The 57671-nt window shown below is 41.3% G+C and carries 52 protein-coding genes and 1 pseudogene; 29 read left to right on the top strand and 24 right to left on the bottom strand.

The genetic code is table 11. The features are described from left to right. From VF06_RS39285 to VF06_RS18005, 3 genes and pseudogenes are all read left to right on the top strand, one after another. On the top strand, window positions 1-204 hold a 204-nt coding region (locus VF06_RS39285; protein WP_218964539.1), incomplete at its 5' end, for a hypothetical protein. A gap of 6 nt (window positions 205-210) precedes the next feature. Beyond that, window positions 211-1160, top strand: a pseudogene (locus tag VF06_RS18000) (radical SAM protein). Window positions 1161-1468: 308 nt separating this feature from the next. Further along, on the top strand, window positions 1469-1858 hold the full coding sequence (locus VF06_RS18005) for a hypothetical protein (protein WP_099066122.1): 390 nt from the start codon (window positions 1469-1471) through the stop codon (window positions 1856-1858). Here the strand turns inward: VF06_RS18005 and VF06_RS40935 are convergent. After that, window positions 1851-2081 (bottom strand): hypothetical protein, encoded by a 231-nt coding sequence (locus tag VF06_RS40935; protein ID WP_100793683.1) that lies wholly within the window; start codon window positions 2079-2081, stop codon window positions 1851-1853. The genes VF06_RS18005 and VF06_RS40935 overlap by 8 nt on opposite strands. 72 nt (window positions 2082-2153) lie before the next feature. On the opposite strand from VF06_RS40935, the gene cobJ reads away from it, so the two are divergent. The 3 genes from cobJ to VF06_RS18025 all read left to right on the top strand — a co-directional run bounded on the left by cobJ (window position 2154) and on the right by VF06_RS18025 (window position 6204). Further along, window positions 2154-3881 (top strand): precorrin-3B C(17)-methyltransferase, encoded by a 1728-nt coding sequence (gene cobJ / locus VF06_RS18015; protein WP_099066120.1) that lies wholly within the window; start codon window positions 2154-2156, stop codon window positions 3879-3881. 263 nt (window positions 3882-4144) lie between these two features. Further along, a complete protein-coding gene (locus VF06_RS18020; RefSeq protein WP_099066119.1) occupies window positions 4145-5560 on the top strand; it encodes an NAD(P)/FAD-dependent oxidoreductase in 1416 nt (471 codons plus the stop codon). A 128-nt stretch (window positions 5561-5688) separates the two neighbouring features. Next, window positions 5689-6204, top strand: coding sequence for a MauE/DoxX family redox-associated membrane protein (locus VF06_RS18025; RefSeq protein WP_099066118.1), 516 nt, complete (start codon window positions 5689-5691; stop codon window positions 6202-6204). A 91-nt stretch (window positions 6205-6295) separates the two neighbouring features. On the opposite strand, the gene VF06_RS18030 is transcribed toward VF06_RS18025, so the two are convergent. Then, window positions 6296-7258, bottom strand: a complete 963-nt coding sequence (locus VF06_RS18030; protein WP_099066117.1) for an aldo/keto reductase — start codon at window positions 7256-7258, stop codon at window positions 6296-6298. 326 nt (window positions 7259-7584) lie between these two features. On the opposite strand from VF06_RS18030, the gene VF06_RS18035 reads away from it, so the two are divergent. Continuing rightward, window positions 7585-8301 carry a glycoside hydrolase family 24 protein gene (locus VF06_RS18035; RefSeq protein ID WP_244918022.1) on the top strand — a complete coding sequence of 239 codons (717 nt, stop codon included), beginning with the start codon at window positions 7585-7587 and terminating at the stop codon, window positions 8299-8301. A gap of 185 nt (window positions 8302-8486) precedes the next feature. Here VF06_RS18035 and VF06_RS18040 read toward each other — a convergent pair whose 3' ends face one another. Continuing rightward, a complete protein-coding gene (locus VF06_RS18040; RefSeq protein ID WP_099066115.1) occupies window positions 8487-8915 on the bottom strand; it encodes a hypothetical protein in 429 nt (142 codons plus the stop codon). Window positions 8916-10000: 1085 nt separating this feature from the next. Here VF06_RS18040 and VF06_RS18045 point away from each other — a divergent pair. Together VF06_RS18045 and VF06_RS18050 are read left to right on the top strand one after the other, a co-directional pair. After that, window positions 10001-10642, top strand: a complete 642-nt coding sequence (locus VF06_RS18045; RefSeq protein ID WP_099066114.1) for a hypothetical protein — start codon at window positions 10001-10003, stop codon at window positions 10640-10642. A 46-nt stretch (window positions 10643-10688) separates the two neighbouring features. Next, complete coding sequence (locus VF06_RS18050; protein ID WP_244918023.1) at window positions 10689-12101, top strand: hypothetical protein; 1413 nt, start codon at window positions 10689-10691, stop codon at window positions 12099-12101. 164 nt (window positions 12102-12265) lie between these two features. On the opposite strand, the gene VF06_RS18055 is transcribed toward VF06_RS18050, so the two are convergent. Continuing rightward, entirely contained in the window at window positions 12266-13009 is a 744-nt protein-coding gene (locus tag VF06_RS18055) for a maleate cis-trans isomerase family protein (RefSeq protein ID WP_099066112.1), read from the bottom strand. Between the two features lie 63 nt (window positions 13010-13072). Continuing rightward, window positions 13073-13978, bottom strand: coding sequence for a DUF4437 domain-containing protein (locus VF06_RS18060; protein WP_244918024.1), 906 nt, complete (start codon window positions 13976-13978; stop codon window positions 13073-13075). A 225-nt stretch (window positions 13979-14203) separates the two neighbouring features. Here VF06_RS18060 and VF06_RS18065 point away from each other — a divergent pair, with 225 nt between their 5' ends. Next, a complete protein-coding gene (locus VF06_RS18065) occupies window positions 14204-14602 on the top strand; it encodes a nuclear transport factor 2 family protein (RefSeq protein ID WP_099066111.1) in 399 nt (132 codons plus the stop codon). A 90-nt stretch (window positions 14603-14692) separates the two neighbouring features. On the opposite strand, the gene VF06_RS18070 is transcribed toward VF06_RS18065, so the two are convergent. Further along, window positions 14693-15181 (bottom strand): hypothetical protein, encoded by a 489-nt coding sequence (locus VF06_RS18070; RefSeq protein ID WP_099066110.1) that lies wholly within the window; start codon window positions 15179-15181, stop codon window positions 14693-14695. 82 nt (window positions 15182-15263) lie between these two features. On the opposite strand from VF06_RS18070, the gene VF06_RS40940 reads away from it, so the two are divergent. Further along, window positions 15264-15434, top strand: a complete 171-nt coding sequence (locus tag VF06_RS40940; RefSeq protein ID WP_180267455.1) for a hypothetical protein — start codon at window positions 15264-15266, stop codon at window positions 15432-15434. A 24-nt stretch (window positions 15435-15458) separates the two neighbouring features. Here the strand turns inward: VF06_RS40940 and VF06_RS18075 are convergent, their stop codons facing one another. Both VF06_RS18075 and VF06_RS18080 read right to left on the bottom strand, forming a co-directional pair. Continuing rightward, window positions 15459-16226: a circadian clock KaiB family protein gene (locus VF06_RS18075; RefSeq protein ID WP_099066109.1), complete on the bottom strand. Its 768-nt coding sequence runs from the start codon at window positions 16224-16226 to the stop codon at window positions 15459-15461. Window positions 16227-16411: 185 nt separating this feature from the next. Further along, window positions 16412-17695 (bottom strand): type IV pilus twitching motility protein PilT, encoded by a 1284-nt coding sequence (locus VF06_RS18080; RefSeq protein ID WP_099066107.1) that lies wholly within the window; start codon window positions 17693-17695, stop codon window positions 16412-16414. 731 nt (window positions 17696-18426) lie between these two features. Here VF06_RS18080 and VF06_RS18085 point away from each other — a divergent pair. Continuing rightward, a complete protein-coding gene (locus VF06_RS18085; protein WP_099066106.1) occupies window positions 18427-18801 on the top strand; it encodes a hypothetical protein in 375 nt (124 codons plus the stop codon). Between the two features lie 432 nt (window positions 18802-19233). Next, complete coding sequence (gene wecB / locus VF06_RS18090) at window positions 19234-20346, top strand: non-hydrolyzing UDP-N-acetylglucosamine 2-epimerase (protein ID WP_099066105.1); 1113 nt, start codon at window positions 19234-19236, stop codon at window positions 20344-20346. A 372-nt stretch (window positions 20347-20718) separates the two neighbouring features. On the opposite strand, the gene VF06_RS18095 is transcribed toward wecB, so the two are convergent. Then, entirely contained in the window at window positions 20719-21399 is a 681-nt protein-coding gene (locus VF06_RS18095; RefSeq protein ID WP_099066104.1) for a peptidoglycan-binding domain-containing protein, read from the bottom strand. 1062 nt (window positions 21400-22461) lie between these two features. On the opposite strand from VF06_RS18095, the gene VF06_RS40945 reads away from it, so the two are divergent. From VF06_RS40945 to VF06_RS18115, 4 genes are all read left to right on the top strand, one after another. Then, a complete protein-coding gene (locus tag VF06_RS40945) occupies window positions 22462-22620 on the top strand; it encodes a hypothetical protein (RefSeq protein WP_180267454.1) in 159 nt (52 codons plus the stop codon). Between the two features lie 70 nt (window positions 22621-22690). Beyond that, a complete protein-coding gene (locus VF06_RS18105) occupies window positions 22691-23728 on the top strand; it encodes an NADP(H)-dependent aldo-keto reductase (RefSeq protein ID WP_099066102.1) in 1038 nt (345 codons plus the stop codon). A gap of 166 nt (window positions 23729-23894) precedes the next feature. Then, the gene (locus VF06_RS18110) at window positions 23895-25022 is read left to right on the top strand and encodes an aryl-sulfate sulfotransferase (protein ID WP_099066101.1); all 1128 of its coding nucleotides are present in this window, start codon (window positions 23895-23897) and stop codon (window positions 25020-25022) included. Window positions 25023-25143: 121 nt separating this feature from the next. Further along, entirely contained in the window at window positions 25144-25815 is a 672-nt protein-coding gene (locus tag VF06_RS18115) for a glutathione S-transferase family protein (RefSeq protein ID WP_099066100.1), read from the top strand. 239 nt (window positions 25816-26054) lie between these two features. On the opposite strand, the gene VF06_RS18120 is transcribed toward VF06_RS18115, so the two are convergent. The 6 genes from VF06_RS18120 to VF06_RS18145 form a co-directional block, all read right to left on the bottom strand. After that, a complete protein-coding gene (locus tag VF06_RS18120) occupies window positions 26055-27140 on the bottom strand; it encodes an ABC transporter ATP-binding protein (protein WP_099066099.1) in 1086 nt (361 codons plus the stop codon). A gap of 299 nt (window positions 27141-27439) precedes the next feature. Beyond that, a complete protein-coding gene (locus tag VF06_RS18125) occupies window positions 27440-28324 on the bottom strand; it encodes a carbohydrate ABC transporter permease (RefSeq protein ID WP_099066098.1) in 885 nt (294 codons plus the stop codon). A gap of 3 nt (window positions 28325-28327) precedes the next feature. Beyond that, complete coding sequence (locus VF06_RS18130; RefSeq protein WP_099066097.1) at window positions 28328-29239, bottom strand: carbohydrate ABC transporter permease; 912 nt, start codon at window positions 29237-29239, stop codon at window positions 28328-28330. Next, window positions 29239-29361: a hypothetical protein gene (locus VF06_RS42770; RefSeq protein ID WP_257208133.1), complete on the bottom strand. Its 123-nt coding sequence runs from the start codon at window positions 29359-29361 to the stop codon at window positions 29239-29241. Before VF06_RS42770 ends, VF06_RS18130 begins: the two co-directional genes overlap by 1 nt. Before the next feature lie 29 nt (window positions 29362-29390). Beyond that, window positions 29391-30611 carry an ABC transporter substrate-binding protein gene (locus VF06_RS18140; protein WP_371411491.1) on the bottom strand — a complete coding sequence of 407 codons (1221 nt, stop codon included), beginning with the start codon at window positions 30609-30611 and terminating at the stop codon, window positions 29391-29393. Between the two features lie 506 nt (window positions 30612-31117). Next, complete coding sequence (locus tag VF06_RS18145) at window positions 31118-31681, bottom strand: hypothetical protein (protein WP_099066094.1); 564 nt, start codon at window positions 31679-31681, stop codon at window positions 31118-31120. Between the two features lie 669 nt (window positions 31682-32350). Here VF06_RS18145 and VF06_RS18150 point away from each other — a divergent pair. Both VF06_RS18150 and VF06_RS18155 read left to right on the top strand, forming a co-directional pair. Then, window positions 32351-34819 carry a dynamin family protein gene (locus VF06_RS18150; protein WP_099066093.1) on the top strand — a complete coding sequence of 823 codons (2469 nt, stop codon included), beginning with the start codon at window positions 32351-32353 and terminating at the stop codon, window positions 34817-34819. 536 nt (window positions 34820-35355) lie between these two features. Next, entirely contained in the window at window positions 35356-36375 is a 1020-nt protein-coding gene (locus VF06_RS18155; protein WP_099066092.1) for a S66 peptidase family protein, read from the top strand. A gap of 113 nt (window positions 36376-36488) precedes the next feature. Here the strand turns inward: VF06_RS18155 and VF06_RS18160 are convergent, their stop codons facing one another. After that, the gene (locus VF06_RS18160) at window positions 36489-37454 is read right to left on the bottom strand and encodes a glycosyltransferase family 2 protein (protein WP_099066091.1); all 966 of its coding nucleotides are present in this window, start codon (window positions 37452-37454) and stop codon (window positions 36489-36491) included. A 79-nt stretch (window positions 37455-37533) separates the two neighbouring features. Then, window positions 37534-37764 (bottom strand): hypothetical protein, encoded by a 231-nt coding sequence (locus VF06_RS40950; RefSeq protein ID WP_180267361.1) that lies wholly within the window; start codon window positions 37762-37764, stop codon window positions 37534-37536. Between the two features lie 365 nt (window positions 37765-38129). Between VF06_RS40950 and VF06_RS18165 the strand changes: the two genes are divergently transcribed. Both VF06_RS18165 and VF06_RS18170 read left to right on the top strand, forming a co-directional pair. Continuing rightward, the gene (locus VF06_RS18165) at window positions 38130-40469 is read left to right on the top strand and encodes a PhoX family protein (RefSeq protein WP_099066090.1); all 2340 of its coding nucleotides are present in this window, start codon (window positions 38130-38132) and stop codon (window positions 40467-40469) included. An 828-nt stretch (window positions 40470-41297) separates the two neighbouring features. Then, entirely contained in the window at window positions 41298-43460 is a 2163-nt protein-coding gene (locus tag VF06_RS18170) for a PhoX family protein (RefSeq protein WP_099066089.1), read from the top strand. 94 nt (window positions 43461-43554) lie between these two features. On the opposite strand, the gene VF06_RS18175 is transcribed toward VF06_RS18170, so the two are convergent. Next, window positions 43555-44100: a PEP-CTERM sorting domain-containing protein gene (locus tag VF06_RS18175; RefSeq protein ID WP_099066088.1), complete on the bottom strand. Its 546-nt coding sequence runs from the start codon at window positions 44098-44100 to the stop codon at window positions 43555-43557. A gap of 238 nt (window positions 44101-44338) precedes the next feature. Here VF06_RS18175 and VF06_RS18180 point away from each other — a divergent pair, with 238 nt between their 5' ends. From VF06_RS18180 to VF06_RS18200, 5 genes are all read left to right on the top strand, one after another. Further along, on the top strand, window positions 44339-44776 hold the full coding sequence (locus VF06_RS18180; protein WP_099066087.1) for a hypothetical protein: 438 nt from the start codon (window positions 44339-44341) through the stop codon (window positions 44774-44776). 413 nt (window positions 44777-45189) lie between these two features. Further along, window positions 45190-45429, top strand: a complete 240-nt coding sequence (locus VF06_RS18185; RefSeq protein ID WP_099066086.1) for a hypothetical protein — start codon at window positions 45190-45192, stop codon at window positions 45427-45429. Further along, complete coding sequence (locus VF06_RS18190) at window positions 45426-45692, top strand: type II toxin-antitoxin system RelE family toxin (RefSeq protein ID WP_099066085.1); 267 nt, start codon at window positions 45426-45428, stop codon at window positions 45690-45692. The genes VF06_RS18185 and VF06_RS18190 overlap by 4 nt, the downstream gene beginning before the upstream one ends. 234 nt (window positions 45693-45926) lie before the next feature. Further along, window positions 45927-46148 carry a hypothetical protein gene (locus VF06_RS18195; RefSeq protein WP_099066084.1) on the top strand — a complete coding sequence of 74 codons (222 nt, stop codon included), beginning with the start codon at window positions 45927-45929 and terminating at the stop codon, window positions 46146-46148. Between the two features lie 19 nt (window positions 46149-46167). After that, window positions 46168-46566 carry a type II toxin-antitoxin system VapC family toxin gene (locus VF06_RS18200; protein WP_099066083.1) on the top strand — a complete coding sequence of 133 codons (399 nt, stop codon included), beginning with the start codon at window positions 46168-46170 and terminating at the stop codon, window positions 46564-46566. A gap of 48 nt (window positions 46567-46614) precedes the next feature. Here VF06_RS18200 and VF06_RS18205 read toward each other — a convergent pair whose 3' ends face one another. Further along, the gene (locus VF06_RS18205; RefSeq protein ID WP_099073052.1) at window positions 46615-50493 is read right to left on the bottom strand and encodes a tetratricopeptide repeat protein; all 3879 of its coding nucleotides are present in this window, start codon (window positions 50491-50493) and stop codon (window positions 46615-46617) included. 389 nt (window positions 50494-50882) lie between these two features. Here VF06_RS18205 and VF06_RS18210 point away from each other — a divergent pair, with 389 nt between their 5' ends. Continuing rightward, on the top strand, window positions 50883-52085 hold the full coding sequence (locus VF06_RS18210) for an argininosuccinate synthase (protein WP_099066081.1): 1203 nt from the start codon (window positions 50883-50885) through the stop codon (window positions 52083-52085). Window positions 52086-52348: 263 nt separating this feature from the next. Here VF06_RS18210 and VF06_RS18215 read toward each other — a convergent pair whose 3' ends face one another. Further along, on the bottom strand, window positions 52349-52981 hold the full coding sequence (locus VF06_RS18215; protein ID WP_099066080.1) for a DedA family protein: 633 nt from the start codon (window positions 52979-52981) through the stop codon (window positions 52349-52351). A gap of 485 nt (window positions 52982-53466) precedes the next feature. Here VF06_RS18215 and VF06_RS18220 point away from each other — a divergent pair, with 485 nt between their 5' ends. Beyond that, a complete protein-coding gene (locus VF06_RS18220) occupies window positions 53467-53820 on the top strand; it encodes an STAS domain-containing protein (RefSeq protein ID WP_180267360.1) in 354 nt (117 codons plus the stop codon). Between the two features lie 437 nt (window positions 53821-54257). Here VF06_RS18220 and VF06_RS18225 read toward each other — a convergent pair whose 3' ends face one another. Together VF06_RS18225 and rpsF are read right to left on the bottom strand one after the other, a co-directional pair. Then, window positions 54258-54818 (bottom strand): Npun_F5560 family protein, encoded by a 561-nt coding sequence (locus VF06_RS18225; protein ID WP_099066078.1) that lies wholly within the window; start codon window positions 54816-54818, stop codon window positions 54258-54260. Between the two features lie 524 nt (window positions 54819-55342). After that, entirely contained in the window at window positions 55343-55675 is a 333-nt protein-coding gene (rpsF, locus tag VF06_RS18230; protein WP_099066077.1) for a 30S ribosomal protein S6, read from the bottom strand. Window positions 55676-56062: 387 nt separating this feature from the next. Between rpsF and VF06_RS18240 the strand changes: the two genes are divergently transcribed. Continuing rightward, window positions 56063-56836: a fumarylacetoacetate hydrolase family protein gene (locus VF06_RS18240; protein ID WP_099066075.1), complete on the top strand. Its 774-nt coding sequence runs from the start codon at window positions 56063-56065 to the stop codon at window positions 56834-56836. A gap of 3 nt (window positions 56837-56839) precedes the next feature. Here the strand turns inward: VF06_RS18240 and VF06_RS18245 are convergent, their stop codons facing one another. Continuing rightward, window positions 56840-57319 (bottom strand): Tic20 family protein, encoded by a 480-nt coding sequence (locus tag VF06_RS18245; RefSeq protein WP_099066074.1) that lies wholly within the window; start codon window positions 57317-57319, stop codon window positions 56840-56842. Window positions 57320-57400: 81 nt separating this feature from the next. Further along, a complete protein-coding gene (locus VF06_RS18250) occupies window positions 57401-57598 on the bottom strand; it encodes a hypothetical protein (protein ID WP_099066073.1) in 198 nt (65 codons plus the stop codon). Window positions 57599-57671 lie beyond the last annotated feature (73 nt).

A 57671-nucleotide genomic window follows, 5' to 3' on the forward strand; every position in this document is an offset into this window, starting at 1 on the left:
GGGGAGATGGGGAGAGGGGGGAGACAAGGGAGACAAGGAGAGAAGTCTGAGCGGAGGTTTCCGACCATCAGAACTTCGGAGAGAAAGATTGCTACCTTGTCTCCCTTGTCTACCTTGTCTACCTTGTCCTCTTCCCATGCCCAATGCCCAATGCCCAATGCCCCACTCCCACATCTTCGATTGCAACTGAGTATTATCAATTAAAGTGATATGAAGGTTTTGCCACAGACTGTTAAATTTGATGCCGATTTACTGAGAAAATACGATCGCCCTTTACCACGCTATACTAGTTATCCACCAGCTACAGAGTTAACGGAAGATTTTGAATCTGTAGATTTTAAAGCTGCCGTTGCTGTTGGAAATTATAAAAAAAGGCTGTTGTCGCTCTATTGTCATATTCCTTTTTGTGAAAGTGCCTGCTATTTTTGTGGTTGTAATACCATCATTAGCCAGGGCAAAGCAATTACAGACCCTTATTTAGACTACTTGACTCGCGATATTCGGCAGGTGGCGAGTTTAATTGATGGCGATCGCACTGTTGAGCAACTGCATTGGGGTGGAGGTACTCCTAACTATTTATCCCTGAGTCAAGTGGAGATGCTATGGAACACTCTTTGCAATCATTTCCAGTTTGATGAGAATGCAGAAATCTCCATTGAAGTGAATCCGCGATCGCTCAAAGTAACGGGCAATTACACCGCAACTTTCAAGGATATACTACTAAACCAGAGTCCGATTTATTTGGATTTGGTATAAGTTCAATTACTATGCTTCATGATGTATATGTGCAAAATCATAAATCGTTGAAAAATTATTTTCTGGCGATAGACACTGGTGAATTGCCAATTGAAAGGGGAGTCATACTCAATGGCGATGATATCATTCGCCGCACATTGATTATGGAATTGATGTGTCAATTTCAAATATCACCAGATGAGATTCAAGAAAAATATCATCTCAGCTTTGATTGTGATTTTGCAAAATATTTTTTCCCAGAACAATCTCAACTACAACAGCTAGAAAACGATGGCTTGATTAGAGTTTCTCCCAATCATATCGAAGTTACGCCTAGTGGTCGATTACTCATCCGCAATATTGCTGCTGTATTCGATCGCTATCTTGGCGATCGGTCATTTAGTGCCTTTTCCAGAGCGATTTAAAGTTATGGTGATAAATGTTGACGGTTGACGGTTAACTGTCAACAGCTAACATCAAATAATCATACAAATTCAATGGGTAAAATTTGAAAGGATGTATCGTCCTCTTGAATCTATATAACTCATATTGAATTGCTGTGAAGCTAGGTAGACTTTTTTCCTTTTTACCATTCAAAAGATTATTAAATCAAATTTTTGGACATTTTTTGATTGAGAAATTTTTGAGTACTTATTTAACGAATTATAACAATCTGAGCTTGAGGAACTTGCAAGAAGCGATACACTAAGAAAAATTCCTTGAGGAAACGTTAATGGCACGGGTAAACGGGGTTAAAGGTGAAACTTCTGCACAGGAATTGCCTACAATTTCAGACAAAGATACTGTAACAAGTGAAGAAGAACTTGAATCGGTGGAGGGTAGCCAGGATATTGATGAGATATTGAATTCCCTAAAAACCTTACTCAGTTCCGTAGAAAAGCTGCAAAAAGTCCGCCAAGAAGTGGGGGACATCAAACCCTTAATTGGACGGATGCTCGATGGAGAACTGGTTACAGGTGAAGAACTAGAGCAACTCAAAACAGGTGTGAGCAGTCTTTTTCGCCTTGTTCGCGCTCATAGCGACCATCAAGCAGCCTTGGCTAAAGCGCAACCAGCAAGAGACTTACTAGATCGGGTACTCAAAGACCGTAAAGTTACTTGATATTGGGCATGGGGCATTGGGCATGGGGCATTGGGCATGGGGCATGGGAAGAGGACAAGGTAGACAAGGTAGACAAGGGAGACAAGGTAGCAATCTTTCTCTCCGAAGTTCTGATGGTCGGAAACCTCCGCTCAGACTTCTCTCCTTGTCTCCCTTGTCTCCCCCCTCTCCCCATCTCCCCATCTCCCCATCTCCCCATCTCCCCATCTCCCCATCTCCTCATCTCCTCAATCCCCAATCTCAAAGCCAGATATAAATTTAAAATACTAATTGGATAATTTGTAATCTGTAATTAATGATGAACGTTGCACCCGCCATTATAGTATTAGGCCAAAATAGTGTGGCACTAGGACGCAAAATAATCAATGTGCTACCAGGCTCGACATTATATGGTTTAGAGGGTCGCACGTCTGGGGTTGATGTCAGTTTCAGGAATTTTGGTGAGACGGTGCGGGAGTTATTTGCTCAGGGAAGGCCGCTAATTGGGATTTGTGCTGCTGGTATTTTGATTAGGACGCTAGCTTCGATCCTCTCTGACAAACGGCAAGAACCACCAGTGCTAGCTGTGGCTGAAGATGGTAGCGCTGTCGTCCCGCTTTTGGGGGGACTTGCTGGTGTCAATGATTTGGCACGCCGCATTGCCCAAGTTCTTGATGTCAAACCTGCGATTACTACTACAGGCGATTTACGTTTGGGTACAGCGCTATTGTCTCCTTTGCCAGGATACCATTTAGCTAACCCAGACGATGCCAAAAAATTTATTTCAGATTTACTGGCTGGGGCGCAAGTCAAGCTAGAAGGCACAGCACCTTGGTTGAGGGATAGCAAATTACCCATACATCCAGATGGAGATTTGACTATCCAAGTTACAGAACGTTTAGTGACTCCCGCGCCTAACTGCCTTGTATACCATCCTGCAACTATAGCGATCGCCATTGATGCCTCCGCTAATTATACAGACCAAACACTAACCTTAGTACAGCAACTATTAGCCGATGCTGGACTGGCAATCGCATCAGTGGCGGGTATCTTTGCACCCATTAGCGCCGCAGCCAATCCTGCCATCCATACCGTAGCTAGCGCCTTGAAAGTGCCTGCTCGGTTTTTTACCTCAAATCAGCTAGAAAACTTAGTTTCTCAAGGTTATAGCCCCGTTCAAGCCGCAGCAATGGCCGCCACAGCCACAACTCCCATATCCGATTCTCCTACCATTGCGATCGCCATTGCCCAACAGCCCATCGACCCAAACACCATCGGTCAACCACGCGGACGGTTAGCGGTTATTGGTACAGGCCCAGGCGGTCAAGAGTGGATGTCTGGGGAAGTGAAGGAAATACTCAAATCGGCAACTGACCTTGTAGGTTACAAGACTTACTTAGATTTAATTGGTTCTCTGGGAGACGGTAAGCAACGGCATGAGTCCGACAACCGCGAGGAAGAAGCACGGGCAAAAATGGCGCTGGATTTAGCCGCATCTGGGCGATATGTAGCCGTGGTTTCATCTGGTGACCCTGGTATCTATGCAATGGCAACAGCGGTTTTTGAAGTATGCGATCGCTATGCTAAACCGGAATGGGAAACTATCGACATTCATGTAGCACCAGGTATTTCAGCAATGCAAGCGGCAGCAGCAGCCATTGGTGCGCCCCTTGGGCATGACTTCTGTGCAATTTCCCTTTCCGACATCTTAAAACCTTGGTCGGCGATCGCCCAACGAATTGCCGCTGCTGCTGAGGCTGATTTTGTGATTGCTTTCTACAACCCTGTTTCCAAAGACCGTACTTGGCAACTAGCAGAAGCAAGAAATATTTTGTTGCAACATCGAACACCGGATACACCAGTGGTCTTAGGGCGGAATCTCGGCAGGCCAGGACAAACTGTGAAAGTGATAACACTTGAAGAATTAGCACCAGCTACCGCCGACATGCGGACTGTCATTCTTATCGGTTCCACAAAAACCCGAATCATCAAGCGCAGCGATGGTAATGTTTGGGTTTATACACCGCGTCGCTATATTGGTTGATTGTTGACTGTTGACGGTTCACAGTCAATTTAGCTATTCCCTATTCCCTATTCCCTATTCCCTATTCCCTATCTCCACGAGTAATTCTTGGAATCAAACCGCATATTCCATAGTCTTGCTATATGAATTATTGCTGAGAAAATACTGAAAACTATGCTGTAAATTCCCTAGAATTTTTCAGTTAAGCCTTATTTTTTCATCACCTAAGAGTTGCCGGGTGTCGGCATACTAAAAGCAGTTCATTCGCAGCAACTTTTATACTTATGCAGCAAGCATCTCATCCCACTGTCATCCTGGGTGGTGGCTTTGCTGGACTGTTTACAGCTCTCCACTTAAGCCATCAAAATTACTCGCATCCGATTATTTTAATTGAGCAACGCGATCGCTTTAGTTTCAAACCCTTATTATATGAATTATTGAGTGGTGAATTACACAACACACAAGTTTATCCCCGCTACAAAGAGCTTTTAGCTGATAGTAGGGTTAGTTTTGTGCAGGACACAGTGGAATCGATTGCCCTACATCAACGCAGAGTTATCCTAGCCTCTGGAAAAATTTTTGACTACGGTAACTTAATATTAGCACTGGGCAGTAAAACTACTTACTTTGATACTGCCGGTGCGGCGGAACATGCCATACCCTTTACCTCTGGAGAAGAGGCGATGGCTTTGCGAAAACACTTGCGACACAGGTTGCATCAGGCAATCCAAACTCAAGACTCACAACGTCGTCGGTTACTGTTGACTGTAGCCATCATTGGTGCAGGGCCAGCTGGCATTGAACTAGCTTGTACGTTAGCAGATTTACTACCCATTTGGTACGACGAGTTGGGCGGTGATGCCGATGAAATTCGGGTGGTAGTAGTTAACCGCAGCCGAGAAATCCTCAAAGGAGATGTGAATAGTCATTTGCGGTGTACAGTCCAACAGGCGCTTAAACGTCGGGTGGTTCCTGTGGATTTCCTATTTGATGCGGCTGTCACCAAGATTAACCCAGATGGTGTAGAGTACCGTCAACACGAGCAAACCCAAATTTTACCTGCTGGAACCATCGCTTGGACTGCTGGAACTGCTCCCAATCCTTTGTTAATGGAGTTACCAGTGGTAAAAAATCGCGGGCGGTTAGTAGTAACACCTACATTGCAACTCCCTGATTTTCCTGAAATATTTGCAGCTGGAGACTGTGCCATAGATAGGGATAATCCCCAACCAACCACAGCCCAAGTTGCTTATCAACAGGGAAAAGCGATCGCTCACAATCTCAAGCGACTTGGAGAAGGTAAACCCCCCACATCTGTGCAAATCCAAATGCGCGGTACTTTGATGAAACTCGGACTCAACGAAGGTGTTGCTAACTTATTTAACAAAGTCCAGATAAAAGGGCAGCCCGGCCATCTCATTCGGGAAGCAACATATCTACAACTGCTACCAAACTCTGCACATAATCGCAAAGCCACAACCGAATGGCTAACCGACGAATTATTCCAGCGCCATCGCCCTTTTTCTCACATGCAATTAGGACAAACTCCTTTACTGCATGGCGTTGCAACCCTCGCCGCTGGACTAATTTTAGCAACTCCCCTCATCTGGCGCGCTGCTTTTCCGATGCAATTCCAACAAAACCTCAGTTGGACTGGTGTACCCAGCTTACTGGATGGCCTAACACCTGCTTCTCGTTGAAGGGCAAGAGAGTAGGGGGATGAGGGCAAACAATTGTTGCAATTTGTCTCCTTGTCTGCCTTGTCTGCCTTGTCTCCCCAGTCAACAGTCACCAGTCACCACCAATTTTCATTTTTAGGAATCCACTGATGAAATACTTACTTAACCTACGGACGGCTGTTGTTGTCAGCCGTGTAATGATGGGTGTTTTCTTTTTTCTTTCTGGTGTTGCTAACTATCTCAACTTTAGTGTTAATAACGGTTTTTACCAAACTGTTCTAATTCAAAAACTGCAAATAATTGGCCCTGGGATTCCAGCAGGATGGCAAGGACTGGGGCCGTTACCTTGGTTCATTGCCATTCCCTATGCCTGGTTGTTACCCTTAGCAGAAATCCTTCTCGGTGCGTTGTTTGCTCTCAATTATTGGATGCGTTGGACTGGTTTATTACTAATATTAGTGACATTCAGTATTACTTTGGCATTTGGCATCATACCGGCTGGTAGTTTATTTCCTAATGGAGCCGAAAGCTTTAACAAAACCATTTTATTTATGGCTTTAATTTGGATCTGTATCGCCTATGATGCCCGCGAACAAAAAATGAGCCGCCGTCGCAGTCAAGCAGCAGCCGATTATGTTCTGAATGCTTCTAACAATGATATGTAGAAAGCAACGGGCAACGGGCAATGGTTTCAAACCCATCTTTAATTCTGAATTCTGAATTCTGAATTCTGAATTCTGAATTCTGAATTCTTCTTTAACCCGGCATCAATTGTTGAATGCGTTGTGGCTCCTCACCTAGCCAATCTGGATTTTGGGCAGTGCTATCAAAAATTGATGAAGTTTTGAATGGTTCAAACTCGCCGGTTAATGCTGCTTTTGTGGTTTTTGCTAGGAGCGATCGCACTTGTTGTTCATTCATCGGTTGGAATGTCTGCACTGCTGTCAAGGCTTGTTCGAGAATCTCCATGCTGTCAATTCCGGTAATGACAACTGATGTCGGCAGATTCAGAGCATAGTGCAAACACTCGATTGCTTCTACAGTCTTGGAGCGTAAAATTATACTGTTTGCTAAGCTTTTCATGCCAAGAACGCCGATGTTTTGTTTGACTAGTTCTGGCAAAACCAATTTCTCAAAGCTCCGATAATGTGCATCCATGACATTCAGTGGCATCTGCACTGTATCAAATTTAAATTTATGACTGGCTGCAACTTCCAGCATTTGCAAATGCACGTGGGGGTCTTTGTGTCCGGTGAAACCGATATATCGCAGTTTACCGGCTTCTCGCGCTTCAATCAAAGCAGCATTAGCACCTTCTGGGTCGAAAACTCGATATGGATCTTCATAGCGAATAATTTCGTGGTGCTGAACAAGATCGATGTAATCAACTTGCAAACGTTGAAGTGATTCGTCTAGTTGTTTTTTTGCTGCTTTCTTGGAACGACCATCAATTTTCGTCATCAGGAACACTTTGTCACGGTAGCCATCACGGAGTGCTTTTCCCATGCGAATTTCGCTAACTCCACCATTGTAATCCCAGCTATTATCCATAAAAGTAATGCCGCGATCGATGGCCGTGCGAACAATTCGGATAGCGAGTTGCTCATCAACGTCCTTCAAGCCAATATGCCAACCACCAAGTCCGATGGCAGAAACTTTTTCATTTGTACTACCAAGAACTCGATATAGCATTTGTGAATGTGATGTAGTTTCGGACATTTGTTTCCCTTGTATAGCAACCACTACTTAAGTAGATATAACTAGGTGCTAATTTAAACAAAATGTAAATCTCACAATATCTCTCTCAAGATACACTTTTCCACAATAGAAGGCAGGATTTCTATAATTTACTCAGTATTTCAATTTCCCATGAACCTCAGTGAAAAATCTGTAGCTGCGGCTTACTTGTTATCAATGAGACACATTACTTTCTCAATTGCCTATTCTGTAATTTTGCACAGCTACTTAACTGACAACAAACGCGAACTTTGTCACAATGAATTCGTCGATGATTTTGGTTACTGAAGAAAGCGAATTTTAAGGAGTTGACTCTGAAAGGCTTTGAATTCAAAGGTGTTGAAAAACTCATTGGGCCAATAGCGGCGCTTCTCGGCTTTGTGTGTTTGTTGCAGTGGTATATTCAAGGAGAATTGCGATCGCCTTCCGATCCCATCTTTGAAGTAAGACAACCACCTTTGGTGATGAAAAATGGCGATCCTTATATCCGCGCTTTAATGCGAACCATCTCCGCAAGTGAGGCAAATGGTAACCGTCCCTATTCTCTGTTGTATGGTGGCCAGCAAGTCAACGACCTCAGCCGACATCCTGAAATATGCGTCACAATTGTCACAGGCCCCAACACAGGTAATTGTTCCACTGCTGCGGGTAGATATCAAATTATCAATACTACCTGGTATAATATAGCTCCTCGCTATCACCCAAACCCAATGCGGTTGATGTTTTGGGTAAATTATAGTTTTGAGGCAGAATATCAAGACACAGTAGTTTATCGTTGGCTAAATGATTCAAAAGTTTGGGGAACTGATATTTCTCAACTCTTGCGTCAGGGAAAATTAAATGAAGTTTTGCGACTACTTTCTCCCACTTGGACAAGCTTGGGATATGGCATAGAAACTAACTCTATTAGTAGTTCTTTGCCTAAAATTTATCAGAAAATGTTGCAAGAAGAATTAAAAGCAGCCAAGCAACCAACAACCCAAACTTCAACTCCATCCCCAAATCCTTCAACTCAACCACGATAAAATCAGATAATACCAATTCAAAATTCACGCATTAATAAATCTGACAAAATGAAGTTTTAAGACCCGCAGGTGATTAGGTATTGGGCATGGGCCTTTCCAGCGAATGGTAAAAGGGAAAGGCGTAAGGGAGAAAGGTTAAATTTATCCCTTTACCCTTTCCCCTTTACCCTTTCCCCTTTCCCAGTCTAATATCTGCTACTGGGAAAAAATAGAATATCTATTAGTTCACCTACTATCAAACCTAATATTGCTAGGATTGTTAATATCCAAAATGAATCTAGTTTATTAAAACCAGCAAAACGCATTTCTAAGTCAGCTAAAAGCGTAGTTGTCAATGGTATCAGAAATAGACTAAATAATAACGACCAAGTTGCTACTAAAGCAATTGATATGCTTAAAAATAAGACAACTACTAAAGCTTTAGAGCCAAATTCAACTAAGCGTTCTAACCAAGAAATACTCTTGCGTGTTACAGCTATCACCATAGCAGCTACAAAAGCTCCCACTAACCAAATAATATGATTAGCAGCAAGATACCACCCCAGGAAAGCATAAGCTAGCCAGAGTAAGCCTAAAGGCATCAAAGGTATCCTGTAAAAAAATTCCACATTCATACAGCCAAAACTTGTAAAAATACCAAGTTCATCTTTTGATTCTAGTCAAGAATAGCGATCGCTATCATAAAATTCTACTTATTTTGTTAAGGATATTCCTCTATCTACAGAGCAAATATCATTACATGTGTTTACTCATAACAATATATAGCAATGCTCTAAGCACTCATGAGTAAAAAGATTCAGGCCTGTAACAAGACCTGCTAAATAATAGTTATATTACTGTAATCTAATTTAACTTTTTTCACGCGATCGCCTGTACCTGAAAACTGATAACTTCAGCCTCACCCGACAATCGTAATATATTCATCAACCGTAGTTGTTTTAAAGACTTTGTAATATTTAAAACATTAACTACTAGCATTCAGAATAATAGTATCAGATTTTAAAATACTAGGTGTATATAAGTCAATTGACTTTTGTTCTCAGGTATTTGCCATAAAATCTAATCAAGAGGTAGTTACAATTTAGTGTGTACAGCTTTAACAACTGTCCACAAAATAGTTGCAGATTTCAAGCTCATGGTAATATTATTTTACTGCCAAAAGATAACATTTTATACATCAAATTGAAAACATGCTGAAACAGGTAGTTAGGTGTGCTAACTCTGAAAAAACAAAACATTATTTAATGTATCACCAGAATCAGTAAAAGCTTTACTGTATAAGGCACACAGCTTTTATAATTTTCATTATATAAGCTATTCATAGCAAAAAAAGCCACTTCTTAGTAATCATCATAAACAGAAAAGTACATCAGAAAACTTTCTCAAAATGATGAATATTTTAGCTGAAATATAAAGGATTGATACTATGTCAGTTGTTTTTCGTGTATCTCAAAACATCGAAAGACACACTTTCTACTGTCAATTGTAATTTAATAACGTGCATTTTATCTAGTATTATGATGTCTATGCACGCTAATTTTTCATATCAAATATTTCTTTTTTTTCTCTCAAAATGTAGCTGAATTTTGAAAAAATCTAGCAAACAATAAAATTTAGCAAATCATTCTAGGCTACTAAACCAATCGTATTTAGTCAAAAGTTAGTTATTAACAATGTAAGCAAAAGTAACAGGACAAACATGAATATTATTGTTCGTTTATTTGGAGTATTCTTTTTTCAAGTGTCTGCGTTGGCTGCGATGTCTAACATTGCAATGTCTGATGACAAACCTACCGGCGTCTATACCCAAGAGACTCCTACTGTTTCTGAGCAGACAACAACCCAAAGGATTTGCTCTTTAGATCCCATTGAAGATTTATTACCTCCGCCACAAACCAAAGCGAGTAATTCTTTACTTTCCTACCTTGCTGACCAGGGTTTTACACAGAATCAAGAAGGTTCGTGGGTTTGTTATGCCAACGATCCCAAAAAAGAAGGACGTTACTTTACTCTTTTTAAAGTTAAACAAGTTGATAACAGACTCATAGCAAGTTCTTTCTTAGACGAAGGAAGTCTGATAGAGGGTCAAGAAAATCGTAGCTTGGACTTTTTTATGATGCTAATTGAGCGTCATATGAATGCTAATCAAGACAACCGCGAAAGTATACGTAGATATTTAGAAGCATTCGTTTCCCTAGTCAAGCAAGGAAAGATTAAACCTACACGTCGCGCATTCCTTTTTGACCAACCAAACCGAGCATTAGTCATATATCACACACTCTCATCAGGAAACCTCAAAGGTACTGGAATCACCATCAATATTGATTTGCCTAAGAGTTGAAGCGGGGAGTGGGGACTGATGACTGTTGATTGATGACTGTTGACTGTTGAGTGGTAAATCAGGAGGATTTATTCCCCTCATTCCCCATCCCCCATGCCCAATGCGCCATACCCAATGCCCAATCCGTATTTATTGGAGGTACATCTTGCCTAAATCAACTATTAAAAGAATTGCTACGGCAAAGGCGGTTTGCTGGGCAACTATCGCATTTTCATCTGTTGCAGTAGTACTCACTACGTGGCAGTCTGCTTTTGCACAGTTAAATATTGGCCGCTATGGTATCCAACGAGGACTGGAGTATGAGTATCTCCAGTACCAAGTCAATAACCAAAATCTCAGTCAGATGCGAGTAATTCCTGCATGTGATGTGGGATTTGGTTTGACTTGCAATAAAACTGGAACGGTAATCCAGCGATTAATTGAGCTAAATGGTGGGACTAATTATCAAAATCTACTGATACGAGCTGCTGGCGGGGAGAAAAATTTCCAGAATTTCGCTAGCTTTTACGGTAACAATCCCAATCTCTCTACAGTGCCTTTTGCTTCTTTTTGGAGAAAAGAATCCTCCACAATCATGGATGGATCTCAATACGTCCTGGGACAATCTTTTGGCCGTAGTCCAGTACAAGGATTGGGATCTGTAACCAACCAATTTTATTGGGCACCATATTCTGGAGTGAATGACTCACTGAGCCTCCGTAATGGATTACTAAATCTCAAATTGTCATACGGACGATTGTTGTTTGAAGAAGCTTCCAAAATTTCCAACATTAGAGAGCAGATTCAGTCTCTAGGCCTGTCCCCAGAAATGACGAATTTTTATGTAAATAAAATCTCTAGAGGCTTGGATGCACTGAATTCTGGAGACCAGAGCCAATTAGAAAACAGGATTTTTGAGGTACTATCCTTTCCCTACTCTGAAGATGGTGGGGAATTCGGACGCCCCAATAATGCAATTCCGCAGGAATTTAATCAACTCTTGGGAGAAGATATACCAGGAGATATTTTGCTGGCTGACAATGCACTACCATTGGATGGAGAAGCAATCAGCCTCGATACTTTCCCTGGTTCTGCGGGAGATGTTTTGGTACAAGACAATTCTGATTCTTTCCCGCTTTGGCCAATAATTGGAGTTGGGGGTCTTGGTTTAATTCTGCTTTTACTGTTAAGTGATGATAGTTCTTCAGGTTCTTCAGTTTCTTCAGCACAACCAGTTATTTCTTCTCCCACAAATCCACCTTTATCTCTCACCAACAAAGGAGAATGCGATTTAAATCCCAATAATAACGGTTCGCAAGGTACACAAGTTATTGAAGTTCCATGTAGTGTTACTCCTCAAACCCCCACGGAAGTAAAAAAGGTAGTAGAGCCATCTACAGTCAAAGCCTTTATATTGCTAATTGTTCTCTTATGTATATTCCGTTACAAACAACGAGCTTTAAAAATTCGTAGTTGGTAATTATCATACCAATTTTGGATTGTGGATACTTCTCTACGAGAGGCTGCGCCAACGACAGGCTCAGTACAAGTTTTGGATTTTGGATTAAAAACATTTGATACAAGGCTGTTCGCAAAATTTCAAACAATACTTCCTATGCCAATTTGATATCACAATAATATTTTTTAAAATTCTCTCAGGAGTTTGCCATACCCATAAAGGCGATCGCGGATGTTGTTTTGTCGTAAGGCATACCACCAGATTGCTGCATTAATGGCAATCACTGGCTTTTTGAGCCATCGCTCTGCTTCGTCGGCGAGTCTGAGCATACTCAAATTAGTACCCATTTGTATGATGGCATCTACATCATCACCATCGATTTCCTGAAGATGATTGCGAAGAGTATCTTCTGAGACTTCGGCGATCGCTGTTGCAGTGGGACAACGCAATCCTTTGAGCCGGACGACTTCCACGCCAATGTCGCTAAAAAAGCGGCGTAACTTATCGTCAGCCACAGCCTGATAAGGGGTAATGACTGCAATCTTATTAAATTGCAACGCTTCTACAGCCGCCTGACATGCTGAAGCGCCAGTAGCCACTTGCAGGCCAGTATATTCCTCAAGTCGTTTGATGAAAGCTCTATTTCCCTCAATTCCTCCCCAAAAAGTCTCAGCACTCATTCCCATGATTACGTAGTCGATAGCCGCAGTCATGACGCGATCGACTGCGAAAAAAATTTCCTTGTCGATTTCCTCCAGAATACGCACCATTTTTTCATCGGTACTCAAGTCTTGGTCTCGAATATAAATCCGGGACATATGAGACGTAACGCCCGGTACAGCCATCGCGTGAAAATCTGGTTCCACGATGGTGTTTGTACTGGGCGCAAGCACCCCAAATTTTTTTCGCCATCCTAAGGCGTCCGTCATGGTAAAGTCCTTGTGGATAAAGTTATTTGCTGTGCTAATTATAGTTTTCGCTCCACTAAAACTTTACTTGTCTTTATTAATTGCAGCCTCCAGACGTGCTTGATCTTGCTGAGTAATGTCTGGGTTATGCAGTATCCAATAACAATCTAGACGGTCATTAGTGCGAAACAAAAGTAGTGCGCCACTTTCTGTCCAAAACGGCCCGTGTGGAATGTGTGCGGGTCGCCAGTAATAGCCATCTTTGCACATTGCTGCATAGCGTCTATTAAAGGGATCGTCACTCATAGACCAATGTCCAAGGACATCGCCAGAAATCACATAGGCCTCCTCAGTGGTAGGATGACCAGCATAGAAATTGCCTTCAATCCACATAGGTACTAAACCGAGAATCCACGTAGCGCGTCCAGTTTTTTTATTGGTATATAGACTTTTACGGGCTGAACCTGGAGGTAAAAACGTTGTACTCTCCCATTTCATTGCGTGGAGTTCTTGCAATGGAATATACTCAGTCATACGTTCATGAGTCTGCATATTTACGTGATATACAGAAGTTTCCGGGATTTGTGGAAGCTCTGCGTAGTCCTCTGTGATATAGGTAGGCGTAGCATCTGGCATCCACAACAGAATGGTGTCTTCTTGCGTTTTCCAAGGGCCAGTGGGTATACCAGCAGGGATAAAAGAGTAACTGAGATTGCGTAGTATAAACCCACCCTGACAGAGCGCCCCTGTTAAGACAAAAATTTCCACATTGGTCGTAAAATGACCAACAGGTGCGCTCCAACCCTTTTTCAAGACTACTCGCTGTGTAGATTCACCTGTACTTTCGTTGATGGATAGAACTTGAGCAGTAGCATCTTCTCCAATCACAAAGTTTTTTACCTCAAAAGGCACTTGTGGAAAGTCGATAACTGAGTTGAGTGATTCTTCAGTTTCTACATGTTTGCGTCCTGTAAAGATATTCTTGTTCATTTGAATTTCAACGTTATTATGGATAGAATTTGAGCTTTGATTGTCTTAATGTCCTTTAAGCATATATAGCAATGCTAAATAATTTGTGAAATATTACGTATTAAGGTTGTTGACAGTCAACAATTAACACCGATATTGTTCACAACTAAAATAGGATTGCTATAGTAATTTTAAAACTTAAAAACTAAAAATGTATAAAAGTTAGATATCAAAGGGAATCTACAAATGACACAAAACTCAGAAAATACTTTAAAAATTGCTCAGCAGGCATTTAAAAATCTTACACATGGTATGGAAACAGGAGAATGGGAAGCATTGTTAGATATGCTCTCGGAAGATTTTACCCTTTGGTTTCCTATGGGGAAATTTCACGGTTTGAATGTAGGAAAAGACCGAGCTAGAGAATTTTTCGAGTATGTTTCTCAATCCTTCACACCAGGCTTGAAACTAACTGGTTTAGACCGTGTTACCAGCAATGAAACAACTGCTGTCTTTGAATTTCGTGATGAAGGACTTTTATTTGGAGAGCCTTACAAAAATCGAGTAGCAGTTTCCTTTGATGTGCGTGGAGACAAAATTTGTGGCTATCGAGAATATTTTGGTAGTGATGGCAAATCGTATTAAAGCAGAATTCAGAATTCAAAAATCGCTTTGCGTGGGAAAGTAACTAGCACAAAAGAGTGGCAAAGCTGAAAACAAAAATCTAAAATTTCATTAATTTTTCTCAATATTCAGTTGGTTAATTTCTTTACATTTAGCTTCTGCTGCTTGATATGCCGCTAAATAGTCTTGACCGCCCAGCATCACATCACCGTAATATTCATAAGGTGGCTCACCATAGATAGGTAACGGATCGTCTTCTGGATAGTCTTCTTTTGATTCTTCAATAATGGCTTTGAGTTTTTTTACAGTCAGCTTTTGTGCAGCAAAATACCAGAGTTCTTGAGGATTTTTTTTCAGATGCGGTAATGTGGGATCGATAATGCGTATAAGGGAGTCATTGCTGGAAGTATCGCTTACCTCAATCCAACTGTGTTCAATTGGTCTGTATGGCTTTCCCACAAAAGTTAAAAATCCTTGGACATATTTTGCTCCCTCAGTTGATAACGCTGCTTTGTATGCATTGTCAAACGGGGTACTAGCTTTGCTGTTTATGCTTTGAGCAATTTTAATTGACAGCGTTTCATCCAATAATTTGTTCATCAATAGCAAGGATTAGAGCAGCCATGAGAACATGTTACCACTGTTTAGGGAGTGGGGATTGGCGAGTAAGGAGATGAGGGGGATGGCAACGCCTTGGGAAAAGGGGAAAGGAGGGATCTTTTTTTCCTCTTTGCCCTTTGCCCCATGCCCAATGCCCCATGCCCAATGCCCCATGCCCAATGCCCCATGCCCAATGCCCCATGCCCAATGTCCTATGCCTAGTCAACAGTCATCAATCAACAATCCCATATAAAAACATTAAAACTTTTAATAAAAGTTAAAACTTCTCCTTAGTAGCTAACATTTGTACAATTTTATCTGCACTATCTAAATCTCCAACAATTCGGCGAATTGGGTGAGGCCAAACTTTAACAAGAGTAGGAGTCGCAGAAACCTGATTAATTTCTGCTTGTTCTGGATGAGTTAAAACATCAATGATCTTTAAAGTATAAGGGTGTCGGAGCGATCGCTCTAACAACTCGTGTAAATTTTGAAGTATGCGTTCGGTAGTTCCGCTATGGCCTGCAACAAACAAGCGCAGGACATAACCTTGTGTTGTGGATTTTTCTTTTTGTGCGATCGCTGGCTGGTGATATTTTGGTACAGGTTCAGAAAGATCTAAACGTACAATTAAATCATGATCTTCCCAAAGTTGCGGGAATGAGGAACGATAAGTTGATAGCACCATGCGATCGCACAATCCTTCCTGCCAAGGAGCTGGTTGCCATAATAACTCCTCTGTATCAAAAATAGCATTTAGCAAAGGTTGATATCTGATTACAGATGGATAGGCTTCCGCAAAAGTTCGCACTCGTTGAGTACGCGGATCTAACCAGTGGTCAATAGTCGCAGTATAACAAGGTACTAAAAAGTGTGGTGGCTCTGGTAAATCCAGAATTTCCTGCAAAGCAGAACACAAATGCAAATGCCATCGACCTTGCTTACTAGGGTCGATGCAGTAAATTAAATCTCCTCCAGGTGTAAATAGCGCAATACCTTTAAACAACTGGGGTGTAGATAGTTTGTTTGTCGTCAAGTTATTCACAACAGCTAAGGAATAAAAAGGTAAAAACTAAAAAACTTTCTCTTTTACCTTTTACCTTAGCGAGAACTGCAAGCAGGAATACAAAGAATTTGGGTATGGGGCATTGGGCAAAGAGGAAAAAAAGATCCCTCCTTTTCCCTTTTCCCAAGGCGTTGCCATCCCCCTCATCTCCCAAGTCCCCAATACTAAACTCGACCTCGGAGAAATTGTGCCATTTCGTTAGGAGTTGGTGACATCTCTAGGGCTGTTTCTTCAGTAATGCGACCATCTTGATAAAGATTGAGCAAGGACTGATTCATAGTGATCATGCCGTCAAAGCTGGCTTGTTTCATCAATTCGGTAATTTCATCATACTTACCATCTTTGATCCATTCTTTGATGGCTTCGGTGTTGATCAAGATATCGTGGAAAGCAGCTCGCTTACCGTCTGTTGTACGGCACAAACCTTGGGCAATTACAGCCACTAAAGACTCAGAAATTGCCACTCGCATGGCATCTTGCTCTTCACCAGAGTAGAGGTTGAGTATCCGCTCAATGGTTTTCACAGCGCTATTGGTGTGCAAGGTTCCCATTACCAAGTGACCAGTCTGAGCAGCTTTGAGGGCGGTGTTGACTGTTTCTTTATCCCGCATTTCCCCTACTAGAATCAAATCTGGGTCTTCCCGTAAAGCTGCTTTCAAAGCGTTGTCAAATTTTCGGGTGTGCATTCCCACTTCCCGTTGCTTTACCAAGGATTTGCGGCTTTGGTGGACAAATTCTATGGGGTCTTCAATGGTGATGATGTGCTTAGCCATCTCTTTATTGATGTAATCAATCATCGCCGCCATTGTTGTGGATTTACCAGAACCAGTCGGCCCGGTTACCAAAATTAAGCCTTTGTGGTGATGACAAATATCCCGAAAAATGGGGGGTAATCTCAACTGTTCCATTGTTAAGATTTTTAAAGGAATTAACCGCAACACCATTGCAGGCCCTTTTAGAGAACCAAATACGTTAATCCGCACGCGAGCAAATTCGTACTGAGTTGCTCCATCAAATTCTAGATGTTCTTCAAAGCGTTGAATTTCTGCCTCCGTCATCACCTCCCTCAACCAACTCATCAAACTCTCTTTATCGGTTTCTGGATATTCTGTTGATTGAATTTCTCCTCGGTTGCGGAAACGCGGTACTTCGCCTACACCTAAATGAATATCGGAATATCCTTGGTCGTAAGCTTCCCTGATAATCTGCGCTAAAGTCAGTCCTGGAGGGCTAGTTTTAGGGCGAGCTGAACTAGGTATTGGTGGTGGTGTACCTGGACGATGACCTGATACAGGCGCAGAGTTAACAGCAGGAGAGTTAGCGCTCATATCCAATGTTTGTGTCATTTGGCGCTGCGTACTCATACCTGGTGGAGGTGGTGGTGGTGCTGGTGGCACGTTACGACTGGTAGCAGAATTAGAATTTAATGGAGACTGTGATTCTGTCATATATCTTCACATTTGGCAGTTCAGAAATGGAATTAGTGAGAAGTCAAGTCACTTCTTCAGATGAGTTCTGAAAGAGGCTGGTATACAAGGCTTAAAGGCAATGCAAGGCGATTGAAACTCTAGAACCACGGTCAATACATTTCATTCCCCTCAATTTGTATCTTTTTTATCGGCAATTTGACTACTTGGAAATTTAATAAAAACTATTTAGCCTCTATAACCTGGTTTAACACATTCAAAGCTACTCGCTACTCAGTAAATACTCTAAAATAAAAGGTTTAATGCGGCACTTCAAAATTAGCTAGTAAATATTTTAATTCTCTTAAATGAGAAATTAATTGCAACTATCGCGTTTAATTGCTAGCAGTTGACAACACAAACCATTAGCAGTTGATGAATTTAGCCAATCTACAAATTATGAGAAGAAGTACTAATTTTTATAAGAAATGTTAAGCTGAATCGGGGTGATGTCCTGGGGATCAAAGTTAAAAGCTGATGCCTTTTAGCTTCTACTCCTGAAGACAGATGAAAGAAGCAAGGTTTTTGAATAAAAAGCAACTTGACTTTACATTCATAATTACAAAAAATTAACTGTAAAGTTTAGTAAAAAAATGCTCATTTTCCTAATTAGGTTTTATATACTGAACTTCACTAAATGATTCAGTTTATTCGCAAAAAGCGTAAAAAAACTGAAAATTAAAACTTGCTGTGTATTTTTGGGAGGAAAAGTCATGGTTTCGGCTCAGAGCTCTAATCTAGGAAAGACCTACTCCTTGATGATGATTAAAAGCTTTTTAATATGGACTTTCACATTGGCAGTATGCTTGCTGGTTGTCGGTTTCCCATTAGTTGTTTTAATGGCTACGGTCGGATGTCTGTTGTCGATTGTTTTACAATCTGTAATGCCTGTTAGTGCTGTTTTATTGGTTGCAGGCTGTTTAGTGATGTTCAATGTTCTGGCAGTTGTATTTGCTGCGGGTGTACTAACTGCAAGAGGAGTTCATCCTAGCGATGTTAAATGGTTAAGCTGGTTGCATGGAGAAGTAGACCAAACGCAGACTACTGTTTATGCATCTTGCCCCTTAACCTGTGAAATCAAAATCTAATCATTTCTAGTCATTACAACTAAATTCGACAAACAGAGCGTCTGCCCGGTTAAGCCGGGTTTTTTCATTTTAGATGGATGTTGTTGATGGTTGATGGTTGATGGTTGACGGTTGACTGAGGAGATGAGGGGGATGGCAACGCCTTGGGAAAAGGGGAAAGGTTAATGGTTCGACAAGCTCACCAACCGGGAAAAGGAGGGATCTTTTTTTTCCTCTTTCCCCCATGCCCTTTGCCCTTTGCCCTTTGCCCTTTGCCCTTTGCCCTTTGCCCTTTGCCCAATGCCCAATGCCCAACGCCCAATTAAACCAGGTTTTTTCAGGTTTTTTGTGATTTATACTTTGATATTTATGGTTTCTGTGATGATTGGCTGTTGACTATTGACTATTGAGCGTAGACCGTTGACTATAGCTTTGACAAGTTTCAACGGAAAAATGACTAATCGAAAGCAAGTTTGCATTATTTTGGGTACTCGTCCGGAAGCGATTAAACTAGCTCCGGTGATTCAGGTATTCCAAAAATGTTCAGATTTTGAATCCCAAGTAATTTTAACTGGACAACATCGTGAAATGGTTGAGCAAGTTATGGATCTGTTTAATATCAAAGCAGATTATGACTTGGAAATTATGCAAGCTCAGCAATCTTTAAATGATATTACTTGTCGGAGTTTACAAGGTTTAGAAGCATTATTCCGGCAGAGAAGACCTGATTTGGTGGTGGTGCAGGGAGATACTACTACAGCTTTTGCCGCAGGTTTAGCAGCTTTTTATCAAAAAATTCCTGTTGGTCATGTAGAAGCCGGATTAAGAACTGATGATATATTCAATCCTTACCCAGAAGAGGCTAATCGGCGATTGATTTCTCAAATTACTCAGTTGCATTTTGCGCCAACTCCCTGGGCTGTGGAAAATTTGCAGCGTTCTGGTGTTTTAGGTGAAATTCACTTGACTGGTAACACTGTAATTGATGCTTTGTTGAATGTGGCTGCAACTCAAGTTAACTGTGATGTACCGGGCTTAGACTGGAATTCATATCGTGTATTGTTAGCAACGGTACATCGTCGGGAGAATTGGGGAGAACCACTAGAAAGTATTGCGGCGGGATTTTTACAAATTTTAGACCAGTTTCCTGATACAGCATTGCTGTTACCATTACATCGCAATCCCACAGTGCGAATACCATTACAACAACTTTTAGGAAATCATCAGAGAATTTTCTTGACAGAACCTCTCGATTATGGTCAATTAGTGGCAGCGATTGGGCGATCGCACTTATTACTCACTGACTCTGGTGGATTGCAGGAAGAAGCCCCCAGCTTGGGAAAACCAGTACTAGTTTTAAGAGACACCACAGAAAGACCAGAGGCTGTTACAGCAGGTACAGCCAAACTTGTAGGAACTGAAAGTAAAAATATTTTTGCAGCTGCTAGCGAGTTACTCAGTAACAAAGCCGCCTATGAAGCAATGGCAAATGCTATTAATCCTTTTGGTGATGGTCATGCAGCAGAACGCATCTTGGAGATTGTCCAAAAGTACTTGGGTCTTTGATTATCAACATCAATTTAAAAAACTAAATTAAACAAAATCCCAAGTTTCTATTTATTAGGGTGCATTCTTCAATGCCATAAGCAAATGAAAGCAATTTTGTATAGTACGTTACCTTTATAACGGACTATACGATAGTGCTAATTTATATGAATATGATAAGAGTTACGTAATTTATACCATTTTGGATTTTAGATTTTAGATTTTGGATTGTGAAACAGTTAGTAGTAATCGCTTTTGGCTATACATCTGTCGCAATCATTTTTCAAATTGGTATTAGAAATAAAAAATCTTTGCAACAGATCCAAAATCTATAGGGGCGCAAAGCTTTACACCCCTACGATACGTCTGTCTGATTCTTTTTTCAAATTAGTATTAAATACCCAGAGCTAATCTAGTTTCAGGGCCGACGATGCCATCTACAAGTAAACCTTTACTTGCTTGAAAATTGCGTACTTGACGAACAGTTTCTGGCCCGTAAATTCCATCAACTCTTAGGTTACCCAAAGCTGTTTGAACATCTCTGACAAGCTGACCTCTGGAACCAGGAGTGAGAATAAATGAACCACCAACCCCACCAGGTCTATTCACAGTCGGACTATTAGGTTTATTACCAACCCATCGGGCAAAAACATATCTACCTGTAGAAAGCCTAGCGAAACCATTTTCATAACCTTCAATTGCTGGAAGGGGCGTGCCATTTTTTACACAATCTACATAGGAATAGTTAACGCTTGGGCCTGTACGAATACGCAAACAACTGCCGTTAGTTCTGACGTATGCTGCAAAAGTGACTTGAATTTGGCTGACAGCAATCAGTAATACACCAACACCAGCTAAAGCTAACCAAGCAGAAGATTTAAGAAGTTTTTTCCAATTGAATTTAGACTTGAGGAAATGATATTTACTGTTTGGGGATGCTTGTTTTTTAGTAATAACTACAGAAGATTTCAGAGATTTTCGCCAATTAAATTCAGGTTTAGGAAGTTGATATTCAATATTTTTAGATGCCTCTTCTTGAGCAATAAACATGTGGGAATAAGCAAGATATTCCATAATGCGCTCCTGTATATCAAAAAATGAGTACTGACAGAGAATTACTTGGTTTTTCTCTGTATTTATCCTGTGTATATTTTATAGCAATTCTCAGAAAAACTTTTTTATTGGTAGCAAATTCCTCATTGCTTTTTTCGTCTGTGGAAGCAAGGGAATAGAGAATGGGGAACAGAAAAAACAGGCTTAGGGAACTCCAAAAAATAAATTGTTCCAATTTAGGTCGTTGACTGTTGACTGTTAACTGTTGACTGCTAACTGTCAACAGTCTTGTGTGGAATATTTTTTTACTTGGAAGTCCCTTATCTGGACTGTATTGTGCTAAGAACTGCCCTTAATGCGATGGAATGTTTTTTAAGTTGCAAGTACCTAAAACCCTTACACTCAGTACCAACAGGCAATCAAGCCTGGGTAAGTCCTGTATACTTTGACTGCAACTTCGCATCATCTCATTGCCAATTACAAAACTAACAGGACTTACGCAAGTGTCACAAAAAATCATTTTTTTTTGCTTGTAGTAAGGACTTCAGTCCTTATTAGAGGACTAAAGTCCTTACTACAAACTTAAAATAATATGCCAGTTGCGTAAGTCCTAACTAACTTGCTGTGCTAATGCTGCCAGTAGCATCTATGAACATTTATGAAGACTTGATTTACAAGAATCTTAAGACTTTCTAATATACTACTGTAGCTAGATGCATTTACCGTAGTATAGCTAAGGCTAAAAAAGTCCATATCCATGAAAACTTAATAAAAGCAAGTATTTTCTATTACATTTTGGGACTTTTTCTTGCTCAATTTTAGTTTACATATTTAATTAATTTATGCAACCATAAACAGCATTGGTTTTAACAGTCAACAATTCTCAGATGTAATATTTTGCAAATCATTTTGGATTGCTATATAGTGCTTTAATATTAACTGGAATTGACTTTACCAGAGTTGATTAGATAAGTATTTTGCAGAGATTTATCTATTGGTTAACTGCCTGAATAGTTTTAATTATAAATAAGGAATTTGTATGGAAAAATAAAGTCTAAATTAAATTTTTTGAAAATGAGTGTAATGCAAACTTTACAGTCTTTCGAGTCTAGAAAATTCCGGCTATTTTTTAGCGGACAAATGATATCTATGATTGGTAGTTTTATGGCAGAAACTACCACTGCATGGTTAGTTTATTCTTTAGCAAATATAGTGTGGCAAAGTTATATTAAAGTTGCATAGCTATAGAATAATTTATTTGATATAAATTATTGAAAAACCATTCTATTAGACTGAAAATTGATTCAATAATATGAAGTACAACCAACTTGGTAATAGTGACTTAAAAGTTTCTGAAATTTGTCTGGGCACCATGACCTATGGACAGCAAAACACCATCGAAGAAGCGCACCAGCAGCTAGATTATTCTATTGGTGAAGGAGTCAATTTTATTGATGCGGCTGAGATGTATCCAGTCCCTACAAGTGCTGAAACTTATGGATTAACTGAGACTTACATTGGTGAATGGTTAAAGCATCAACAAAGGGATAAACTTATTGTCGCTACTAAAATTGCAGGGCCTGGTAGAGGCTTTAAATGGGTACGTGGTGGAGCCAAAGCAATTGACCGCGATAATATTAAACAAGCTGTAGATGATAGCCTTAAAAGATTACAAACAGATTATATAGATTTGTACCAAATTCACTGGCCCGATCGCTACGTGCCACGATTCGGACAAACAGTTTTCGATCCAACTCAAGTAGGCGAAACAGTTACCATTGCCGAACAGCTAGAAGTTTTCCGCGATGTCATTAACGCAGGGAAAATTCGCTATATCGGTTTGAGTAATGAAACTCCTTGGGGAGTCACCCAGTTTAGTAACATTGCCAAACAGTTAGGATTGCCCAAAGTTGTTTCCATTCAAAATGCTTACAATTTACTCAATCGAGTATTTGACGGACACTTAGCAGAAGCAGTTTATTACGAACAAATTGGATTACTAGCGTATAGTCCTTTAGCATTTGGCTTTTTAACTGGCAAATATTTAAACGGCAAACCAGAGAAAGCAAGAGTAAGTTTGTTTGAAAATTTTGGTCAGCGCTATCTGAAACCAAAAGTAAATGAAGCAGTAAAAGCTTATGTGGATATTGCCAAGCGCCATCAACTGAGTCCAGCACATCTAGCTTTAGCATTTGTGCGGAGTCGTTGGTTTGTGGCTAGCACAATTATTGGTGCCACAACACTCGAACAACTCAAAGAAAATCTCCAAAGTGTCGATGTAGTTCTCGACAAAGACATTTTAGAAGAATTGGATAAGGTTCATACACAGTCACCGAACCCAGCGCCGTAAGGGTGGGGCATGGGGCAAAGGGCAAAGGGTAAAGGGTAAAGGGTAAAGGGTAAAAAAAGATCCCTCCTTTACCCGGTTGGTGAGCTTGTCGAACCATTAACCTTTCCCCTTTTCCCAAGGCGTTGCCATCTCCCCAGTCATCAACTAAACATTTACCAGGTAGGATATGACTTTTACAGCAACGTTGGTTGACCAAAATACTATTCGTCGTCGAGGTACTGGTTTAAAAGCTTACAACCTTGAAAAAGCCTTCAAAGGATACACACTTTTTGCGCCTCTAACAGGACAAGGTGAAGTTTACCTGTTGAATCTGGAAGGAGAAGTAGTACACCAGTGGAATCTGCCATATCCACCGGGTTTATATGGTTATCTTTTGCCTAATGGTAATCTCTTTTATAACGGTAAGACGCCAGCAGAAGAACCACTGCGTTTTGCTTTGTGGGGTGCATTCAAAAGTGGGGTTGTGTTAGAAGCAGATCCTAAAGGGAATATTATTTGGGAATATAAGCATCCAGACCACCATCACGATGGACGCAGGCTAGCCAATGGCAACACGATTATCCTTGCCATTGAAAAAATACCCCAGTCTTTGGTTCCCCGTATTAAAGGTGGTGTAGCGGGTACAGAAGCCAATGGTGATATCTATGCTGATGTGCTTTATGAAGTGACTCCAGCACATGAAATTGTTTGGACTTGGCACGCTTGGGAACATCTCGACCCAGATAAATTTACGATTACTCCCCAGGATCATCGACACGAATGGACTCACGGAAATACCGTAGGTGAACTCGCCGACGGCAATATTATTGTGAGCTTTCGTAATATATCCACAGTTGTGATTATCGATCGCCAAACCGGAGAAATCATCTGGACGCTGGGTGATGACGTACTAGCACAGCAGCATTTCCCCAACGAATTAGCTAACGGCAATATCCTGATTTTCGATAATGGCGCACATCGCCGTCATACTGCTCTCAATTTCTCCCGTGTGATTGAAGTCAACCGTCAAACAAAAGAGATAGTGTGGGAATATACCGATAGCCCTCCCCAAAATTTCTTTAGTTCCTACATATCAGGAGCGCAACGTTTAGCAAATGGCAATACCTTAATTACAGAAGGTGCTTACGGCCGGATATTCGAGGTGACAACTACAGGAGAAATTGTTTGGGAGTATGTCAACCCTCATTTTGCATCTCGGAATATTCCAGGTGAGAAATCGCCTGTCAGTCGTGGCGAACAAAATACAGTTTTCCGTGCTTTTCGTTATGCACCGGAAGAAATACCCTGGCTTTAAGGGTATTGGAATATGGGGCATGGGGCATGGGGTATGGGGAGAATTAAAAATTAGCTCTTTACCGCCTGTCTTCCATCTCTCTAGGTTCTAGGAGCAAATCTAATTCACAAAGGAACTTAAAATGGCTGAAATCAAATTATACAGTGCAGTTGTTTGTCCTTACGCTCACCGTACTCGGTTGGTACTTCAAGAAAAAGGCGTTGATTTCGATTTGATTGAAATCGATTTGCAGAATCCACCGGAAGGTTTTAGAAAAATTTCCCCTTATGGTAAAGTTCCGGCAATCACTCATAATGACCAGCGAGTTTGGGAATCAGCAATCATCAACGAGTATCTAGATGAGGTATTTCCGAATCCGCCTCTGTTACCCAGCGATCCTATTGCTAAAGCACAAGCTCGCATTTGGATTGATTTTGCTAATACCAGATTTGTTTCTGCTTTTTCTAACCTGCTGCGAAGTTCAGATGTCCAAAAACAAGAAGAAGCTAAACAGGAGCTATACAAACACCTGGAATTTATTGAAAACGAAGGTCTAGGAAAACTATCTGGGGAAGGCCCTTACTGGTTTGGTGAATCCATTAGTTTGGTAGATTTAACCTATTTCCCTTGGTTTGAACGTTGGGGCGCACTCAAGGAGTATCGTGGTTTTAGTTTACCCAGTGAATTTACGCGTGTGAAACAATGGAAGCACGCCCTCAAAGAGCGTGAATCTGTGAAAGCGATCGCTAACTCCAAAGAATTTTACATCCAGCGATATGCTAGATTCGCTGCACCTACTCCTGTTGGTGTTTAATCAATAGGATTTACACAAAGGTTATTTGTTGGAAGTGAATGTGAGGCGGTAAGGGTGCATAGAATATTTCGAGTTCAAAAAGATACCCTTGTAGTTCGCCAAGTCAACTTAGCTCTTTAAAGGGGAAAGGGGAAAAGGGTAAGGGGTAAAGGGAAAAGGTTTTGATTTTTTCCCCCTTCCCCTTTACCCTTTTCCCAGTCCAAACCCAGCAATTTTGGGTTGCCAGATTACTAGCCGCCTCACATTTGCCTCTTAACAAGAGCATGACCAGATTGAACATCGAACCAGTGAAGATCTTCACAAGGCAATGCCAATGTAATATCCTCGTTATTCCAATTTTGGTCTGTTGGTAGTAAAGCACGTACTGTAATCGCTTCGGTTTGGGAACCTTCAACTCTGACACTTACTAAATAATGCATACCCAAGTTTTCCACTAGATACACTTTCCCTTGGATAATCTGGGTATCTCCTGGTTGAGCAATGCGGACATTTTCTGGGCGGATTCCTAAAACAATCTGGGGTGGTACAGTAGGCAAATTTGGCAGAGGTATTTGGAAGTTACCCAGTGTGGCGGATTTTTCGTTACAAGGTAGAGTGAGTAAATTCATTTGTGGACTACCAACAAATCCAGCCACAAATAAATTAGCTGGATGGTTATAGATGAGTTCGGGCGGGTCTAGTTGCTGGACATAACCATCGTTAAGCAAAGCTACTTTCGTAGAAAGTGTCATTGCTTCTGTTTGGTCGTGGGTGACATAAACCACTGGAACTTTTTGAACGGCAAAAATTTGCTTGAGGTCGGCTCTAACTCGTTCTCGCAGCAGTGCATCCAGGTTACTTAATGGTTCATCCAACAGATAGACATCGGCATTACGCACCAAAGCACGACCGACTGCAACCCGTTGGCGTTGACCTCCAGACATCTGACCTGGCTTACGGTTCATTAACTCTGTTAATCCTAGAACTTCTGACACCTGTGCCACTCGCTGTTTAATTTCTGCTGATGGTACTTTTTTAAGCTTGAGTCCAGAAGCGAGGTTTTCGTACACTGTCATGTGGGGATAGAGTGCATAGCTTTGAAATACCATCGCAATGTTGCGATCGCCTGCTCCTTTATGGGTGACATCCACCTCGCCAATCTTTATTTGACCGCGAGTCGGTTCTTCAAGACCTGCAATCATCCGAAGGACGGTGGATTTGCCACACCCAGAAGGGCCGAGTAAAGTCAAAAACTCATCATTATCTACTGTTAAACTAATGTCTTTGACAGGGACGACTTTGGAAGTATAGGTTTTATTTAAGTTTTTGAGTTCGAGTTTAGCCATTTTTTTAGTTGTCAGCGATCGGTGGTCAGTTTTGAGTTTTTAGAAGGTAGTGGTCGAACCACAGAGGCGCAGAGAACGCAGAGAAAGAGAGAAAGAAGATTGAGTTGACCCCGCAAAATTTATGGGACAGAGCAGTAGTGGTTTATCGCATTAGTTCTGATGGGTAAAGTCATTCTTAATTTTTCTTTCTTTGCGCTCTTTGCGCTCTTTGCGGTTTGTTTATTAACCCAACAAAATTAATGCGATAGACCAGTAGGAGGATGGATTCTTCATTTTGAATTTTGAATTGTTTGTCTCCCTCATCCTTTGACAGCACCAGCAGTAAGACCTTGGACAATTCGGCGCTGGAAAAACAAAACTAATATAACTAGGGGAAATGTCCCCACAACGGTAGCAGCAGCGATGGCACCATAGGGAATTTCAAATACTGTCGCACCACCTAACTGAGCCGCAGCAACGGGAATCGTCTTTAATTCTTCGCGGGTCATAAACGTCAAAGCGAAGATAAACTCGTTCCAGGCAAAAATAAAAGTGAGAATTCCAGTAGTCACTAAGGCGGGGAGGGTCATGGGTAGTACGATTTGCCACAATAGTTGCAAAGTGTTGTAGCCATCGACCCTTGCAGAATCTTCTAAGTCTTTGGGCAATTGTTCAAAAAAACTTTTGAGTACTAGAATTGTCAGTGGTAAATTGATGGCAGTGTAGGGTATAATCAGCGCCAGATAGTTGTTGCCCAATCTCAGGGCTTGGATAATTTCTAATAATCCCAAGAATAAAAGAATTCCAGGAAATAAAGTCACAATGAGAATGCTCGCCAGGATAACTCGTTGTCCCCAAGGGCGTAACCGTGCCAAGGCATAAGCAGCAGGCGCTCCAATCGCTAAAGCCAAAGCTGTAGAAGTAATCGAGACAAAAGCGCTGTTAAAGATATAGCGCCAAAATGGACGGCGGGCGAATAATTCAGTGTAGTGACTAAAAGTGAATCTTGTAGGGAAATAGACAGTAGGAACGGCGGCAATATCATCGTTAACTTTAAACGAAGTTAGCAATTGCCACAGGGCTGGCGCTAGACTGAATAGCATTACTAATACAATTGCTATGAAAAGCAAGATTTTTTTCAGAGAAAATTTAGTTTTCTCTGTTGCTGTGGAAGTTGTTGAAACTGCTTGTGGTGTTGAACTCATGAGTTAAATGACTCCTGATGTTTTAGCACGGTATTTGTTCAGCAAGAAAGTAGCGATCGCCACCGCCGCAATTAATATGAGAAATGTCACCACTACTAAGGCTGCTCCATAGCCAAAATCTAAGTAGCGCATCACCGTAGAGTAGATGTACAGGGATACCACTTCAGTAGCACCACCAGGGCCACCCCCAGTCATCACAGCAATTAAGTCAAAAATTCCAAAAGCTTGAGCAAATCGAAATAGTACTGCAATTAAAATTTGCGGCAGCAGCAATGGCAGGGTAATATTGCGGAAGCTTTGCCAAGCATTTGCTCCATCAACAGAATAAGCTTCATAAAGGTCTTTTGATATCGACTGTAAGCCAGCCAACAGCAGAATACTAATAAAAGGCGTGGTTTTCCAAACATCAGCAAAAATCGCAGCTAGCATTGCCAGAGTCGGATCTCCTAACCAATTAATTCCGGTTTTAATCAACCCCAATCGCAGTGGAATGTCGTTGACAATCCCAAATTGGTCGTTAAAAATCCAAGCCCATGCCAAACCAATCAAAGCAGTAGGCAAAGCCCAAGGTAAAATAGCGCTCGTCCGTACTATACCCCTTCCAAAAAACTTCTGATTGAGAACCAGAGCAATTCCCAATCCTAACAATAGTTCCGAGAGTACGGATGCTGTTGTGAACACAGTAGTCGCCCATAAACTCTGCCAGAAACGACCATCTCCCGCCATCCGCACATAATTTTCTAAACCAGAGAATACAGGTTGTAACTCTGTTCCTAAGTTCTTAGTAAATACACTTAACCAGAATGCTCGTAAAATTGGATAGCCAAAGACAAATAACAACAGCAGCAATGCTGGCGTCAGCAAAATCCAAGCAGTTCTTTGTTCCCGACTTCGGAGTGTATGCAGATTAGTCATTAGTTTTTAGGCATTGGGCATTGGGCATTGGGCATTGGGCATTGGGCATTGGGCATTGGGCATTGGGCATTGGGCATTGGGCATTGGGCAGAGGGGAAAAACTCAGCTCTCATGCTCCCCACCTCCCCACACTCCCCACCTCCCCAGCCCCTCATCCCCTTCCACTCCCCAGCAGTCGGCGTGTTTCATCGGCAGCAGCTTGCATTGCTGATTCCGGACTGATCCGACCGGATAGGGCGGCGCTGAGATAACGTTGTAAAATATCGGATGTTTGGGCGTATTGGGCGATTGGCGATCGCAAAACTGCATTGTCTACGACTTCCAATAACTGCGGATAGTGAGGATATTGGGCAACAATTTCTGGATTTGTAAACAAATTCCGGCGACTTGGTACATACCCTGCACTCAAAATAAATCGGCGCTGTGCTTCTTCGCTGGTAAAATATTCAATTGCTTTCCAAGCTTCTTCGGGATGTTTAGAAGATTTAGCAATTCCTATACCCCAGCCTCCCAAACAAGCGGCTCCGGTTTTACCAGGGGCATGAACCATTGGTTTGATAGCAATTTTCCCTTGGATTGGGGAACCTTTTGCTTGGGCTAAAGGCCATGCATAGGGCCAGCTGCGTAAAAATGCCACTTGCCCACTTTGAAACAAGCGTCGAGTGTCTTCTTCTTGATAAGTTGTAACTCCTGGTGGAGATACGCCTTGGCTGATGGTACTACGTAAAAACTCAATGGCTTGTAATGTTTCTGGTTTATCCAGCCCCACTTGAAGGGTGTCGGGATTAACCCAAAAGCCACCAAAGCCTTTAAGGACTTCTGCAAACATCGCTACGAGTCCTTCATACTGGCGACCTTGCCAAACATAGCCCCAATTCACTTTCTTTTGCTTTTGCAAGACTTGGGAAATCCGCATCAAATCTTCAAAGGTTTCTGGCGGTTGCAATCCTGCTTCTTTGAGTAAATCTTCCCGGTAGTAAAGCATTCCCACATCGGAACGCATGGGAATTCTGTAGAGCTTGTTCTGGTAACGTCCCCCTTCTACATCCTTTGGTGAAAATGCTGTCAATTCCTGCTGGGAAATGCGATCGTCTAGGGGTAGCAACCATCCAGCAGCAGCAAATTTGGATGTCCAGATCGCATCCATATTTACCAAGTCATAAGGTGATTCACCTAAGATAAAAGACGAGGTGTACAGGTCTTCAAGTAAATTTGTGGCATTTGGCCCCTCAACTAAGTTAATACGAATGTTTGGGTTCTCTGTTTCAAAGTCTTTAATCAAACCTTGCTGCCAAGGTTGGGCATCAGGGGCAGTAATTAACATATTTAAGGTAACAGGTTGCTGCGGCAGTGCTACCGAAGTGAACAACATGATACCTGACAGAATTGTTAAAAAAATCCCTAGATGCAAAAAACTTGGTTTCTGAATAAATTTTTGCAGCTTGTCTATTGGCTTTCGGTACAACATTATCAATGTAGCGATCGCTATGTGGTAACAATTATATAGTTATCGTGCGAAGTTAACTGTCTTTACTAACTGTCTGCACGGGGTAACTATTCCTAGTGTGACTCAGGCAAGAAATACCCATAAAATAAGCTCAAATCTATATATAGAGAGCCTTTGAGTAACTAAATTTCAAATGAAATCTTCATGAAAAACTCTTAACAAAAGCAAGAAAATTAATCCTGAAATTGGGTAAATCACCATTATTTATTTATGAAAATAAATAAAAATCAATATTTTGTCTAGTTTAGTAGCTCCAAAACTTTTGTCATGAAAGTGGGGAGTGGGGAATGGGAAAAGACCACTTTCATATAAGGCTTAGAAACTTGCTTCATCTTGATTGCCTTGTCTCAACAATAAATATTCACGCCTACCTACTGATTCGATGACTGCTCAAGTGAAATATTGGCCGAGTAGATATGCCATCTACGTTGTTGTGGAGTTGAGCCGGGAACGTTATTGACTCGTCGCAGTTGATAACTACCATGATATCGCTGCACAGTCCCATTGGTTGTGACGGCAGTAATATTCACTGGAATTTCAATATATAACGAACCTGCTGCTCCTTCTATGGGGCTTGGTTTTCCAACTTTTTCAGCAACAGATACGGTGTTGGCAAAACCTTGCTTAAACTGCTCAAAGGATTGCTTGCTGGCAGATCCATCTCCATCCCAAGCCAAGTAAGCTTGTTTATATTCTTGACGGGCGATGGCATTGTAATAATCATGAATCACTTGGACGGCTTGTTGTGCCAAGGATTGAGAATTGACAGAATTTTCTGTGGGAGAGACTTGTGGGGAAGTTGGATTGGATGTATCTGAAAGATTAACAGATGGTGATTGCGATCGAGCAGAGTTATTGTAACCAGTGATAACCATTGCAAGCAGAGTGACTCCAATCGCTGTAAGGTATTTTTTCCAAAAGTTGATTTTTGACAAAGCTATCTCCTGGCAAACCTGCTTTTGTAGTTTATAAATTCAGCATACTGTAAATTTATTGGATATAACCATTGACAATTTTGCATGAATATGAATTTGAATTAACCGAGAGTATTTTGGTATGGTATCAGATCCTTCGTAGTCGTGACAGTTTACGAGAATTGCACATTTGTCAAGAGATTCTGTTTGTAAACTGGTTTTCGCATAGTTTTGACGATTCCTAAATCTCGATGTTCCTTGTAATTTTTAGACTAATAATTATTTCAGCAGTTCTATAGATAATGCATCCATAATCGACATGTCTTTATTCATAGCTTAGACAAGAGTGCAAAAGTACTTTTTATTGTGGGAAATCAAGGTACTTCCAAGAAATAAATTAACCAAATAAACGAACCACAGAGACACAGAGAATACAGAGAAATGAGGAGAGAGTTTTTTCGTCGGTTTTTTGAGTATTTTTTTATTTGGAAGTCCCCAAAGTAAAAATTTTCGTTGGTCAATAGGTGTTTTGATTAATATCCAGTAATTATCAAGAATATATCGGGGAATAGAAAAAATAAATTACCTCTATTGAAATTAAAATACTATCTAATTTCTCAGGAATTTTACTGAACCAGTAAGACAATAAATTTTACTAAGATATACATAAATATTATTAGGATGCAGAATATGTCAGAACTACCGCTGCTATGCAAAAATTTGAAAGAACAAGTAGAGTGTATATTACAACTTGTACAGCAAGAGCCAACGCTACGTTCTCAAGATATTACATTTGTACAAACTTCTTTAAATAAGGCAATTTCTCCGAAGTTTGAGATTGTGTTTGCAGGTGCATTTAGCGCTGGAAAATCAATGCTCATCAATGCACTTTTGGAAAGAGAATTACTATATAGTGCCGAAGGACACGCTACAGGTACAGAATGCAAAATTGAGTATGCAGAAATAGATAAAGAACGCGTTGTGTTAACTTTTTTGAGTGAAGCAGAAATTCGAGAACAAGCAGTTTTTTTATGTCAGCAACTAGGATTTAAAACAGTAGCTAATATCAACCAAGCTGATGTAATTAACTTATTACGTCAAGGTTGCGAAGCAATTATTCAGCAGGAAGGTGGTGAGAGTAAATCAGAACGTGGAAAACAAGCAAAGGCGTTAATCTTGCTGCTAGAAGGATATATGGCAAACCGCGATCGCATTAACACTGTTAATAATGCTACATATTCAATGGAGCAATTTCACTTTTCTAACCTCAAGGAAGCCGCTGGATATGCACGTCGCGGTAGCAATAGCGCTGTATTGAAGCGCATAGAATATTATTGCAACCATCCTTTGTTACAGGATGGCAACGTGATTATTGATACTCCAGGTATCGACGCGCCAGTGGAGAAAGATGCACAGCTAACCTATGCCAAAATTCAAGATCCCGACACTTCGGCGGTGGTATGCGTGCTAAAACCTGCTTCCGCAGGCGATATGACAAAAGAAGAAACAGAACTTTTGGAATTAATGCGGCAAAATGCAGGAGTACGCGATCGCGTTTTCTATGTCTTCAATCGCATCGACGAAACTTGGTATAATACTCAGCTACGCCAACGATTAGATGATTTAATTAATGGACAGTTTCGCGATACAAATAGGGTTTATAAAACCAGCGGATTATTGGGATTTTATGGCAGTCAAATTAAACAAACAAGTACAAAAGATAGATTTGGTTTAGATTCTTTTTTTGCTGAAAGCGTCAAAAGTTTAGATGGTAAAGAAGAAACACCACAATTTGTTTATGCCTTTAACAATTATTGTGTAAATTCTGGAAAATTATCCGCCACAAAATTCCGTGTTTCTGTTAACGGCTTTGAAACGCCGAATCAAAATTATGTACGCATTTTAGCAGATTGGGGAAACGAACTAATAGAACAGCTAATCGAAGATAGTGGAATTGAAGAATTTCGCAGTAGTGTTACTCGTTATTTAATTGAAGAAAAACGCTCGCAGTTATTTAAAAATCTTGCCAACGATTTAGAAGATGTTTGTATAAAATTGAAAAAACATTACCAAAGTTCGCAACGAAATTTAGATAGTCAGCCCCAAGAAATTGAGACAATGAAGGCGCAGGAATTACAACGCCTCAATCAACAACTCCAGCAGATTGGTAAAGACTTTAATCAGCATATTACAGAAGAAATTAACCTCATTATTACTAGTTCCTGTGATGCTTTTGAAACAGATTTTAAGCAATTGCAATCACGAATGATTCGCCGTCTAGATGAATTACTAGACACTTTTTCCGTAGCTTATGCTTATCGACGTGCAACAATCAGCCATCCTCGCAACGCCACAGCACCTTTACTAGCGATTTTAGTGGAGGCATTTTATTACTTAGCAAATCAATTAGAAGATATTTTAATCGAATCTTCACAACAAATAGTAGCAAACTTTTTTCAGCGATTGCTGGAAAAAATTCGTAAATCTGAATATTATCGCCAATTGTATCGCTTATTAGATAATGATGGGGGCATTGAACAGGAAATTAGAAACTTAGAAAAACGAGTAACTCAAGCAGTAGTAAGTGCAGCTAGTGTAGAGTGCGATCGCTTTGTAAGAGAAAGCCCCAGATTTTACGACGAAGGTACTTTTTCTATATATCAATTTCGCCAGACTTTATTACAAACTTCCCAAACTTACGACGCTGAAAGTATCGTCGAAGCAGAACCAGCCATTAGGCAGTTATTGAAATTAGATTTTGAGCCAAAAGTTTCTCAAACTATTCGCAAATCTTTCCGCCAAACCATCAACCAAATTCTCAAAACTCAGCTAATACCAATGGCTGAACAAAAAGCAGATGATATTTTGCAACAGTACCCACAGGCACGTGCATTTTTAGAGAAAACACTAGAACAAGAAGCTGAAGTTAAAATTGCCAATAATCGCCGATTATTAAATCTTCTGCAAGCAAATGTAGAAGCATATAATTCAGCAGCTTCTAGTATCAATCTTTGTTTACAGGCAATGCAATTATCTGACCATTGTTTGCCTGTAATTGGTGATACTGAATTTATATATTTTTATCCTGAATTATTAAATACAGCCACCAATGGATTTATGATTTCCGATGGATTAATTGATGGAGTACAAGAGGTTTAGCATCAATCAAAAAAACAAAAATTGGGGTTAATATAACTAGGGAACTCCAAAAAATAAATTATTTCCGTTAAAACGTTGATTCTTAACTGTCAACAGTCAAGGCTTAGACTCCCCTCAGCGTTGACCATGAGCGGAGTCTAAGGGTCAACAGTCAACAATCTTCTATGGAATATTTTTTACTTGAAAGTTCCCTACTGGGAATTATTGCAATGGAGGCAGGTAAATGATTCAGTCGTTACCAATTCCTATTACTGTTAACCAGTTTCTGCCGAACAAATTTTTCAAGCCGCCAGTTTCCCGATATAGCTGACCCCTAGCTTTAGCTATGCGGTCTGTTCGTGTCCTCCCAATACGGTTCGGTTAAAGGGGAAAGGGCAAAGGGGAAAGGTTTCAAATACATCCTTTACCCCTTACCCCTTAACCTTTTCCCAGACCACAATGGAAGTTCATACTGCTTATCCGAACCTATTGCGTGTCCTCCGAAGTTTGGATCGGAGGAAGCCTTTGCTCCAACTTCTCTGGGTGTCCTCTTCAATATGAAGCGTCGGCAATTTCTCACAACCTGTGGACTAGCTACCTTAGCTAGCCAAATACCAATACTTACCACTGAAGGTAAGCTATCTCTCAACACCGTCCTCAAACCCCCACGTCTGCAAGTCGGCGACACCGTGGGATTAATTGCTCCTGCGGGTATCGTTGAGGCCAAAGAAATTCAAGCAGCAGAGAAATCGATTTTACAATTAGGGTTAAAAGTCAAGAAAGGGAAGCATATTTTAGATCGTTATGGTTATTTAGCGGGTAGAGATAGCGATCGCGCCGATGATGTAAACTCGATGTTTAGCGATCGCTCCATCAAAGGAATAATTGCCATGCGTGGTGGTTGGGGTTGTAATCGCATTTTACCTTTACTAAACTATTCCCTGATTCGCTCCCATCCCAAAATCCTCATCGGGTATAGCGATATTACTACTTTATTGTTGGCGATTAATGCTCGCAGTCGGTTGATTACTTTTCACGGCCCCGTAGCCACCTCTACCTGGAATCAGTTTACAGTGGATTACTTCCAGCGCATTTTATTTCATGGTGAAGCCGTCACTATGCAAAATTCACACAATAATGAAGTGCGAGTTGAAACAATAGCACCGGGAAAAGCCAGGGGTAAACTTATAGGTGGCAACTTATCAGTATTGTCAGCAATGGTAGGTTCGCCTTATCTACCTTCTTGGCACAAAAGTATCTTGTTTATAGAAGAAATTGGTGAGGATGTTTACCGTGTAGATAGAATGTTAACTCAGTTAAAAACTGCTGGCATCCTTAATCAAATTGCTGGTTTGATATTTGGGCAATGTACCAATTGTAGTCCTGGTGATGAACCATCATTTACCTTAATCCAAGTCTTGCAAGACCACATACTTCCTTTAGGAATTCCTGCTTGGTACGGTTCAATGATTGGTCACATTAAAGATAAATTTACCTTACCAATTGGCACAGAAGTAGAAATAGATGCCAATGTTGGAACAATACGCATGTTAGAATCGGCAGTCAATATCATTTAGAATTCAGAATTCAGAATTCAGAATTCAGAATTTACATCTGATGTAAACTATCCAAATCAAGGAAATATCAAGGATTATGCGCCCTGTAGTAACTAGCAATTGTAACGTCTCTACTATGTTTGCTGCATTTCAGCATAGGCTTGATAAACACCCTTGACGTTGTACCAATTCAGAAAAATTCTGGCAATTTCTAAAGCTAATTGCGGTTTACCTAAGTTAATTAACCATTGCAAAAAGGGAGCCATTGTGCGTTCGTTGAGTGCGCCATTGAGTGAAAGAATACCCCAAAGTAAGCGATGTAGCCAAGTCATTTGAATCATCATTCGCACTTCCCAAGTAGGGTGTTTTTGATAAAATAAAACTCCCATACGTCCGCGTTCAATTTCTTTGTCAATTAAACTTTTAATTTGTTCTAAATTAAACGGCGGATGCCAATGATAACCCACAGCTTCGGGACATTTAATGAGTATTAAACCTAATTTTTTAAGCCGCACGCCTAATTCTAAATCTTCCCAGCCATAAAGTTGAAAGGTAGTATCAAAAAGTCCGGCTTTTTCTAGCCAATGTTTAGGAATTGCGACATTTCCCGTAGCAAAAAAAGCTGCTGAAAAATCTGTGACTTTGTAGGGTTCAGCCGTTGGATTATCGAAATTGCAAGTATTGATAACTGCGCCGTAAGTGAAAAAGCGATCGCTACCCAATTTCTCTTTTCCCTGCACTAACGCGTTAGCATGAGCTTGCAGGAAATTTTTTAGCACTACTAAATCGCTATCAATAAAGATAATTGTGTCTCCTAGCGCCTGTTCGACTCCAAAATTCCGCGCTGCTGCTGGCCCTGCATGATTTTGCTGATACCATCGCACATGGGGAAACTCTTGTTTGTGTGCTGTTAACCACTCCAATGTACCGTCAGTAGAACCATCATCTACCAAAACAATCTCGTAATCAGTAACCGAACTTGACTGACTTAATTCTTGTACCTCCAAAGCCCGGAGGCACTTTTCTAAAATCGGCAGACGATTATAAGTTGGTATCACAACGCTGAAAAACACAGTCTCACCCACAACACATTTATCCATCTCCAGGATAGGACACATGAGACCCTGACTCTGTTCCTCACCCGATTTTGCTGATGTGGAACCCAAGGTTTAATAATTCTTAGGGACTTCCAAGTAAAAAATATTTCATAGAAGATTTGGGTGTTGCATAATTGCGGGATGATTTGAGAATTTGCATCAAGACATAATCCCCATGTCCCCGTGTCCCCATGTCCCCGTGTCCCCATGTCCCCATGTCCCCATGTCCCCATGTCCCCATGTCTCCGTGTCCCCGTGTCCCCATGTCCCCATGTCCCCGTGTCCCCATGTCCCCATGTCCCCATATCCCCATGTCCCCGTATCCCCGTGTCTCCGTGTCAGCCTAAATCATCCCATTATTCAGCAACGCCATTTATTGTTTGGAGTTCCTGAATTAATCTCTATATAACCTCAGCTTAATGTTTATAAACTAGATTTTTGACTAAAGCAGGACTTACGCACAGGTAACGGAAAATCTAACCGCAAAGGGCGCATTCGCGCAGCGTCTCGTCAGAGAAGGACACAAAGAAAGAAACAAAGAAACAAAGAAAATTTGGCGCAGCCTCACAAAGAAATGGTATCAGCGGTATGCCTTAACCTTCGCCTACCTATACGTTGGAAAAAAAGCGCCATATTTGTTTCTACCAAGTTTTTCCTGTCACAGCAAAGGAAAATTTTATGTCTAAATTAAGTCGCAGACAAGTATTAATATTTTTTGCTGGTAGTGCTGGTGCTGTTGTTTTGGGAGAGAAACTCCTCAACAGTGTCGCCAACAGTGCAGAAGTAAAAACCGCGCCACTCAGCTTTACACCTGTACGCTTACCACATCCTCTACCAATTTATCAACAACAGAAAAATTTCTTGCCAACAAAAATTGGTGCAGGCGAAGTAGTTAATGCATCTGCGGATGTGAAGTTAACTACCTACAACGTTCTTGATGATGTGGTAGTGCCGCCAGAGTATGAACGTTATGTAATTGTCAGCTGGGGCGATCGCGTTTTTCCCAACAAAGACGATTATTTCGGATACAACAACGATTTTACTGCTTTTGTTCCCGTTGGCAAAACTAATAATATTGGGTATTTATGGGTCAATCATGAATATATTAGTTTTCCTTTTTCTACTTTAGCGGTGGAAGATTCTTCTGATGTTAAAGGACTACCCGATGCATTTGAAAATGTCATTGGTTGGGCTTTACCTTCCACCAAAAATATTGAAGCTGAAGGAGAGTTTTTATACAATCAAGGCGGTTCGATTATCCGTATCTCGCGCCAAAATGCAAGTAAACGTTTTGTTGTGGTTAAAGATAATAAAAATCGCCGCATTCATGGTCTTTCTGGATTGGCAATTAATAGTCAACGCAATGATGACTATCAAAATGTCACTGCTTGGGGAAATCGCAACCACCAAAAAGGCGACCAAAATTATTTAATTGGCACTGGCCCAGCTGCAACGCAAGTTTTTAATCTTTCCTCCGATGAACTCGGTAACAAAATTATTGGTACTGCCTTTAATTGTTCTGGTGGTAAAACTCCTTGGGGAACAATTTTATCTGGGGAAGAAAACTTCCAAAACACTGTTACAGAAGCAGTCACAGCTAATGGCACTCAAACAAATTACACAGATAAAACTATCGGTAAGACTTTTGGATTAGTTGGTGAAAAATACGGTTGGATTGTAGAAATTGACCCCGCAAATCCGAAATTTCGCCCGCGCAAACACACTTGGTTAGGTCGTTTCCGCCATGAAAATGTTGCGGTGCGTGCAGAAAAAGGTAAAAAATTAGTTGCTTATTTGGGTGATGACAGACGTGGAGGACACACTTGGAAATTTGTCAGTGCTGGTGCTATTTCCTCCCCAACAAATAAAAGCAACAGTAAGTTGTGGGAAAATGGAACTTTGTATGTTGCTCGCTACAATCCAGACGGTACAGGTAAGTGGATACCCTTACTTTTAACTACTCCTACCAACCCCATAGCGCCGACGGTTATATCTTCTGTAGAATTTGCTGCCTTGCAGAAAGCTCAAAAAGAAGGTCTTTTACCACTACCGAAACGCAAAGGTATTGCAGGTCAAAGTGAAGATGGTGGTATCTTTAAATGCGATCGCACTAACGAAGCCAAAGCACTAGCTGATTATCAAAATAAAAAGCTATCTGACTTCTACTCTAGCCAAGGTGCGGTACTCGCTGACGCCTTTTTAGCTGCAAACTTAATCGGCGGAACTCCCACAGCCCGTCCAGAAGATATAGAAGTGCATCCAAGCACTAAAGAAGTGTTCATAGCCTACACTGACGGTGCCCCCGGTAGCGATGGTTATCCTGATTCCCGAATTTTTCAAGTGGCTAAATTAAGTACAGATGCCAATGCGACACAGCAATCAGGGGGACTTTATAAAATTATTGAAGATAGTGCTGATGCTACAGGTCTAACCTTTAAATGGCAGAGATTTGCCCAAGGAGGCGAAGCCGGATCTCTTAATGGTGCTGGTTTTGCCAACGTCGATAATTTGGTTTTTGACGACCGAGGAAATGTTTGGGGAGTTACAGATATGTCTACCGGCACTCACAATGGTTTTGATGTGGGTGCCCAAGGTAAAGAAACCAAAATCGATCACACTGCTAGCGGTAACGTTTCTGATTTTACTGGGGTTTTTGGTAATAATTGGCTGTTCTTTATTCCTACCAGTGGTGCAAACGCTGGACAATTAATACCTTTTGCCCACGGCCCAGTACGTTGTGAATTGACAGGGCCAAGCTTTGTTGACAATACACTGATTATTTCAGTACAGCATCCTGGCGAAGATTGTCCCATTAATGACGGCACAATTTTGAGTCGCAATATTGAGTTACTCGATTTGAATGGTAGTACATTCAATCAAACTCGCAGTTTACCCCGTGGTAGTAGTTGGCCGAGTAACATTTCCAAGGCTGACGGTGGAAAAGAGGAATCTACAGGTGTTCCTCGGCCATCTGTAATTGGTATCCACCCGAAAAATTCTCGCACCAGCTTTATCTAATCTGAAGACCTTAGCGCTCATATCATGTCCGGCTAAATACTTGTCATTAGGTAGCAAGATCCTGTAGGGTACGCAGCGATACCGGAGTGAAGTAATCGCAATGACATAAATAATTTTGTCTAACCATTTATCTACCTCTTTAAACTAGTGGTCTGTCCCATTAATTTTGTAGGAAAAAATGTTTGTAGTAAGGACTTTAGTCCTTGATTTTAAGTACTAAAGTGCTTACTTCAAACCTTTCAGAACTAATGGGACAGACCACTAGGTAGAGAGCTTATTCTAATTCTGAATTCTGATCGAGCTAGTAATGAATTACGAAGCTGTTTTTACGGCTAAAGCAAGATGTTAGTTTAACCTGACATCTTGCTTAATTTTTGATAACTCTATTTTAGACGATGAAGACTGTCTACTGACATTAAAGACCTCAATTTTAATCTTTTTAGTAGTACCTATCCTACAGTTATTAGTTAATGAATTTTTGTCTTAAATATCACCATCTGTATTGATGACAAAGCTGCTAATTTTGAGTGAAAAACTTATTTTTATCAGAAAAATTGTTGATAAAGCCAAATTAATCAATATATAACCTGATGTTAATACTTGGTACTTAAATTAATGACAACTTGATTGTTCTAGTCTGCTTAAGCAGCATCACCTAGTCTTAATTTGTTATTAACTGCTATTTAGTGGCTGTTAACAAGATGTCAAATCTCAATAAATATCTCAGTAATGTATGTAAATATGTGGAATTTTTATTTACCAAATTACTCGTGTTATTGAGAAATGAACTGAATAGCAACCTCGTAAGCCTTAAATGGAGAACAAAGAATGAAAGGACGCTTTCACCCTAAAAACAATTTGACCCTCAACCCATCTCGTAATGAGTCAATTCGTGATGTGATTGACCGCGTTAGTTTGAGTCGGCGGCGGTTCATCATGACGGCTGTGGGTACGTCGGTGTTAACTGTTCTAGGCGATGTTTCCATCGGTGGCTTTCTGCAAAGTGTTGATGCAGCCCCGATTCCTAAGGGAACGGGATTTGGTGGCATAGGCTTCAAGAGCGTCCCACCAAATCTCCTCAACCCAGTTACAGGACTTTTAGAAAAGGATCTTGTCAGTGTTCCTGAAGGTTACACAGCTAAAGTACTGATTGCTTGGGGAGATCCCATCGCTCCGGGTGGCCCGACTTGGTTAGCAGATGCCTCCCAAGATGCGGCTGCTCAAGAAAAGCAGTTTGGTATGCACAATGACGGTATGTACTACTTCCCTTTACAGCCAGGAAGTGTTGTTGGTCGAACAGTAAGTTCACAAACAAGATCCTTAAGAGGCTTTTTAAACCAACCAATTAATACTGGTCTGTTGTGCGTCAACCACGAGTACACCCAGGAATCGATTTTGCATCCAGACGGTTTGGATACAGTCACAATTGCCAAAGTACGCAAGTCTCAGGCTGCTCATGGCGTGTCTGTTGTGGAAATTTCTAAAAACGGCAATGAGTGGAGTTTCAATCCGAATTCATCTTATGGTCGCCGCATTACCGGCAACACCGAAATAAAAGTTTCAGGGCCTGCGGCTGGCGATATTCTCCTGAAGTCCAAAAAGTTTAACATTACCCCAACTGGCTCTGTTGACACCGGCACACTCAACGACGGCTACACCGCTTATGGCACACTCAATAACTGTGCCAACGGCTACACACCTTGGGGAACTTACTTAACTTGTGAGGAAAATTGGAACGGCTACTTTGCCAATCCTACACGAGATGTAGTTGCAATTGAGGGCATCGAAAAGTCGGATATTCTCGCAGGACAAAATCGGTACGGCATTGGAACAGCATCTAGCTATCGCTGGCCTGAGGTCGATCCACGCTTCGATGCCAGCACCAACCCACTCGAACCCCATTTATTCGGTTGGGTGGTCGAGATCGATCCTTACAATCCCAAAAGCAAGCCAGTCAAACGCACTGCCCTTGGTCGGTTCAAGCATGAAAGCGCTCAGGTCGTTGTGGATGACAACAACCGTGTTGCTTTCTATATGGGTGACGACGAGCGCAACGAGTATATCTACAAGTTCGTTTGTGCCCAACCCTTCAATCCCACAAATCGGGATGCTAACCGCAATTTGCTTGACAACGGTGTTCTGTACGTTGCTAAATTCAATGACAACGGTACTGGTGAGTGGCTGCCTTTGGTCTATGGTCAGCGTGGTCTGACACCAAAGAACGGCTTCAGAAACCAAGCTGAAGTTTTGGTGAAGACAAGACAAGCTGGCGATCGCGTCGGCGCAACCATGATGGATCGTCCAGAGTGGGTAGCTGTACGTCCCCGCATTGGTGGATATAAAGAGATTGAAGTCTACTGCACGCTGACCAACAATAATCGTCGCGGCACAACCCCAGTTTCCTCCAACCAGCCAGATGGTACAACATCAGCCGGCGGTGCCCGTCCTCCCGTGGATGCTGCCAACCCACGTCCTGATAATCGCTACGGTCATATCATTCGCTGGCGCGAAGATGGACAAAGCGTTACAACAACTACCTTTAAATGGGATATTTTCTTTGAAGCTGGCGACAAAACTAGACCCGAACCAAATCTTCAAGGCAACATTAAAGGTGACGACTTAAGTTCGCCAGATGGTCTCTGGTTCGACGACTTCGGCCGCCTCTGGGTTCAGACCGACCACGCAGGCGATGGTGTTGGTGATTTGGTAAATATCGGTAGTAACACGATGTCGTGCGCTGACCCCAACACCAAACAAGTTAGACGCTTCTTAACCAGCCCCACGGATTGTGAGGTAACTGGTATTGTCACCACACCCGATGGCAAAGCGATGTTTATCAACATCCAACACCCAGGCGATCGCGGAGATGCCTCGAATCCCACAATCGCCAGCAATTGGCCTAATAGTCAAGGCTATGGCCCAGCAGGTCGCCCGCGTTCATCAGTGGTAGTAATTACCCGCAATGACGGTGGCGTTATTGGTGGCCTTTAAAATCTAAGAACTAGCACGGTCAAGATTTGAATAAAAAAAATCCCCACCGATTAGTGGGGATTTTTTTAATCAAAATTCTACTGATTGTGTAAGGTTAACCGACAATTTTTGTTGCTCTCTTCTTGCGCTGCATCCACAATCCCACAACACCAGCAACAGCTGTACCACCAGCAGCTAAAGGTTCGGGTACTTTAGCGTAGCTGACAGTACCTACTTCTGTTGTATTTACCGAATCGGTAATCAGATAAAATCTATTTCCTCCCACTTCTGGAGTACTAGGATCGCTGCCAATTACAAATTGATCTGCAACAAAATAGCTCAGTCCCTGAACTTCGCCGTTATTGAAGCTAACTATAGGAAAACTGTCGAAATCAATATCATCTACCTCTGTATAGCTAGTACCTAAGTAGTCGAATGCAACTTTTAGTCCATTCTCAACTCCCAATGTCTCAAGACCTGTATTGGTTAAGGTCGAGTCATCATATTGAAAAGAGCCAAAATATTGACCGGGATTATCGCCAGATGTCGCATTCACGGTGAAACCGTAATTAACCAAGGCAGCTTGTGTCGGTTTAGTAACAGCAGCCACTGAGATGGCAACTGCAAAAGCAGCAATACTAATATCTTTAGCCAATTTCATCAGAAAATACTCCAAAGCTCAAAAGCGAATAATTCTGTAATTTCACTTAAATAAACTTTGAACCAATGTGTTTAGGTTAAGAAATATCAAACAGAAGATTATTTTTATAAAATCTTTAAGCTTGTCAGACATATATAAATTTATTGTGAAGTAACAATTACACTCAGCACAAAAAGGTTTCAAGTTTAAAATTTACTTGGTAAATAGTTTTCTATAGTTGCTTTAAATCTAAAACAATATGAATGCACAACTAACTCTAGACGAAATTAAATCAGCACGTGAATTACTCAAGGAATATCAACCAGCAAACAAAGCCATTGATGCTGTAGAACGTCACAACGGTAATCTCGATCGCTCCTTTGAAGAACTGTGGATCGAGAAAAACGGAAACCCCACGATGGGAGGAAAAAAAATCTGGCAAACTACATTAGATGTCTTGCGGGATGAACTTTGCTCAAATGAAGGTTTTCGAGCGCGTTTGAGCGATTATACCAAAAGTCCAGAAAATGCTGTGTTACTGACAGCAGCGATTACATCCCTCATGGCTTTAACCGCAATTCCTCTCGATCCATCCATCGCTACTATTATTGTTCTCTACATCCTTAAAATCGGCTTGAATGTCTCTTGCAAGTATACCGATGGAGGTGACGGGGGAACTTTACCGCCAGGGAAATAAAATACAGATGCCATCGCACCTACTTGTAATCAAGCACAGGCGATCGCATTTATAATTGAATTACATCAATTGCTGAGATTGAATTACTGTCTTATTTACAGCCTCACTTGAGAGCAGGACTCACGCAAGTGTCACAAAAAATCAATTTTTTTTGCTTGTAGTAAGGACTTCAGTCCTTATTAGAGGACTAAAGTCCTTACTACAAACTTAAAATAATATGCCAGTTGCGTAAGTCCTAGAGAGTAAGAAAGACATATAGGACTCATATTTGATTTTGTGAAAAAATTCAGTACACCCCTAAATTTCCTGTTAAGAGTTCCCTGTTAAGAATTTCCTCCCCATACAAATATGTTCATTAATCAAATCGGATTCCTATATTATAAATATATATTGGCAATAAAAGAGGTCTAAAAATGAAAAGTGAACAAGAACGCGAACAATTAATTAAAGAAATTAACATCTTGTTAAATCAAGCTTATGACAGTACTTTAGATGAGATTTACGCCCTACTTCAAACAATCGAAGAAACAGAAGAGGAAGAAGATTTAAAAGCCTACGATAAAGCTAAAAAAGAAGCTAATATTGATAATTCATTGTCATGGGAAGATGCTAAAAAAGAACTCAAAGCAGGAATCAAAAAGGAAGTTGCGTGAGTTATAAAGTTGAAATATTGAGGGGTGCATTGAAGCAACTTAAAAAAATACCGTCAGAACTTCAAGAACGTATACAAATTAAAATTGATGATTTAGCTACAGAACCACGTCCGAATGGGGTCAAAAAGCTAAAAGAGAAAGAAAATGCTTACAGAATTAGAGTCGGTGACTATCGCGTTATCTATGATATTTTCGACGATATTCTAGTGGTGAATGTTGTGGAAGTCGGACATCGTAAAAATATTTATAAAGATGAAAGTTGAGAAGCAAGAAAAACTTAGAGCCATCGTACCTCCACAAACCCAAACGCGATCGCACTCCACAAAACCCAAACCCAAACGCATTTATAATTTACTTACATATTTATTGTATTTGGTCATATTTGTATTGTCGCACCCCCACAAAACCCAAAACGCGTAGAGGCAACACAGTTTTTCGTTAGACATCGCATTTATAATTTTATTATATGTATTAAGTGGTGAATTTGGTGACAAGTAATGTTTAAATCAGTTGAAGGTGTTTACAAACACGGCAAAATCGAACTCGTTGAATTCCCATTAGATGTATTAGAAAGCCGAGTTATTGTCACATTTTTAGAGCCAGAAACAACTAGAAAAACAACCCAAATAATGCAGTTTGGTATGTTTTCTGGAAAACATCAGTCTACGGAAGAGGATTTTAAAATTGCTGAATTTCACGGAGATAAAGAAGATAGCTGATATTAGTCATAAATAATTTATGAAGTATGTCATCGATACTCATGCACTAATTTGGTTCCTGGAAGGAAATTCTCGTTTGGGTGCAAATGCTAAAGCTATTCTTTCTAATCCTGATTCTCAACTTATTATCCCCGCAACTACATTGGCTGAAGCAATTTGGATTGTTGAAAGAGGTAGAACATCTATCCCTTCTGCTAAAGACTTAATTTCAGCAGTCGAAACTGATTCTCGCATACTAATTTATCCACTAGATAAAGAAGTAATTGAAATGACTGTGAACTTATCTACTATTAATGAAATGCACGATCGACAAATTACTGCAACTGCCCTAGTCCTGGCGAGTAAAGGTGATAATGTGCAGTTATTAACATACGACCAAAATATAACTGCATCTGGTGTAGTGACTATTGTTTGGTAGATGCGATCGCACCTCTACAAACTAAAACGCAGTCCCCCCTATCCCCACCTACTCCGGTAAATCCTCTAAAATCCCCCGTACTACCTTAGCCCAATATTCATCCTGATACTCAACATATATCTCCAACGCTGTCTGCAAATTCGCCCTAGCTTCTGCGTAATTCTCCTCAGCTTGTGCAAGCGTTCCTAAACAATGAAGCGTAAGGGCTTGCGAATAGCGATCGCCAAATTCGATAAAAATTTCCAGGGCTTGTTGATAATAATCCCGTGCCTGGTGGTATTGGCGCAACTCTTGGGCAACCCTTCCCAACTGGTGGTAAGTGCTAGCACAAGTATAGCGATCGCCAAATTCGATAAAAATTTCCAGGGCTTGTTGATAATAATCCCGTGCCTGGTCGTATTGGCGCAACTCTTGGGCAACCCTTCCCAACTGGTGGTAAGTGCTAGCACAAGTATAGCGATCGCCAAATTCGATAAATATTTCCAGGGCTTGTTGATAATAATCCCGTGCCTGGTCGTATTGGCGCAACTGTTGGGCAACGCTTCCCAACTGGTGGTAAGTCCTAGCACAAGTATAGCGATCGCCAAATTCGATTTTGATTTCCAGGGCTTGTTGATAATAATCCCGTGCCTGGTCGTATTGGCGCAAATCTTCGGCAACGCTTCCCAACTGGTGGTAAGTCCTAGCACAACTATAGCGATCGCCAAATTCGATATTGATTTCCAGGGCTTGTTGATAATAATCCCATGCCTGGTCGTATTGGCGCAACTCTTCGGCAACGCTTCCCAACTGGTGGTAAGTGCTAGCACAACTATAGCGATCGCCAAATTCGATTTTGATTTCCAGGGCTTGTTGATAATAATCCCATGCCTGGTCGTATTGGCGCAACTCTTGGGCAACGTTTCCCAACTGGTGGTAAGTGCTAGCACAACTATAGCGATCGCCAAATTCGATTTTGATTTCTAGGGCTTGTTGATAATAATCCCCTGCCTGGTCGTATTGGCGCAACTTTTGGGCAACGTATCCCAACTGGTGGTAAGTGCTTGCTAAGGAAGACTTGATTTGTGTTGCTTCTACACCTTGGAGTTGTTGGGATAATTCGATAACCCGCAAATAGGATTCTTGGGCTTGGGGATAATTTTGTGTTTGTAAATAACCCATAGCAAGGCGATCGAGTGCCATCACAATTTCCAAACCTATCTCACCTGTTCTAATTTCTGGTGGATAAGCGACTTGTGCCTTACAGACAAATTCTGACAGTTTCAAACGACTTGGAATATCATTAATTAACTTTAAGTATTCACTTAAGCAAAAGAAAATATCAATAGTTTCTTGTTTCTCTAAACAAATCTGCAAGGCATTATATAAGTTTTCATATTCCAGCCGACAGAAGAAAATCCCAATCTGCCGTTCTTGCGGTTCCTTCGATTCCATATAGCGATTGTAGTCACGAGCTAAACCAATATAGTGGTTTTTAAAACCCTCTCGTAAGGCTTCGCGGGTAGCTGCATCGCTTTCTGCTAATTTTGCTTTGAGAAAGAAGGGAAAAACAGGTTGAATTTGTAATAACTTTTCTGCCCCTCTCCTCGCAGGAGAGGGGTTAGGGGAGAGGTCAGAAAGCAAACCCCAATTTATCGCTTCTTGAATTGCTTCATCAAACTTATCAAAATCATACTCCTGAAACTGTTCTAACTTCTGTAATTGCTTGGCATAATTAGGAATATCGCTCCTATCAATAAACCCACTAAAGGGAGCTAAACACAATAATAACTTCTGAGCATCCGCTGATAAATTACTATGGGAATATTCCACACATTTGAGAATACTCTGGGTTTTATCTTCACTTCCCGTATCTAAATTAATATCTGCTGCTGCTAACTTTGCCAAAATTTCCTGGGATGACAGACTTTTCAAATTCGCTAACACCACTTCCATTGCTAACGGATACCCCGCTAACACCTTCATCAATTTCTGAAAATCTTCCTCTTCCCGAATCTTACCTATCTTATTTTCATCCCCCACATTCCGTTCTAAAATCTTATTAGATAACTCCGTCCTCGCTTCCGCATCTAATCCCCGCAATTGATAAATATTCTGTTTAAAAGCCCCTTGCAACCAAGTTTCATCACTACGAGAACCTAAAATTACCCGCGTTTCTCCCCCTCCCAACCGCGTCAAAAAATCTTGCAGTTGCTTTTGCTCGTCTGACGCTAAAGTATTTTGAATCGCTAAAGCTTGTCCCGTTACCGACTCCAAATTATCTAATATCAAAATATGAGATTCTGACCGTAATTTAGCTAGAAGTTTCTGCATCTGAGCAGTTAAATTCATCGCTTGAAAATTCGCAAACTCAAACTTTTTATATACCCGTTTGCCAATCTCAAACAAAATCTGTGTCAGCGTCCAAGCTTGTTGATCGTAACCAAAATAAAATATCTCCGGTGCAAAGTTCGTCGTCTGCCACCAACTACGCAAATAATTTAACAGCGTAGTTTTTCCCGTTCCTCCCATTCCCTGCAACAGCAAAATATTATGACGAAACAAAGCCTTCTCAATCTTCAAAATCTCCAAATCTCGCCCGATAAATCCATATTCTGGCGGCGTATATTGATATAAACTCCCCAACTTATCAAAATATTCTTCTTCTTCCTCCGCTCTAAATTTACGCAAATTCAAATTCACCAGTTGGTTACTATAAACCACAGGCAAAAGCCAATCTTCCAAATCAATATCGGTATTAAAATAAGCCTTCCGCGTCTTATTATTAAATAACTCCCTTCTCCCCAACCGAATCGCTTCGCTTATCTCCTTCCCCCCAAACAAGTTTTGATAAACCTGTTCCATCATCAACCGCGCAGCCGAAACCGTCACCGAATACCCCATTGCCACTACCATTTCCATTCCCGCAGTCATCAACCGACTACCCAAACTCGTCTCTGTTGTCTCCCTTCCATTCTCCTCCGTCTCTCCCTGCTCCCCTGCTCCCTGCTCCCTGCCCCCTTGCTCTCCATTACCCCTTACCTGCTTCCCCGACTGACAAGCATTGAGAATACAAACGGGAATCCCCTTCCCCGTCAACAAATTCGCTAATTCCCCCGCTTCCACCGGATCGGCTTTTCCCTTACTTTCCCCATCCAAAAACAAAAATGCCTTTACCCCTTCATAAGGTTGAATATCTTCCCGTCCCCACCTAGCTTGATAGGTATATCGGTTGCGTTTCACCCCTTCCTGAATATCTGCATAACCCATCAACGCCCCGTGACAATCAAAATGGATGATATGGTAATATCCCGCACCCTTGGCCTCTAAATGTCGTTCTAAACTTTCATAAGTACCCGGACGCAATAAGTCAATATTTACAGGCAAGTGACTCTTTTGAATCACCTCAATCAACGGACGAGCAATGGTACGATAACCGACATCATGCTCCTCATCCGGTCGAGCAATGACCACCAACAAGTTAATTATCGGCGATTCTGCCATATTCGCCGCCACTGATGCAGCTTTATCAAGGCGCTTGCGTATCATTACGCAATCCACACTCAAAGGTCGCGGCCAATCCTTATCCCGCAAAGCTTCCCAGTGCAGCGCGTGAAATTCAGGGCTATTACCTACTATCTCAATTTTTACCTGCTTCAGATTTACCCGCAGTTGACGATAAAAGCTATAAGCATCAATATCAGCCTTAAAAACCTGGTTAAATAAACTTTCCCCGTAACTAACAACACTCGTTTTCGCTGCTTCTGCTTTCTTCCCGTTTAACATCGGGTAAGTCAGCCATTCCTCAAAATACCATTCGAGTTGCCTTTCTTCTTTCGGTGTAAAAGGGTCAGTAATATTGATTGGGTATTCGCCACCCTCAAAAATCAAACTTGCGGCAAAACCCTCTGCTGTTGGCTGCTTTTCCCGAATGGTGATGACTGCCATAGACAACACTATTAGCTCAACGTAAATGCCAGGATATATTTAGATACTTACACAGAACCTAGAATTTCAGAAAATTGTCGCCAAATTCCCCAGAAAAACATCCGCTTAGGGACTCCCAAATAAAAATATTCAACTACTTCTTGTGGGGTGGGCGTCTCGCCCGCCCTTCCTTATGGGCGGACAAGATGTCCACCCCACAAGTAGTGGTAATTAATTTCTTGGAAACCCCTTACCATCGATTTCAATTTTTTTTTATCCCACCCCATTGAAATTAAATAAAAGCCCGTAATCATAACACAAAAACAATTGTGCAAGAGGTCTAGTATACCTGGATTGTTTCGATATAATAATGACTCATTGTTTGTTTTCTTTCTTAACTGGAGAAATTAATGGGTCGCGCCAAAAAGGTTGTTCTGGCATATTCTGGCGGAGTAGATACCTCAGTTTGCATTCCCTACCTGAAACATGAGTGGGGTGTGGAAGAGGTAATTACCCTAGCAGCAGATTTAGGTCAGGGAGATGAGTTAGAGCCAGTCAGAGAAAAAGCTCTGAAATCGGGTGCAAGTGAATCTTTAGTAGCGGATGTTAAAGACAGCTTTGTTAAAGATTACGCCTTTGCAGCAATTCAAGCCAACGCCCTTTATGAAAATCGTTATCCACTAGGAACTGCCCTTGCGCGTCCGCTAATTGCCAAGGTATTAGTAGAAACAGCCGAAAAATACGGTGCTGATGCGATCGCTCACGGTTGTACTGGTAAAGGTAACGATCAAGTCCGCTTTGATGTGTCTGTTACTGCCCTTAACCCCAACCTGAAGATCCTCGCACCCGCCAGAGAATGGGGAATGAGTCGTGAGGAAACCATCGCTTATGGTGAAAAGTTTGGTATTCCCTCACCAGTGAAAAAATCTTCTCCCTACAGTATTGACAAAAATTTGCTTGGTCGGAGTATTGAAGCTGGTTTACTCGAAGATCCTTCATTCGAGCCACCAGAAGAAATCTATGAAATGACCAAAGCGATCGCTAACACACCCAATGAACCAGAGTACATTGAAATTGGTTTCTATCGTGGAATTCCCAGCAGCCTCAATGGTGTCCCCAAAAAGCCAGTTGAGTTAATTGAACAAATCAATCAGCTTGCAGGAAATCATGGTGTTGGGCGGATTGATATGATTGAAAACCGTCTAGTAGGCATAAAATCGCGGGAGATCTACGAATCACCCGCGATGCTAGTCCTAATTCAGGCACATAGAGATTTGGAAAGTTTGACTCTTACAGCCGATGTCACCCATTACAAGCGTGGAATTGAAGAGACTTATAGTCAAATAGTTTACAACGGTCTGTGGTATAGTCCACTCAAAGCTGCACTGGACGCTTTTATTCAAAAGACACAGGAGCAAGTATCAGGAACCGTGCGAGTGAAGTTGTTTAAGGGTAATGCCACCATCGTTGGCCGCTCTAGCGACAATTCCCTCTACAGTCCTGACTTGGCAACCTATGGAGCCGAAGACAAATTCGATCATAAAGCAGCTGAGGGCTTTATCTACGTTTGGGGACTACCAACTCGTATTTGGTCGCAGTTAACTAAAAGTTAGGAGTTGGGAGTTAGGAGTTAAGAGTTGGGAGTTAAGAGTTGGGAGTTAAGAGTTGGGAGTTTGGAGTTTGGAGTTTGGAGTTTGGAGTTAAGAGTTAGGAGTTTGGAGTTAAGAGTTAGGAATTGGGAGTTTGGAGTTAAAAATGCAAAATACAAGAAAGAAAGTTAAAAGAAATAACTTTTTACTCTACTCCTCACTCTTCACTCCTCACTCTTCACTCCTAACTCCTAACTCCTAACTCCTAACTCCTCATTCCTCACTTTTCACTTTTCACTCCCAAGTTCCTTAACTTGACGAGACTCCAACCATACTGGCACAAAGATTAAACCAGCCAGAATCAGTAATGCTACGATCGCGAATTTACTGACCCAAGCAACCAATTGCTCTAGGGAGATAATTTTGCCAGCAAAGAAAGCTAATGTCACCATCAAGCTAGCCCAAGCAAATGCTCCTAAAAAATTGTATACAAAGAATTTTCTGAAGGGCATTTCCGCTACACCAGCTAGTGGTGCGGCAAAAACTCGCAATAATGCTAAAAAACGTCCAACAAATACCGCTTTTGCACTATTTTGACTAAATTGCTCTTTAATATTCAGCAATCGCACTTCCGAAATCCGAAAGATGCTACCGACTTTTACCAAAAAAGCCCAGCCGCTAAGTCTACCCACCCAGTAGCCACAAACTCCGCCAATTACAGCACCCATAATTGCGTCACCGAGAACCAGCCAGAAATTTAGTTCGTCGCTACCAGCCAAAAATCCGCCCACTAGGGTCACGGTTTCGCCAGGAACAGGAATGCCTAAATTTTCTAGCAAAATTCCCAAAAAAATTGCCCAATAGCCGTAATTATGAGCGACTTCCTGGATGTTTTCTAGTGAAATCAGCTCTAAAGACATCCCGCACCGCCGTGTTTACAAATTTTTACTTTTACTATATCTTTGCTTGTTTTTAGCTGGGGTGTCAATCAAACTACTACACAGATTTGTAGGCTCATTTTGGACTCAAGAATCCATATATTATAGTCTATGATTATTATTAATTTTTATCTAATAATTATAGGATTTTTAGCGATCGCTACCACAAACCCATAATTTCGTAACAACAGCGAAAATAATTTATAAAAAATTTATAAATCTCTGGTGAAATTATGAAAATTTCGTAAAAGATACGGTTGATACCGAATTTGTTAGGCGCTTATGCCTATATTGGGAAAAGTTATTACAAATTATACGACATGAATACTGAAAAAAACTCTGTCAACTTCACAGCTGGAATTACCTGGGTATCTGGGTAAAACAGTGATTTTGCTGTTGAAAGAGGAGATGTATTTATGTCTTTTTTCGGTTTTTTTTTCAAGTGTTCCAACTACCCTGTTAAATTCATGACTCTCACGAAAGAACTTCAAGTTATTTTATTCAAACCCCAAGCAAGTATTGATTTGCAAGGTGGCATGGCTTTGAGCGAACAAATGGCTGGAATTGTGCCCCAACCTAATCAACTCTGGGTTATCGATCTGGCAGAAGTTAACTTTATGGATAGTTCTGGTTTAGTTCCTCTAGTCAAAGGGTTAAAAGCCGCACGTCAAAGAGGCTGCCGTTTAGTTCTATGCAACGTACAAACCCCTGTGAGACTAATTTTGGAACTTACACAGTTAGACACAGTGTTTGAGATATTTGACACCTATGAAGATATCTTTAGTACCACAAAGAATGACAGTCTGGTGCTAGCAGGCTGATATATAAATCTAACTGAAGAAGGATGGCGGAGTCAAGCAATTTTGCATTTATTTAAACTTTTTGTGCATCCTCACATCGTCAAAGAAAAAAGTCTGGTGCTAGCAGGCTAATTTTCTATCTTTTCTAGAAAACAATGTTGAGGAAAACTCATAGTTTCCTAGCTGTTGATGCAGTACCGAAAATCAGCAAAATCGGTCACAACAGATGCAATTGTTTCCTAGACTCCCCAGTTTCTTGCAACCAAAGTTTTTAGACTACTCTCAGATGATGTTTGAAAACTGGTATACCTTTTGCGAACATTCGTCCAAACTAGCCTAGAAAAGGGCAGTAGGCGAATCTAAAATCCTGCTGTTCCTCCTTTTGAAGGAGGAAAGTAGGATGAATTTTAAAGAAAAGTTTTTGACACATTCAGCTACTAGTTTTCAAAAATCCTCTTTTAGGCATTCTGGGGAGTTGAAATTTGATTTTGTTCGCCTGCGGGACGAGGAAAGTTTGGCAAATCAATACCGCTGTGACTAGCATTACGGGTTTTGATTGCTAAACGATAACTTACACTTTGCAGTTCCGCCTGGAGTTGGCGGTTTTCTCGTTGTAGCATTGCCACTTTTTCTCTAACTGGTGTCATACGCTCCTCAAATTTCCGGCGGTAAATTTGAGGGAGTTCTTGTACAACTTGCTCCAACATCCGAGTGCGATCTGTTAGTTCTTGGACTGACTGTCGCAATTGATAAATTTCGGAGTCACGAGCCGTAATTTGATCTTGGTAAAATGCCACTTGCTGTTCCACAGCTTGGAGTTGTTCTTGCAAAGCTTGTAACTGCGTGTTGTCACGCTCAACCTCTGGCTGCTGGGGCATAAAATTAGTATTACCCTTTACCAGCCGGAAGAGTTCTTGAGATAGCTGTTGCACTAATTGGTCGCGGAGTTGCAACTCTTGGCGTAGTTGCGATACTTCCGTAGAGAGAACTTGAATGTTTGACGTATTAGATTGACTCACAGTAGCTTACCGCTCCCATTCAGAATCTTGTCCAGTCTTAGGTATAACTGCGGGAGTACTACCTTTGGCAAGTATTTGTTAATTTAGCATTACCAACCAAGTTACTGGTAAATAAAAAAACAAAATTTTATTGAAGGGGATTGATGGTTGGGCATTGGGCATTGGGTAGGGGAAAAGGTTAAAGGGGAAAGGGAAAAGGAATAAATTTAGTCTTTCCCCTTTTCCCTTTACCCCTTTCCCTTTCCCCTTGTCTTCTGAGTAGGGGATTGGTGGTTAGGCATTAGGCATGGGGTATTGGGTAGGGGAAAAGGAATAAATTTAATCTTTCCCCTTTTCCCCTTACCCCTTTCCCTTTCCCCTTGTCTTCTGAGTAGTGGATTGGTGGTTAGGCATTAGGCATGGGGTATTGGGTAGGGGAAAAGGTTAAAGGGGAAAGGGAAAAGGAATAAATTTAGTCTTTCCCCTTTTCCCTTTACCCCTTTCCCTTTCCCCTTGTCTTCTTAGTATGCCCCGTGCCCTATTTTCTATGCAGTTGCATTTGCAGCCACTTTGGCAGTTTTCGCTTCTTCGAGTTCCTGTTTAATGGTCAGATAGCGAATCACGTCTTCACTCAAACGCATGGCGCGTTCAAAGGGGGCGATCGCTGTTGCAGGTGCAGTGTAATTTAATTGGATGTAGATCCCATCGCGGTGTCTTTTGATTTCATAAGCCAGACGACGCTTACCACGATTTTGAATTTGGATATCCTCTGCGCCTTGTTCGCGCAGCAAATTCTGATATTTGCCAATTGCTTGCTCTACCTGTTCGTCTCCCAAGTCAGGACGCAGGATATACATTGTTTCGTAACTTGTGGTCATATTTTTTAGTCTCCTTATGGACAAAAAATGGCTGCTAGTGTTAATTTATACTTCGCTTTTTATTGAAAATACTAGTATTCATCAACATCTGAAGCAACAAGGAACTATAATCTTACCAGTTTTCAATTTTGTTTCATTAGCCAATCCGCCGAACTTTGGATTTCATTTCTTGGATGTCCCTATTGAAATATTAGGTCGGGAGCCGACCCCAGATTTCTTTAGTTCGCCAGCAAATTGATTCAGCTATCAGCTTAGCCTTTTTCAAAGGGGATTTGTAGCGATCGCTTTTTTGCTTAAGGCTTTATCGCTTCTCCAAAAAGCTAACTGAGGATTGCTACTACCTGCTTACAGTTTTTAATCAAAGACAAAAGGATGTCGATCGAGGTTATGGCGCAGCGCTATGTAAGAATTCAAAATCAAGAAGGACAAATTTACTATGGGTTACTACAACCATCCTTTAACGTCCAGGTGTTAGATGCTCCCCCTTGGTTAGAAGGACAACCCACTGATTTGATTTTAACGCCAGAGAATTATCACATTTTGGCTCCCTGCGCTCCGTCAAAAATTGTGGCGGTGGGGAAGAATTACGCCGATCATGCTGCGGAAATGGGAACCCCAGTGCCTTCTGAACCACTAATTTTTCTGAAGCCACCCACAACAATTATTCCATCTGAGTCGGAAATCAAATATCCTCCCCAATCGCAACGAGTGGATTACGAAGGAGAGCTAGCATTAATAATTGGCGATCGCGTTTTTGACTGTACGCCAGAAATAGCCCAAACTAAAATTTGGGGCTATACCATCGCTAATGATGTTACAGCACGGGATTTACAAAAAAAAGATGGTCAATGGACGCGAGGCAAAGGTTTTGATACTTTTTGTCCTTTGGGGCCTTGGATTGTGCGGGAATTAAATCCAGGTGCGAGATTGCAGACTTTCCTGAATGACGACACCAACCCAGTCCAATCTGCCTGTATCGATGAGATGGTATTTTCACCGGATGTTTTAGTGTCTTATATCAGTCAAGTGATGACGCTATTACCGGGGGATGTGGTGCTTACAGGAACGCCAGAGGGTGTTAGTCCAATGCAAGTGGGCGATCGCGTCCGTGTAGAAATTGAAGGTATTGGTCGCCTGGAAAACACCGTAGCGACCCGTTAACCACTAGCGCACTTGCATGTACACTGCGTCAGAAATCGCTGGAATTTCTGCATAACGACCAATCAAAGACTGGATGACTGAATATCCAACTGCTACCACTACACCCAAAAAGATCGTGTTAGCCACTGTTTCAATTGCAAAGGCAGTACCAGGAACCTGTCCTAAAATTCGCACCAATATGGAACACAAAAATATAACTATGTCCAAAAGAATTGCCTGCATTGTGTTGAAACGAATGAAGTGACTAATTTTTTCGTTTCTTACCACCAGTAGGAACAAGGCAAAAAATACGATTAGTTGCCCCAATTGTCCCAAACTACCGTAAATTATTAACACTGGTTGGAGCGGTAAAAGTAGGACTTGTAGTACTGGAAACTGAGTAAACAAATAGCGACCAAAGATTAAACCATCAATTAAGGGCAGCAAATAAGGCAAGCAAGCAAAAATCCGATCTGGAACAGTTGTAGACCCGCGCCAAGTCATTGTGCATTCTCCTATGGTTATATTTCAACACTTACTTGACCTTAGGATAACGCAGTTGCTTGGTCTTGCTGGTAAATTCAGTTATTCTATATGGGCGATGCGAAAGCCCATTACACATTCATATTGGTCTGGCTGCTGTTGAGTAAGTTTGCGAATAGCTTGACCACAGCGCAATTGACCACCACGCCAACGGGGTTGGCCGCTCCCATCAGCGAGTAAACAAGACGGGCAAACTTGCTCAGGGGCAAGGATTTGCTCGTCCATTAAAATGACTAGCATGTAATCCCTCCTGTAAATTTTCATTGTCACCTAAATTTCGCTGCGAGACGATGCTGCTTGTAGCTATCAAAAA

It is taken from the genome of Nostoc linckia z4 (genome assembly GCF_002608075.1).
GTDB lineage: Bacteria > Cyanobacteriota > Cyanobacteriia > Cyanobacteriales > Nostocaceae > Nostoc > Nostoc linckia.

Coding starts and splice junctions, on each gene's coding strand:
- VF06_RS18070 (WP_099066110.1), bottom strand. CDS start 15,181: ATGAACAAATTATTGGATGAAACGCTGTCAATTAAAATTGCTCAAAGC.
- VF06_RS18105 (WP_099066102.1), top strand. CDS start 22,691: ATGAAGTACAACCAACTTGGTAATAGTGACTTAAAAGTTTCTGAAATT.
- VF06_RS18065 (WP_099066111.1), top strand. CDS start 14,204: ATGACACAAAACTCAGAAAATACTTTAAAAATTGCTCAGCAGGCATTT.
- VF06_RS18095 (WP_099066104.1), bottom strand. CDS start 21,399: ATGGAATATCTTGCTTATTCCCACATGTTTATTGCTCAAGAAGAGGCA.
- VF06_RS18055 (WP_099066112.1), bottom strand. CDS start 13,009: ATGACGGACGCCTTAGGATGGCGAAAAAAATTTGGGGTGCTTGCGCCC.
- VF06_RS18240 (WP_099066075.1), top strand. CDS start 56,063: ATGGCGCAGCGCTATGTAAGAATTCAAAATCAAGAAGGACAAATTTAC.
- VF06_RS18170 (WP_099066089.1), top strand. CDS start 41,298: ATGAAAGGACGCTTTCACCCTAAAAACAATTTGACCCTCAACCCATCT.
- VF06_RS18180 (WP_099066087.1), top strand. CDS start 44,339: ATGAATGCACAACTAACTCTAGACGAAATTAAATCAGCACGTGAATTA.
- VF06_RS18160 (WP_099066091.1), bottom strand. CDS start 37,454: ATGGATAAATGTGTTGTGGGTGAGACTGTGTTTTTCAGCGTTGTGATA.
- VF06_RS18005 (WP_099066122.1), top strand. CDS start 1,469: ATGGCACGGGTAAACGGGGTTAAAGGTGAAACTTCTGCACAGGAATTG.
- VF06_RS18200 (WP_099066083.1), top strand. CDS start 46,168: ATGAAGTATGTCATCGATACTCATGCACTAATTTGGTTCCTGGAAGGA.
- VF06_RS18155 (WP_099066092.1), top strand. CDS start 35,356: ATGAAGCGTCGGCAATTTCTCACAACCTGTGGACTAGCTACCTTAGCT.
- VF06_RS40935 (WP_100793683.1), bottom strand. CDS start 2,081: ATGAGGAGATGGGGAGATGGGGAGATGGGGAGATGGGGAGATGGGGAG.
- VF06_RS18220 (WP_180267360.1), top strand. CDS start 53,467: ATGACTCTCACGAAAGAACTTCAAGTTATTTTATTCAAACCCCAAGCA.
- VF06_RS18125 (WP_099066098.1), bottom strand. CDS start 28,324: ATGAGTTCAACACCACAAGCAGTTTCAACAACTTCCACAGCAACAGAG.
- VF06_RS18185 (WP_099066086.1), top strand. CDS start 45,190: ATGAAAAGTGAACAAGAACGCGAACAATTAATTAAAGAAATTAACATC.
- VF06_RS18030 (WP_099066117.1), bottom strand. CDS start 7,258: ATGTCCGAAACTACATCACATTCACAAATGCTATATCGAGTTCTTGGT.
- VF06_RS18250 (WP_099066073.1), bottom strand. CDS start 57,598: ATGCTAGTCATTTTAATGGACGAGCAAATCCTTGCCCCTGAGCAAGTT.
- VF06_RS40945 (WP_180267454.1), top strand. CDS start 22,462: ATGCAAACTTTACAGTCTTTCGAGTCTAGAAAATTCCGGCTATTTTTT.
- rpsF (WP_099066077.1), bottom strand. CDS start 55,675: ATGACCACAAGTTACGAAACAATGTATATCCTGCGTCCTGACTTGGGA.
- VF06_RS18115 (WP_099066100.1), top strand. CDS start 25,144: ATGGCTGAAATCAAATTATACAGTGCAGTTGTTTGTCCTTACGCTCAC.
- VF06_RS18130 (WP_099066097.1), bottom strand. CDS start 29,239: ATGACTAATCTGCATACACTCCGAAGTCGGGAACAAAGAACTGCTTGG.
- VF06_RS18120 (WP_099066099.1), bottom strand. CDS start 27,140: ATGGCTAAACTCGAACTCAAAAACTTAAATAAAACCTATACTTCCAAA.
- VF06_RS18195 (WP_099066084.1), top strand. CDS start 45,927: ATGTTTAAATCAGTTGAAGGTGTTTACAAACACGGCAAAATCGAACTC.
- VF06_RS18020 (WP_099066119.1), top strand. CDS start 4,145: ATGCAGCAAGCATCTCATCCCACTGTCATCCTGGGTGGTGGCTTTGCT.
- VF06_RS18025 (WP_099066118.1), top strand. CDS start 5,689: ATGAAATACTTACTTAACCTACGGACGGCTGTTGTTGTCAGCCGTGTA.
- VF06_RS18210 (WP_099066081.1), top strand. CDS start 50,883: ATGGGTCGCGCCAAAAAGGTTGTTCTGGCATATTCTGGCGGAGTAGAT.
- VF06_RS18150 (WP_099066093.1), top strand. CDS start 32,351: ATGTCAGAACTACCGCTGCTATGCAAAAATTTGAAAGAACAAGTAGAG.
- VF06_RS18140 (WP_371411491.1), bottom strand. CDS start 30,611: ATGTTGTTCACTTCGGTAGCACTGCCGCAGCAACCTGTTACCTTAAAT.
- VF06_RS18085 (WP_099066106.1), top strand. CDS start 18,427: ATGGTTTCGGCTCAGAGCTCTAATCTAGGAAAGACCTACTCCTTGATG.
- VF06_RS18110 (WP_099066101.1), top strand. CDS start 23,895: ATGACTTTTACAGCAACGTTGGTTGACCAAAATACTATTCGTCGTCGA.
- VF06_RS40940 (WP_180267455.1), top strand. CDS start 15,264: ATGGCAACGCCTTGGGAAAAGGGGAAAGGAGGGATCTTTTTTTCCTCT.
- VF06_RS18245 (WP_099066074.1), bottom strand. CDS start 57,319: ATGACTTGGCGCGGGTCTACAACTGTTCCAGATCGGATTTTTGCTTGC.
- VF06_RS18045 (WP_099066114.1), top strand. CDS start 10,001: ATGAATATTATTGTTCGTTTATTTGGAGTATTCTTTTTTCAAGTGTCT.
- wecB (WP_099066105.1), top strand. CDS start 19,234: ATGACTAATCGAAAGCAAGTTTGCATTATTTTGGGTACTCGTCCGGAA.
- VF06_RS18215 (WP_099066080.1), bottom strand. CDS start 52,981: ATGTCTTTAGAGCTGATTTCACTAGAAAACATCCAGGAAGTCGCTCAT.
- VF06_RS18080 (WP_099066107.1), bottom strand. CDS start 17,695: ATGACAGAATCACAGTCTCCATTAAATTCTAATTCTGCTACCAGTCGT.
- VF06_RS18040 (WP_099066115.1), bottom strand. CDS start 8,915: ATGAATGTGGAATTTTTTTACAGGATACCTTTGATGCCTTTAGGCTTA.
- VF06_RS18060 (WP_244918024.1), bottom strand. CDS start 13,978: ATGAACAAGAATATCTTTACAGGACGCAAACATGTAGAAACTGAAGAA.
- cobJ (WP_099066120.1), top strand. CDS start 2,154: ATGATGAACGTTGCACCCGCCATTATAGTATTAGGCCAAAATAGTGTG.
- VF06_RS40950 (WP_180267361.1), bottom strand. CDS start 37,764: ATGGGGATATGGGGACATGGGGACATGGGGACACGGGGACATGGGGAC.
- VF06_RS18205 (WP_099073052.1), bottom strand. CDS start 50,493: ATGGCAGTCATCACCATTCGGGAAAAGCAGCCAACAGCAGAGGGTTTT.
- VF06_RS18175 (WP_099066088.1), bottom strand. CDS start 44,100: ATGAAATTGGCTAAAGATATTAGTATTGCTGCTTTTGCAGTTGCCATC.
- VF06_RS18165 (WP_099066090.1), top strand. CDS start 38,130: ATGTCTAAATTAAGTCGCAGACAAGTATTAATATTTTTTGCTGGTAGT.